The sequence below is a fragment of the Massilia yuzhufengensis genome (assembly GCF_900112225.1).
GTDB classification, from domain to species: domain Bacteria; phylum Pseudomonadota; class Gammaproteobacteria; order Burkholderiales; family Burkholderiaceae_D; genus Telluria; species Telluria yuzhufengensis.
Genome location: NZ_FOLD01000015.1, coordinates 56,479 through 114,149 on the forward strand (window position 1 = coordinate 56,479; position 57,671 = coordinate 114,149).

Below are 57,671 nucleotides of genomic sequence, written 5' to 3' on the forward strand. Positions count from 1 at the left end.
TGTGAGCGTGGGGCTGGTGGCGGGCGTGACGCTGGCGCAGGCCCTGAGCCCGCAGGGCTTCTCCAACATCGTCTGGATGGCGCCGCTGATCTCGCTCATGCTGCTGTCCTTCCGCACCCGCGAGCACGTGCTCGAGCTGACCCACTTCATCCTGCTCGCCGGCCTGTGCCGCGCGCTGTTCGGGCTGGTGCGCTGGGCGGCCTTCGGCGGCGACCCGAACAATGTGTACGCGAACATGAACGCGATCAAGATCCGCCTGACTTACTTCGACATCAACGACAGCCTCGTCTGCACCATCGCGTTCGCGATCGCCGCCGTCCACCTGTTCCAGGCGGTCAAGACCGACCGCCCCAGGTCCTGGCGCGCCATCGAATGGATGACCCTGGTGGCGACCGCGCTGTGCATCCTGCTGTCCTACCGCCGCAGCGCCTGGATCGGCTTCATGCTGGCCTTCCTGGTGATCATGATGCGCTTCCCGATGAAACGCCGCATCCAGCTGATGGTGGCCGGCCTGCCGCTGGTGGGCGCGGCGCTGGCCTACGTGGCGGTCCAGCGCCTGGGCCAGACCAGGGGCGCCGGCGGCGGACTGGGGAGCCTGGTCTACGACATGCAGTCGCGCCGCTTCGGGGCCGAGAGCGAACGGGTGCTGGAACTGAAGTTCGCGCTGGCCGACTTTCTATCGACACCGATCACCGGCATCGGCAGCTGGGGCCGCTACACGGGCTACCAGGTCATCTCGTGGCAGAACAACCCGGAAGGCGGCCTGTTCCTGCACAGCGGGGTGCTGCATGTGATGCTCAAGACCGGTTTGCTGGGCGGCGTGCTCATGTTCGGCACCCTGGCCGCGTTTATCCTGTTCGCGCGCCGCGCCTTGACAACGCTGCCGCCTGAACTGCTGGGCCTGGCCACGGCCGGGGTGGCCGGCCTGGCCTTCATGATTCCCGACTTCCTCATCGGCACCCCCATCCCGCAGGTGCGCACCAGCCAGATGCTGGCGATCTGCCTGGCCTTGCCCTACCTGGCGATGGCGGTGGCCAGGGCCGCGCCGGCGCCGCAGCGCGTCCCCCACACGGGCGTGACGCCGTTTGCGCCGCGCCCGCGCCTGGTGAGCCCGTGATGCAGCTGCGCCTGGCCCGCAACGCCTGGTCGAACCTGCTCGGCGCGGCCATCCCCGCGCTGGTGATGCTCGGCACCGTGCCGCTGGTGGTGGCGGGCCTGGGCGAAGCCGGCTACGGCGTGTATGCGCTGGTCACGGCCATCGTCGGCTATTTCGCGGTGATCGACATCAACGTCACCGCCGGCTCGGTCAAGTACATCGCCGAGTTCAGCGCGCGCCGCGATGAAGACAAGATTTTCCAGACCATGTCCTTTGGCCTGGCGGTGTACACCGTCATCGGGCTGCTGGGCGCGCTCGGGCTGTTCCTGGGGGCAGGGTGGTTCGTGACCGGCGTGTTCGCGGTGCCGGCGCGCCTGGCGCCGGAAGCCACAGCTACCCTGCAGCTGGCCGCGCTGGGCTTCCTGGCCGGCCAGGTGCAGAGCTACCTGAACAGCGTGCCGCAATCGCTGATGCGCTACGACATCTCGGCGCGCCTGGAAATGGTGTTCGGCACCCTGGTGCCGCTGGCCACGGTCGGCGTGCTGGTGCTCGGCCATGGCCTGTTCGAGATCGTGCTGCTGCGGGTGGTGGCCGGCAGCATCCACTGCGCCATCCTGTGGCGCGCGATCCGGCGCCTGCTGCCGCGCGCGCGCTGGCGCTGGCCGGGCGCGCGCCTGCGCGCCGAGCTGCTGGGCTTCTCGGCCTATTCCTTCCTGTCGCGCCTGGCCACGCTGTCCTATGCGCACGCCGACAAGCTCGTCATCGGCGCCCTGGTGGGCGTCACGGGCCTGGCCTATTTCACGGTGGCGGCCACGCTCGCCACCCGGGTGCTGGGCCTGAGCTTCCGCCTGTCCGGGGTGTTCTTCCCGGCCGCCAGCGCGCTGGCCGCCTCGGGCGAACTGGTGCGACTGGACCGCATCTACCTCAAGGCCACGCGCTACGTGGTCTACCTGAACGCGGCGATCCTGGTGCTGGTGGCGGTGTTCGCCCACCAGCTGCTGGGCTACTGGATGAACCCCGACTTCGCCCGCAACGGCGCGCTGGTGCTGGCCGTGATGGCGCTGTCGCAGTTCGTCGATTCGCTCACCAGCCTGCCGTCGCTGGTCAACGACGGCATGGGCCATCCGCGCGTGTCCGGCCTGTTCGCCGTGGCCCGCGCGCTGGCCGGCCTGGGCATCGTGTACATCGGCGTGGCGGGCTGGGGCATCGACGGCGCGGCCTGGGGCCACCTGGTGGCCTCCCTCGTGTTCAGCGGCGCCTTCCTGCTCTACGTGCACGGCCGCACGGTGCCCACGGGTCTCGGCAGGCTGCTGGGGCAGGGCTATGCCCCGGGCCTGGCCGGGGTGGCGCTGGTGGCCGTGGCCGCCAGCGCGGCCGAGCAGCTGTTCGACCGCGGCCTGTGGGACTTCGTGTGCATTCTGGGCGTGACCGTGCTGCTGCTGGGGGTGCACGGCGCGCTGTTCGTGCTCGAGCGCGACGACCGGCACCTCGCCTGGACGCGCCTCAAGGCCGGGCTGGCGCGCCGGCAGGCGGCGGGGGGGTAGATGCGGATCCTGATGGTGTCGGAAGATTTGCCGGGCGCCCAGCTCGGCGGCCTGGCCAGGCACGTGGTCACGCTGGCCAGCGCGCTGCGCGAGGCGGGCCACTACGTGGACATCATGGGGCGCGCCGACCGCGCCCACGCCGGCAGCGCCGCCGAGATCGGTTTCGGTGGGCGCTTCATTCCCGGCTTCGATGTGCGCAGGGTGGGCTGGAAGGAAGCCCAGCTCGGCTTCTTCAACCCGGCCAAGCGGCCCTGGTTCGCAGCCCGGGTGGCGCGCGCGATCTCCATGCTGGCCGGCGACTACGACGTGGTGCACTACCACGGCCACCTGCCGCTGATTGGCGGGTATGTCGACCCGGCCCTGAACTTCGTGCAGACCCGCCACGACCAGGGCAGCGAATGCGTGACCCACCTGCGCTTCAAGGATGGCGCCGTGTGCGAGGAGCTGTCCGCGCGCGCCTGCGCCGGCTGCGCCCATGCGGCGCCGGGCTTGCTGCGCACGGCGCTCTCCAGCCACGCGGTGAGCCGCTACCGCGCCGGGACCGCGCGCGCCTTTGCCCGCCACAAGACCATCTTCGTGTCCGATTTCCTGCGCCGCCAGTTCCTGCGCACGCTGCCCGATGCGGATTTGTCGCGCGCGCGCGTGATCCACAACTTCATCGACTGCCGCCGGCTGGCGCGCCAGGCCGCCGGGGCCGGCAAGCCGGTGGCGGGCCAGGTGCTGGTGGCCGGGCGCATCGACGTCGGCAAGGGCTTCGGCGAATTCCTCGCCGCCACCCAGGGTCGCCTGCCGGCGGGAACGACGGTGCTGCTGGTGGGCGACGGCCCGCTGCGCGCCGGGCTCGAAGCGCGCTACGCGAGCGCGCAGGTGCGCTTCCTCGGCTGGCGAGCCAACCCGGAGGTGGCGGCGCTGACCGCCGCCAGCCATGTGTGCGTCGTGCCCTCGGTGTGGGAAGAGCCCTGCGGCACCACGATCCTGGAAGCGCTGGCCCTCGGCCGGCCCTGCCTGGCGCTGGCGCGCGGCGGCAATCCCGAACTGTCGGTGTACGCGTCCACCCCCGGCCAGTTGGGCCTGGCCCCGTCGATGGCCGGGCTGGCCGGGCTCCTGCTGAACGAACTGGCGCGGCCGGCACTGGCGCAGCCGCTGCCGGCCGCGTCCGGGATGGACGTCTTCCTTGCCCTACCCAAGATCCTGGAGTGTTATGCGCACTAGCCCACCCGGCAAGCCCATCTTTTCCATCGTCACCTGCACCTGGAACAGCGCCGCCACCCTGGCCGATACCCTGGCCTCGGTCCAGGCCCAGACCTGCCAGGACATCGAGCACATCTTTGTCGACGGCGGCTCCACCGACGCCACGCTGGAGATGATCGCCGCCTACCCGGGCAACAAGCGGCTGCTGCGCGACGTCCAGGGCGGCATCAGCCGCGCCATGAACCAGGGTATCGAAGCGGCCCGGGGCGAGATCGTCGCCCACCTGCACTCGGACGACTACTACAAGGGGCCCGAGGTCCTGGCCACGGTCAGGCGCGCGTTTGAACAGCAGCAGGCGGCCGGCAGGCCGGTGGAGTGGGTATACGGGAACATCCAGGTCCTGAAGGACGGCAAGATGGCGCCGCCGTATGCGATGCCGGCCTTTTCCTACCGCGCCCTGGTGTCGGGGCGCAGCGCGATCGCGCACCCGGCCGTGTTCGTGCGCAGGGCCGCCTTCGAGCGGGTGGGCATGTTCGACGAACAACTCAAGTATGCGATGGACATTGATTTATGGCTGCGCCTGGGCGCGGTGGCGCTGCCGGCCATGATCGACCAGCCGCTCGCGGTGTTCCGCGACCACGCCGGGAGCGTGTCCTCGAGCAACCGCCTCAAGGCGCGCCAGGAAGAATTCACCGTACGGCGGCGCCACATGGACAAGGCGCCGCTGGCCTTCGGCATCTACTGCCTGCGCTACCTGAAACGCCTGCGCGCGCTCCAGGCCGAGGCCCCGGCCGTTGCCTCGGCCTCATAGCCATTCCGACAACATTGCCGTTTTGTCTTTTCACGCCGCTTACGAGCATTAAATGCCTGCAAATAATATTCGGCAAAAGTTGGTGTTTTGTCGTGGGATTTCTGCGAAGCAAGTAAAAAATCTGTGATTTCTTTGGGAAAGTTGCCTGTGTTCAATTTCCTGTGGGGTAGGATTACTCCTGCCGAGCAGGCCAATGACGCAGGCCAGCAGCAGCTGGCGGCAGCTGCGGCGCACGTTCTCACGCCGTCCGGCGCCTTCGCCGTGGCACATGGATTTCAAGACTTTTTCTCGGAGTACCCGCAATGCAATTTCATCGGAAAGCCCTGGTCTGGGCCGCTGCTTTCGCCGCGCTGTTCGCGAGCGTCACCGCGCGTGCCGACTGGGTCCAGTCGACCGACCCGCTGGTCATCCAGGCCAAGCCTGAGATGAACCAGGTGCAGGCGCAGAATCCGCCCGGCTTCACCTGGGCGCGCCATGCCACCGGTCCGGCCAGCTACGAAGTCGAGATCACGCCGGTCGGCGGCACGCCGGCCAAGGTGGTCGTCGACCGCAACTGGCACCTGCCGACCAAGGCCCTGGCCCTGGGCAACTACACCTGGCGCGTGCGCCCGGTGGGCACCAACGACTGGTCGAGCGCGCGCAGCTTCTCGATCACCAGCAAGTCCACCGTGTTCGAAGTGCCCGACAACGCCACCCTGCGCAAGCGCATCCAGTCGAAGGCGCGCCCGCGTTCGCTGCCCGAATCGGTGACCCCGTTCTCGACCTGGAACTATGCCAAGCGCTCGCTGATGGAGCCCTACCTGAGCCGCCTGGGCAACGAAGTCAAGGCCCAGGTCACGGCCGTGCCGGCGCTGTCGGACGCGCGCTGGTCGATCGTCATCACCACGCCGCTGACCGCCGCCATGGCCAGCCAGCAGACCGACGTGCGCCAGCGCATCAACGAGGCGACCCGCCAGATGGAAGCGGCGGCGCTGATGTACCGCCTGAAGGGCGAATCGGTCTACCTGGCCGAAGCCCTCAAGCGCGGCGACGAGCTGGCCGCGCTGAACCCGCTCGGGCCGACCAGCTACGTCAACCAGGACCAGGCCACGCGCCAGATCGCCTGGGGCCTGGCCAAGACCATCGACCTGCTGGCCGGCGCGCTCGACGCGACCCGCAAGACGCGCTGGCTGGCCTCAATCAAGACCCGCAGCACCGAGATGTACAACAACCTGGCGGGCGACAACGGCCGCCTCGACCAGTACCCGTTCGACTCGCACGGCAACACCAGCCTGGTGTTCCTGGTGCTGATCTCGACCCTGACCCTGGGCGACATCCCGGACGCCGAGAAATGGTTCGACTTCTCGTTCCGCGCCTATTCGCTCTCGCCCAACCCGTGGAGCGGCCCGGAAGGCGGCTACGCCAACGGCACCGCCTATGCCGAGTACTCGGCCGGCTACCTGCTGGCCCTGTGGGACCCGCTGACCCACGCCAGCGGCGTGAACTTCTTCGGCAAGCCCTGGACCCTCGGTTTCCTCGATTTTGCGATGGAATTCACCCCGCCCGGCGCGCGCACCCACGCCTTTGGCGACGCCTCCGAGACCAAGCCCGACGCCCGCGTGTTCCGCGCCTTTGCCTCGCGCATGTGGTCGCCGCGCGCCGCCTGGTACGTGAAGAACACCAGCGGCATGGAAGACGCGATGTCGCTGCTGCAGGCCCAGTACCCGCTGCCGGTCACCGACACCAAGGTCTACCAGGCCCCGTCGAACTCGGCCTACTACCCGAGCATCGGCTGGGTCGCGATGCACAGCGACCTGGCCTCGCCCGCGCGCACCTCGGCCTTCTTCAAGTCCAGCCCGTATGGCTCCTTCAACCACAGCCACGGCGACCAGAACGGCCTGCTGTTGTCCGTCGCCGGCCAGCCGCTGCTGGTCAAGGCCGGCTGGTACGACTGGTACGGTTCGCCCTACTGGAGCGACTGGTACCACCAGACCCGCTCGCAGAACGCCATCACCTTCGACGGCGGCAAGGGGCAACTGGTGAACGGCTACCGCGAGCAGCTGCAGCGCAACGGCAGGATCACCGCCTTCACCGCCCAGCCAAGCTACGACTATGCCGAAGGCGACGCGACCCCGTCCTACGGTGGCCAGCTGACCATGGCCAAGCGCCAGGTCTGGCACCTGCGCAACGCCAATAACGCGATCCTGGTGCGCGACCGCCTGCAGAGCACCGTGGCCCGCAGCTACGAGTGGAATGTGCACACCCCGGCCATCATGGCGGTCGAGAACGAGCAGAACGTCAAGGTCACGGCCGGCGGCCAGTCGCTGTGCATCCGCTCGCTCAATACCTCGGCCAGCTTCGCCAAGTGGATCGGCCCGGGCGCCAAGGCCAACGTGGTGGAAGACCACGGCGCCTTCTATCTCAAGGCCAATGCCAACGCGGCCGCCGAATACCTGGTGCTGCTCGACGTCGGCTGCAAGAAACCGAGCGTGAATATCACGAGCGCCGGTGCGGTGCGTACCGTCACCGTCGGTGGGCAATCGGTCACCTTGAACTGAACGCTTTGCCCGCGCGCGCCGTGCTAGACTCGGCGCGCGACGACAGTCCCTCGCGGCTTGCGCCGCGGGGGATTTTTTATTGGGACTTGGCGATGAAACAGGTATTCCTGATCCATGCGCACAAGGACATGGACCAGCTCAATGCGCTGGTCGGCCAGCTGGACGATCCGGACTTCGTCGTCTACGTCCACCTCGACCGCAAGAGCGCGCTCGACCCCGCCGCGCTGCATCCGGCCGCGCGCGCGGTTGCCCGGCGCGTCGACGTGCGCTGGGGCGGGTGGTCGCAGGTGGCAGCCACCCTGGTGTCGCTGCGCCAGGTGCTGGCCGAACAGCCGGCCTTCGACAAGGTCCTGTTCCTGTCGGCCCAGGATTTCCCGCTGCTGCCCAATGCGCTGCTCAAGCGCGAACTCGAACGTTTGCGCGAGCACGAATTGCTGGAGACCGCGCCGATCCGCCCGGGCGACTGGAACGTGGCTTTCCGTTACCAGTATTTTTATCGCGAGGGCGGCGCTCGCCTCGAGCACCTGGCCTGCGGCCTGGCCAACCGCGCGCTGCGTGCCATGCAGCGCACGCGCCGCATGCCGGATGGCTTCGTGCCCCATGGCGGCTCGTCCTGGTGGGCGCTGTCGCGCGCCTGCGTGGCCGAGGTGCTGCGCCTGGCCGACGCCCATCCGCGCCTGCTGCGCTTCCTGCGCACGGTCCAGTGCCCGGACGAGATGCTGTTCCAGACCCTGGTCATGGGCTCGCGCTTCGCCGGGCGGGTGGTGCCGGACAATTTCCGCTACGTGCAATGGCCGGAGCAGGGCGCGCGCAACCCCAAGGTGCTCGACGCCGCCGACTTCGAGCGCATCCGCGCCTCCAACGCCCACTTCTGCCGCAAGCTCGACAGCCAGGCCAGCGCCGCGCTGCTGCCGCGCCTGGTGCAGTGGAAGGACAGCCGCGCCGCCTGAGCGAGCGCGGTGTGTTCTAGCGCATGTTCGCTGCGCTTTCCCGGGCTGTGAAGGCGCGCCGCTGCGCTAGAATCGGCGGGCATTCTCATCCCTGCGAGGCCGCATGCGCCAGAGCCTGTCGATTGCCTTCATCGTGCGCGATCCCTTGCCGCCGCTGCGCGCCGACCTCCTGACGCTGTTCGGCGCCGAGATGCCGCGCTACGGGGTGCACACCGAGCTGGTGGGGCAAGCTGGCGGCGGCGCCGCGGCTGCCTGGGCGGCGGGACATATGCACGCGGTGGGCAGCCTGCAGTCGCGCCTGGCCAGCGTGCTCTCGCCGTGGTGGGACTTGCGCGGCCTGCTGCGGGCGCGGCGCCGGCGCCGCCCGGATTGCATCCAGGTGCGCGACAAGATCGCCTCCGGCCTGCTCGGACGCATCGCCGCCCGCCTGCTGGGCGTGCCTTTCATCTACTGGATGTCGTTCCCGATCGTCGAAGGGTTTGACACGCGCCGCGACGAGATCGGCAGCCGGGGCAGGGGACCGGCCTGGCTGGCGCACACGCTGCGCGCGGCCGCCTCGCGCGTCGTTCTCTACCGCCTGGTGCTGCCCGGAGCGCGCCACATCTTCGTCCAGAGCGAGGCCATGGCGGCCTGGCTGGCGGCCAAGGGCTTTGCGCGCTCCCGCATGACGGCGGTGCCGATGGGCATCGACGCCGACGCCTTCGATCGCAGCCGGGTGGAAGCGGCGAGCGACCCGCGCCTGGACGGCCGCCGCGTCATCCTCTACCTGGGCCGCGTGGCCCGGGCGCGCCGCTCGGACTTCCTGCTCGACGTGGTGCAGGACCTGCAGCAGGACATCCCCGGCGTGCTCCTGGTGATCGCCGGCGACGCCGCCGCGCCCGACGACATGGCCTGGATGCGCGCCGAGGTATCTCGCCGCAGCCTCGCGCACCACGTGCTGCTGACCGGCTGGCTGCCCCAGCGCGCCGCGCTCGGCTATGCGGTGCGGGCCGAAGTCGGGCTGTCGCCGATCCCGCGCGGCGCGCTGTTCGACGTGTCCTCGCCGACCAAGCTGGTGGAATACCTGGCGCTGGGCATTCCCAGCGTCGCCAACGACATCCCCGACCAGCGGCTGGTGATCGACGAGAGCGGGGCCGGCCTGTGCGTCCCCATGGAGGTGCAAGCCTTCGCCGGCGCCGTGCGGCGCCTGCTGCAAGAGCCTGGCCTGGCCGCCGCGCTGGCGCAGCGTGGCCCGGCCTATGTCAGGCGTCACCGGACCTATGCTATTCTCGGCCGAATAGTTGCAGAAACATACACAAAAGTATTGCCAGGATTGAGCCGGCCGTGAACCGGAGAAGACCCAGCATGCATCGAATCGTGCGCGTGTCGAAGAAAACAGTGTTGTACTATTTAAAACACTTTCCTTTTTGCAAACTTTCATGCAGGGACCGGATGGCATGAAGCGGGTGCTGATGCTGGGTACCGACCTTGGAGGGCGCGGCGGCGTCGCCACCGTGGTGTCGTTGCTGCGCCAGGATGGCCTGTTCGAGCGCGAAGGCGTGCTCTACGTGCCGACCCATGTGGAAGGCACGCGCGCCGCCAGGGTGGGGGCGGCCTTGAAAGGCCTGGTGCGCACGCTGGCCTGCCTGGCGCGCCGGCCGGAGCTGGTGCATGCGCATGCGGCCTCGAAGGGCAGCTTCGTGCGCAAGTCGGTGCTGCTGGCGCTGGCGCGGGCGCGCGGCTGCAAGACGGTGTTCCACCTGCACGGCGCCTGCTTCGACAGTTTCATCGCCGGCGCGAGCCCGTCCATGCGGCGCTGGATCCGGCATACGCTGGAACACAGTTCAGTTGTCATTGCGCTGTCCTCGCGCTGGGCCGGTTTCCTGCGTGAATTCGCGCCGCGGGCGAGGGTGGTGGTAATTCCGAACTCGGTGCCCCTGCCGCCGATGGGCCCGGACCAGGTGCGGCCGGGCCGCATCCTGTTCCTCGGCCAGGTCGAGCCGCGCAAGGGCGTCATGGAGCTGGTGCAAGCGCTGGCGCTGCTGAAGGAGCGCTTCCCGCATGCGCAGCTGGCGATCGGCGGACAGGGCGAGCTGGAGCAGGTCGAGCGCCGCGCCCGCGCCCTGGGCGTGGCGGACCGGGTGCTGGCGCTGGGCTGGGTGACGGCGGAGAAGAAACAGCAGGAACTGGCGCGGGCGGCGATCTTCTGCCTGCCCTCGCATGCCGAGGGGCTGCCGATGGCCCTGCTCGAGGCGATGGCGGCCGGCAAGGCGGTCGTCACGACCGGGGTCGGGGGCATTCCCGACGCCGTGCGCGACGGCGACAACGGCCTGCTGGTGGCGCCCGGGAACGTGGAACAGCTGGCGGCAGCCCTCGGCAGGCTGCTGGCGGACGAGGACGAAAGCCTGCGCCTGGGGGCACGGGCGCGCACCACCATAGAAGAACAATTCGAGTCCGGCTTTGTGATCGGGCAATTATCGGCGGTGTATCGTCAACTTCGCAGGGCGGGGGAACAATGAACGCAACAGTGAGAATCGGATGGCTGGTGAACCGGCTGCGCTGCATGTCGGTGGCCGAGGTCGGCTACCGCGTGCGCCAGGCCGCTGCGACCAAAATGGGCCGCCGCATGGCCGGCCGCAGCGCCCCCGCGCCGCTGCCGCGCGCCCGCACCCTGGCCGTCCACGGCGCGCCCGCGTTTGACGCGGGCGAGATCGAGGCGCTGCTGCTCGATGCCGAACGGATCTGCGCCGGCCACGTGCTGCTGTTCGCCGAACGCCGCTTCGACGTCGGCGTGCCCACCGCCTGGAACCGCGACCCGGAAACCGGCGTCACCGGCCCGCTGCTGTACGCGGGCGACATCGCCATCACCGACCGCGAGCAGGTCGGCGACATCAAGCATGTGTGGGAACTGAACCGCCACCTGCACCTCGTGCGCCTGGCCCAGGCCTGGAGCGTGAGCGGCGACCTGCGCTGGCTGCATGCGCTCGAGCAGCAGCTGCGCAGCTGGCTGGCGCAATGCCCGCCGCTGACCGGACCCAACTGGACCAGCCCGCTGGAACTGGGCATCCGCCTGGTCAACTGGAGCCTGGTGTGGCAGCTGGTGGGCGGCGAGAACAGCCGGCTGTTTGCCGGCGAATCCGGCCACCAGCTGCGCGCCGGCTGGCTGGACAGCATCCACGCCCACTGCCGCCACATCGCGCGCCACCTGTCGCGCCATTCCTCGGCCAACAACCACCTGATCGGCGAACTCACCGGCCTGTACGTGGGTGCGCTCACCTGGCCCTGCTGGAAGGAATCCGGCGACTGGCAGCAGCAGGCGCGCCGCGAGCTCGAGCACGAGGCCCAGGCCCAGTTCTCGCGCGACGGCGTCAACCGCGAGCAGGCCTTCGCCTACCACATCTTTTCCAGCGAATTCCTGTTCGTGGCGGGGCTGGTGGGCCAGGCCTGCGGCCAGCCGTTCCCGCGCCCCTACTGGGCGTCCCTGCAGCGCGCACTGCGCTTCCTGCGCTCGGTGCGCGACGTCGGCGGCCATCTGCCGGCGGTGGGCGACGCCGACGACGGCTGCGTGTTCCGCCTCGACGCCACGGGCGGCGACCGCGCGGCCCAGCTGCTGGCGCTGGGCGACACCGTCTTCGGCGCGGCCGCCGACACCCATCCGGGCGTGCGCTGGCTGCTGCACGCGCTGCCCGGCAGCCGCCCGGACTGCGACCCGCACGAAGTCGACAGCGGCTGGGCCTTCCCCGACGGCGGCTACCTGCTGTTCGGCAACCACTTCGGCGAGCACCAGGAAATCAAGGGCATGCTCGACTGCGGTCCGCTCGGCTACCTCGGCATCGCCGCCCATGGCCACGCCGATGCACTGGCCCTGAACCTGTCGATCGCCGGCGAACCATGCCTGATCGACCCCGGCACCTATTCCTACTGGCAAGACCGGAAGTGGCGCGACTACTTCCGCGGTACCTCCGCCCACAATACGGTGCGCATCGACGGCCAGGACCAGTCAAGCAGCGGCGGGCGCTTCATGTGGCTGCGCAAGGCCGAGGCCCGAATCGAGCGCATGCCGAGCAGCCCGCACGAATTCGATTTCCGCGGCTCGCACGACGGCTACACCCGCCTGCCGGACCCGGTGCGCCACCTGCGCAGCGTGCGCTTCGACGGCGCCAGCAATACCCTGGTGGTGCGCGACGAAGTGTCGGCGCGCAAGCAGCACAAGGTGGAATTGTTCTGGCACTTCGCGCCGGAACTGGACGTGCGCCTGACCAGCCACGGCCTGTCGGTGCGCGGCCAGCGCTTCGTGCTGCAGATGCAGGCGCTAGGGGCCGACCTGCAGCTGGAACTGGTGCGCGGGGCCGAGAATCCGCCGCTGGGCTGGTGCTCGCCCAGCTATGAATCGAAGCGTCCGTGCGAAGTGCTCAGGATCACGACCGTATCGTCCGCCGTTCCGATCGAATGCAGGTTTACAATAACGTTCTTGCATTAACAAATAATTATTAGAAACCTTTACTCCAGGGAAATGTCCAATATGTTGATTTACCTCGTTGCCGGTGCCCGTCCGAACTTCATGAAGATCGCACCGATCGTGCGCGCCTTGCAGGCGCAGGAGGCGCTGAGCTTCAAGATCATCCATACCGGACAGCACTATGACCGCGAGATGAACGACGTCTTCTTCGAAGAGCTGGGCATTCCCCAGCCGGACGTGTTCATGGCCGCCGGCGGCGGCAGCCACGCCCAGCAGACCGCCAAGATCATGGTCGCGTTCGAAGAGCTGTGCATGGCCGAGCGCCCGGCCGCGGTGCTGGTGGTGGGCGACGTCAACTCCACCCTGGCCTGCTCGATCGTGGCCAAGAAGCTGGTAATCCCGGTCGCCCACGTCGAGGCCGGCCTGCGCAGCGGCGACATGGCGATGCCGGAAGAAATCAACCGCCTCGTCACCGACAGCATCTCGGACTGGTTCTTCGCCACCGAACCGGCCGCCGTGGAGCACCTGCGCCGCGAAGGCAAGAATGAATCGGCGGTGCACTATGTCGGCCACGTGATGGTCGACAACGTGCTGTACCAGGCCGAGAAACTCTCGCATGCCGACACCTCGGCCTTCGAGACCGCCGGCTTCAAGGCCGCCAGCCAGGCGGGGGGCGGGCGCTACGGCGTGGTCACGCTGCACCGCCCGAGCAATGTCGACGACCCGGTGACCTTCGCCCGCATCGCCGGCGCGCTGAAGGACATCGCCGCGGACTTGCCGCTGATCTTCCCGGTGCACCCGCGCACCCGCGCCAACATCGAGAAATTCGGCATCGACCTGGGCCCGAACATCACGCTGGCCGGCCCGCAGGCCTACATGGCCTTCCTCAACCTGTGGAAGGATGCGGCCGTGGTCCTCACCGACAGCGGCGGGCTGCAGGAAGAAACCACGGCGCTGGGCGTGCCCTGCGTAACCATCCGCGAAAACACCGAGCGCCCGGTGACGGTGGAAGAAGGCTCGAACGTGCTGGCCGGCACCGACCCGGAAGCGATCGTGCGCGAGGCGCGCAAGGTGCTGGCAGGGCAGGGCAAGCAGGGCCGCCGCCCGCATTTGTGGGACGGCAAGGCCGCCGAGCGCATCGTCGCCGTGCTGGCGAGCGAGCTGGGCAAGACGGTCCGGTAGCATGTAACTCTGCCTGGACCCGCCATGAGTGAGCGCATCATGCTGATGGGCTGCCAGGTCGATAACCTGAGCATGGAAGAGACCCTGGGAAAGGTCGAGGGTTTCATCGGGAGCGGCTTGCCGCACCAGCATGTGGTGGTGAATGTGGACAAGCTGGTGAAAGCCAGCCGCGATCCCGAACTGCGCCAGATCATCAACGCGTGCGCGCTGGTGAACGTGGACGGCATGCCGGTGGTGTGGGCCGCGCGCCTGCTCGGCAAGCCGCTCAAGGAGCGCGTGGCCGGGATCGACCTGTTCGAAGCGCTGATGGCGCGCGCCGCCGACAAGGGCTGGCGGGTGTTCTTGCTGGGCGCGCGCGAGGACGTGGTCGGCAAGGTGGCCGAGGTGTACACGCGCAAGTACCCGCGCCTCGTGCTGGCGGGGGTCCGCAACGGCTACTGGCAGGGCGAGGAAGAAGAAGAAGCGGTGGCCGAGCAGGTCCGCGCCAGCCGCGCCGACCTGCTGTTCGTGGCGATCAGTTCGCCGAAGAAGGAGCAATTCCTCGGCAAATACCAGGCCCGGATGCGGATTCCATTCGCGATGGGCGTCGGCGGCACTTTCGATGTCGCCATCGGCAGGGTCAAGCGGGCCCCGGTGTGGATGCAGAAGTCCGGGCTCGAATGGTTCTACCGCTTCCTGCAGGAACCGCGCCGCATGTTCCGGCGCTACTTCATTGACGACATGGCTTTTTTAAAGCTGTTGATCAGGGAAGCCCGCAAGGGCAGGCAGGCCAAACAGGGATAAAGGGCGGCCGCAGAAGCCGCTCCTGAAAAAAATGCATCGGCACCTGGCGCCGCCCCGCATTGGCCGGCGCAGGCGCCGTGCACGGCTGGTTTGCTGTGATTCATTGCGCGAATCAATAGCCCTTCATTAATACACATCACCTATCACAGAAAGCGAAACGACATGAAGATTCTGGTTACTGGCGGAATGGGCTACATCGGTTCGCATACCGTCGTCGAACTGCAGAACGCCGGCCATGACGTGGTCGTGGTCGACAACCTGTCCAACGCCGTGGCGTCGGTACAGGAGCGGGTACAGAGAATCACCGGCAAGCCGTTTACGTTCGAACTGGCCGATATCCGCGACCGCGCCGCCCTCGAGCGCGTCTTCGGCGCACACAAGGTCGAGGCCGTCATCCACTTCGCCGGCCTGAAAGCCGTGGGCGAATCGGTGGCGCAGCCGCTGCGCTATTACGACAACAACGTCAACGGCAGCGTGATCCTGTTCGAGACCATGGCGAAATTCGGCGTCAAGTCGCTGGTGTTCTCGTCCTCGGCCACCGTGTACGGCGACCCGGCCTCGGTGCCGATCCGCGAAGACTTCCCGCTGCAGGCCACCAACCCCTATGGCCGCAGCAAGCTGATGATCGAAGACATCCTGCGCGACCTGGCCAAGGCCGAGCCCGACTGGCGCATCGCGCTGCTGCGCTACTTCAACCCGGTCGGCGCCCATGAGAGCGGCCTGATCGGCGAAGAGCCGAACGGCATCCCGAACAACCTCGTGCCGTACATCGCCCAGGTCGCCAACGGCCAGCGCGACAAGCTGTCGGTGTTTGGCGGCGACTACCCGACCCCGGACGGCACCGGCCTGCGCGACTACATCCACGTGGTCGACCTGTCGATCGGCCACGTCAAGACCCTCGACCGCCTGGCCAAGGGGCCGGGCCTCGTCACCTACAACCTCGGCACCGGCCGCGGCAACAGCGTACTGGAAATGGTGCGTGCCTTCGAGGCGGCCAGCGGCCGCCCGATCCCCTACCAGATCGTGGATCGCCGCCCCGGCGACGTGGCCAAGTGCTACGCCGATCCGGCGCATGCGCGCGAAGAACTGGGCTGGACTGCCGAGCGTGATGTCGCTCAAATGTGCGCCGACGTATGGCGCTACCAAACCACAGCCAAATAATTCAATCAAAGGACAGTCTGATGAAAGCCATGATTCTCGCAGCAGGCAAGGGCACGCGTGTACGTCCGCTGACCTATGACCTGCCCAAACCCATGATCCCGCTGCTGGGCAAGCCCGTGATGGCCTACCTGGTCGAGCACCTGAAAAAGCACGGCGTGACCGAAATCATGGTCAATGTCAGCTGGCTGCACGAAAAAATCGAAGAATATTTCGGCGAGGGCGAGCAGTTCGGCGTCCAGATCGGCTATTCCTTCGAGGGCTATATCAAGGACGACGGCGAAGTCGTGCCCGAACCCATCGGCTCGGCCGGCGGCATGAAGAAAATCCAGGAGTTCGGCGGCTTCTTCGACGACACCACCATCGTGCTGTGCGGCGACGCCCTGATCGACCTCGACCTCAAGGCCGCCCTGCTCGAGCACCGCCGCAAGGGCGCGATGGCCACCGTCATCACCAAGGAAGTGCCGTGGGATAAAGTCTCATCGTACGGCGTGGTGGTCACCGACGCCCAGGGCCGCATCACCGAGTTCCAGGAAAAGCCCAGCGAGGAAGAAGCGAAATCCAACTTCATTTCCACCGGCATCTACATCTTCGAGCCGGAAGTCATCGACCTCATTCCTTCCGGCGTGTCCTTCGACATCGGCTCCGAGCTGTTCCCGCTGCTGGCCGAGCGCGGCCTGCCGTTCTACGCCCAGGGCCGCCCGTTCAACTGGCTCGACATCGGCACCATGAGCGACTACTGGGAAGTGCTGCAGACCGTGCTGACCGGCGAAGTCAACCACATGGACGTGCCGGGCATCCAGATCGAGCCGGGCGTCTGGACCGGCCTGAACACCAGCATCAACTGGGAAGGCACCACCATCGAAGGCCCGGTCTACATCGGTTCCAACGTCAAGATCGAAGCCGGCGCGCGCATCGTCGGCCCGACCTGGATCGGCCACGGCAGCCACATCTGCGAGGGCGCCGAAGTGGTGCGCAGCGTGTTGTTCGAATACACACGGGTGTTGCATGATGTAACATTGCATGAAATGATCGTTTTCAAGGATTACAGTGTCGACCGCAAAGGCGAGATGAAACACGCCTCCGAATACTCGTCCGAAGAATGGCTCAATGCGCGCGATCGCCGAAGCTCGCGCCGCAAAGATGTCGACCCCGACACCTGCAACGACACCGACAACATCAAAGAGAAAGCAAGCGCATGAAAATTTATCCCGTCATCCTCTCCGGCGGCGCCGGCACCCGCCTGTGGCCGCTGTCGCGGGCCGTGCTGCCCAAGCAGCTGCTGCCGCTGGTTGCCGACAAGACCATGCTGCAGGAAACGGCGCAGCGCGTGGCGGGCTGGCCCGGAGTGATGGCGCCGCTGGTCGTATGCGGCAACGACCACCGTTTCATGGTGGCCGAGCAATTGCGTGAAATTGGCATCACCCCGCTCGGCATCCTGCTCGAGCCGGTCGGCCGCAACACCGCACCGGCGGTGGCCGCGGCCGCGAACTACCTCAAGTCGATCGACCCGGAAGCGCTGATGCTGGTGCTGCCGGCCGACCACGTCATCGAGAACGGCGCCGCCTTCCGCGACGCCGTCGAACGCGCCGTGACTCTGGTCGGGCAGGGCGCGCTGGCCACCTTCGGCATCGTGCCCAAGTCGCCGGAAACCGGCTACGGCTACATCCGCCGCGGCGAAGCCGTGGCCCACTGCGGCGACTGCTACAAGGTGGCGCGCTTCGTCGAGAAGCCCGACGCCGCCACCGCCCAGTCCTTCCTCGACGAAGGCGGCTACTACTGGAACAGCGGCATGTTCATGTTCCACGCCGCGCGCTTCCTGGCCGAGCTGCAGGAACACGCGCCGGCCATCGCCGACGCCGCCGAAAAAGCCGTCAGCACCGGCTACCGCGACCTCGATTTCTGCCGCCTCGACGAATCGGCCTTCTCCGACAGCCCATCGGACTCGATCGACTACGCCGTGATGGAAAAAACCAGCCACGCCGCCGTGGTGCCGGCCGATATCGGCTGGAACGACGTCGGTTCCTGGTCGGCGCTGTGGGAAGTGCAGCCCAAGGATGCCAACGGCAATGCCCAGCGCGGCGACGTCTACCTCGACGGCGTCACCAATTCGCTGGTGCGCGCCGAATCGCGCATCGTGGCGGTGGTGGGCGTGGACAACCTGGTCGTGGTGGAAACCCAGGATGCGGTGCTGGTCACCCACAAGGACCAGGTGCAGCGCGTCAAGCAGGTGGTCGACCACCTCAAGTCCAAGTCGCGCACCGAGCACCTGCACCACACCAAGGTGTACCGCCCGTGGGGCCACTACGAGGGCATCGATGCGGGCGATCGTTTCCAGGTCAAGCGCATCACGGTGAAACCGGGCGAGAAACTCTCGCTGCAGATGCACCACCACCGTGCCGAGCACTGGGTCGTGGTCTCGGGCACGGCCCGCGTGACCTGTGGCGACAAGGTCAGCCTGCTGTCGGAAAACGAGTCCACCTACATCCCGATCGGCATGAACCACCGCCTGGAAAACCCGGGCAAGCTGCCGCTGCACATCATCGAAGTGCAGTCCGGCAGCTACCTCGGCGAGGACGACATCGTCCGCTTCGAGGACATCTACAAGCGCGCCTGATCACCCGGCTTCGCACACGGCCTGCCCTCCACTGGGCAGGCCGTTTTCGCTTGCGCGAGGGAACTGTGTGAACCTCCGTCCCGGCCCCGTTTTACAATGCGCCGACGAGAACAGAGCGGGAGGCCCTCATGAAACCGATCCTCGCGGCGGGTAGCTTGGCGTTCATCCTCGCTGGGCCGGCGCCGTCGGCGCAGGCCCAGGACGGCGCCTCCCTGCTCGATATCACCCTCTATGGCCAGCTCGAACGCTGGCTCGGCGCCGGCCCGCTCGACCTGCGCAATATCTACACGCGCACGGACGGGCACAACTCGCGCGATTTCCACGCCGCGGTCGACGGCGGCGGCATGACATTCACGCTGCTGCAAGTTAGCAATGACATTGGCAACAGCTGGATCATCGGCGGCTACAACCCGCAAAGCTGGTCGTCCACCGACGGCTGGCACGACACCCCGCGCGACTGGCAGCGCACCGCCTTCATCTTCAACTACACCGACCCGCAGGTATGGCGCCAGGTCGCCACCGGCAACATCCTGCCGAGCCGGGGCATGCGCCAGACCTTCAACGAACCCAACCACGGTCCCACCTTCGGCGCCGGCCCCGACCTGTTCGTCAACGACCGGCTCAATGCGGCCCTGTCCTGGCAGGTGAGCTATGGCGACGGCGCTTCGGAGGGCATGAGCATCATCGACGGCAGCACCGGCGGGCAATTGTTCCGCGTCGATGCGCTGGAAAGCTATTCGATCGCGCTGGTGCCCGAACCGGCCAGCACCGCCATGTTCGCCGCCGGGCTCGGCGTCGTGGGCTGGGCGGCCTGGCGCCGCCGCGTGCGCGCCGCCCCGCAACGGTAACAAAAAGGCAGGCTGTGGCATGATGGTGGCGGATCCCGGCTCCGCCACCCGACCATCCCGCGACCACGCCATGCCACCTGCGCGCCTGCTGTCCCGCCTTGTCCTGCTGTGCGCCGCCGGCGCCATTTCCGTTCCCGCCGCCGCCGCCCTCAAGCCCGAACAGCTGGCCATCGTCGTCAACGACGCCGACCCGTCCAGCGTGGCGGTCGCTGCCTATTACCGCAGCCGGCGCGGCATCCCCGCCGCCAACGTGGTGCACGTCAACATCCCCGGCAAGCCGCGCCGAATCGGCGCCGCCCGCTTCCGCCTGCTCAAGGAAGAGATCGACAGCCAGCTCGGCCCCGGCGTGCAGGCGGTGCTGATGGTCTGGACCGCGCCGTACGCGGTGGACTGCAACGCCATCACCGGCGCCTACACCCTCGGCTATGACGGCAGCCTGTGCAGCAAGACCTGCGCCGCCGGCCAGCCCAGCCCGTATTTCAACAGCCGCTCGGCGCGCCCGTTCACCGACCACGGCCTGCGCCTGTCGATGCTGCTGCCGACCGAGTCGGTGCAGGGTGCGAAAGACCTGGTCGACCGCGGCATCGCCGCCGGCTTTCGCACCGTGCCGGCGGGCGCCTACTACCTGGCCACCTCGGACAGCGCGCGCAATACCCGCGCCGGCTTCTTCCCGCGGCCGGGCCGGGTGCCGGAGCGGCGCCTGACGGTGACGGTGCTGCGGGCCGACGTGCTGGACGGCGCGCGCGACGTGCTGGTCTACCAGACCGGCATGGCCCAGGTGGCCGGGCTCGATACCCTGCGCTTCGTTCCCGGGGCGCTGGCCGACCACCTGACCTCGCTCGGCGGCGACCTGCTCGGCAACAGCCAGATGAGCAGCCTGCGCTGGCTGGAGGCGGGCGCCACCGCCAGCTACGGCACCGTCAGCGAGCCCTGCAACCACTGGCAGAAATTCCCGAATCCGACAGTGTTGTTGCGCCACTACCTTGCGGGAAATAGCGTGATCGAAGCGTATTGGAAAAGTGTCGCGTGGCCGACACAAGGTCTTTTTATCGGCGAGCCGCTGGCGGCGCCATATCGCGGACGTTAGCGGCAATTTGCCATGCATACTCAGCAGTAAGCAAGTTGTCTTGCTGTTCGTCAATAACTGGCAGGTTCCCTTGAATCTGTCTGTCATGAAATTGTCACTGGTTCAATTTACTATTCATTTTGCTAATGGTAAATTTCATTTTGCTAACGTCAACCACGTTCACCCAACCTGACCAGGACTCTTCATGAATATGCATGTTGCACCGATTTGCCCACCCGGGCGACTCACCGTGCTGGCCGCACTGCTCGCCGGCCTCGCCGCTCCCGCCTTGGCCGCACCCAGCCCGGTCGTCATCAGCCAGGTGTATGGCGCCGGCGGTAATACCGGCGCCAGCTGGAACCGCGATTTCATCGAATTGTTCAACCGTAGCACGGGGCCGGTGAGCCTGGCCGGATTGAGCGTGCAATACCAGGCGGCTGCCGCCACCAGCAACTGGGCCAACTTTACCGCGCTGCCAAACGTGACCCTGCAGCCAGGCCAGTATTTCCTGGTGGGTGCCCAAGGAGGCGCCAACGGCGCCGACATCGGGGCCGTGGATCATGCCACCACCTCGATCAATATGTCGGGCACGACCGGCAAGATTGCGCTGGCCGAGTCCACCACGCTGCTGACCGTCGCCGACGGTGGCGGCAAGCTGCTCGACCTGGTCGGTTTCGGCACCGCCAGCCGTTTCGAGGGTACGGCGGCGGCACCGGCGCCGTCGACCACCAAATCCATCCAGCGCGGGATGCTCGGCTGTACCGACACCGATGAAAACAGCACCGATTTCGCCGCCGAAGCGGTCGTCGGCCCGCGCCGCAGCTCGTCCGCTTTCAATGTCTGCACGGGCGGCGGCGATCCGACCCCGCAGCCGAAGCCGATCGCGACCTCCTGCCCAGCCAGCGCCACCGGCCAGCAGGGCACGGCCTTCAGCGCCAGCCTGAGCGCACGCGACCCCGACAGCATCGTCAACGCCGCCATCATCACCTCGGCCCCCGTGGCCGGCATTTCGCTGGCCAACTTCAGCGCCGCCGCGGCGGACGACGGTATCGCCAGCGTCAGCCTGGTGGCCGATGCCTCGGTCGCCACCGGCAACTACCCAGTGGCGGTGAAATTCACCAATAACGAATCGCAGGAAGCCAGCTGCACCGTGACGCTGAGCGTGAGCGGCACCCTGACCATCCCCGAGATCCAGGGCAGCGCCGCCACCAGCCAGTACAAGAACACGGTCCAGACCACGACCGGCGTGATCACCGCCAAACTCCCGGCCGGCGGCTTCTTCATCCAGGATGCCAGCGGCGACGGCAATCCGGACACCTCCGACGCGCTGTTCGTGTTCGGCGCGAATACCACTGCGGCCGTGGGCGACCTGGTGCGCGTGAGCGGCACCGTCATCGAATACACGCCAACCGGCGCCACCCGCTCGTATACCGAGCTGAGCAACGTGACTGCGGTCACCCGCGTCGGCCCCGGCGGCACCGTGGCGCCGACCAACATCACGCTGCCGAACGCCGACCTGGCGCGCTTCGAGGGCATGCTGGTGCGCTTCGCGGGCGAGCTCACCGTCAACCAGAATGCCTACCTCGGCGAGCGCGGCGAACTGACGCTGTCCAATGGCCGTCGCGAACTGCCGACCAACCGCTACCTGCCCGGCTCGAGCGACGCGATTGCGCTGGAAGCGGCCAATGCGCGCAACGTGATCGTGCTCGACGACGGCATCTTCACCACCCCGGCCCAGGTGCCTTACCTGTTCGCCGACGGTACGGTGCGCGCCGGCGACAGCGTCAGCGACCTGACCGGCGTGCTCGACTTCGGCGCGATCGGCGGCGGCGGCGCGGCCTTCAAGCTGCAGCCGACCGAAGCGCCGGTGTTCTCGCGTACCAACCCGCGTACCGATGGTCCGGTGCTCAAGGCCGGTAACCTGAAGGTCACCAACGCCAACGTGCTGAACTTCTTCACCACCTTCACCAACGGCGGCGACGCCTGGGGCGGGACCGGCAAGGGTTGCACCGTCGGCACCACCACCCGCGCCAGCAACTGCCGCGGCGCCGACAACATGGCCGAGTTCGAGCGCCAGCGCGACAAGATCGTCGCCTCGCTCAAGGCGATCGATGCCGACATCGTGGGCCTGAACGAAATCCACAACAACGGCGACATCGCGGTCACCTACCTGGTCGACCAGCTCAACGCGGCGTATGGCAAGACCACCTATGCGGTCGTGCCCAAGCCGGCCGCCACCGGCACCGACGCGATCCGCGTGGCGATGATCTACAAGCCGGCGGCAGTCTCGCTGGTGGGCGGTGCGCTGTCCGATGGCGACGAGGTCAATAACCGCCCACCGATGGCCCAGACCTTCAAGGCCGCCAACGGCGCCAGGTTCTCGATGGTGGTCAACCACCTGAAATCGAAGGGCGGCTGCGGCGGCTCCGGCCCGGGCGACTCCGACAGCGGCGACGGCCAGGGTTGCTGGAACAAGACCCGCCTCGAGCAGGCCCAGCGCCTGGTCGGCTATTTCATCCCGCAAGTCGTGGCCGCTTCCGGCGACCCGGACGTGCTGGTGATGGGCGACCTGAACTCGTACGGCTTCGAGAACCCGATCACCTACCTGACCTCGAACGGCCTGGTCAACGAGATCGAACGCCATGTGCGCCCGAACGGCATGGCCTACTCGTACATCTTCGGCGGCCTCAGCGGCTATCTCGACCATGCGCTGGCCAGCACCTCGCTCGACCCGCAGGTGGCCGACGTGGCCGAGTGGCACAACAATGCCGACGAGCCGGAAGCGATCGACTACAACCTGAACGACAACGCCGTGGACCCGTACATCAAGAACGCTTATCGCGCGTCGGACCATGACGCGGTGGTGGTCAGCCTGAACCTCACGCCGACGTTTGCCGACATCACCGGTTCGGTGAAGGTCGCACGCAGCGGCTTCACGATGAGCCGCGCCACCGGCAAGTACAGCGGCACTGTGACCGTGACCAATACCAGCGGCCAGGCCCTGAACGGTCCGCTGCACTTCCGTCTCGACGGCCTCACTGCCGGCGTGACGCTGGACAACCGCAGCGGCATGCAGGGCGGCGCGCCCTACGTCACGTTGCCGAACGCCAGCCTGGCTGCGGGTGCGTCGATCACGTTCTCGACCGTATTTACCAACTCGGCGAAGCTCATCATCAACTACACCTCGGCCTTCGTGTCGGGCACCTTCTAAACTAGGGATCAACCAATGTTCAACATGAAATCCGTCTTCCTGCGCGCGCTGCTGGCGCTGTCGCTGGCGATCGGCGTTGCGCCGGCCTTCGCCGGGCCCACCTACAAGGTGTCGTTCGATACCTCGACCTACAGCGGTCCCGGTTTCCTCGACCTGCAGTTCCTGTCCGGCGGTTTCGCCGGCCTGTCCTTCGCCAATGTCAGCAACCTGAGCGGTGACTTCGGTACTGCTGTCCTCGACAATGCCACGGGCGACCTCGCCAGTGGTTTCCGGATCGCCAACGACAGCGGCTTCAACGCCGTCTACCTGCAACTGCAGCTCGGCGGCATGTTCAGCTTTGACGTCAGCTTCGACGGCGCCGACCTGAGCGACGGCATCACCTTCAGCGCCTCGCTGCTCGATGAAAACGAGATCAACCTGTTTGGCGACCTACCGCTGGTCATCATCGACCTTTCCCCGGGCGTGCCACCCGTGCTCGGCCCGTCACCGGGAGCCGAGGTGGCGGTGGTGCCGGAGCCTTCCGACGCGCTGCTGATGCTGACCGGCCTGGCCTTGCTCGGCTTCACGCTGCGCCGCCGTTCGCTGCGCTGAGCGACGATAGGCGGCCCCGGGCCGCCATCAAAAAAACACACTATGCCGCAGGCGGCTGGTGTGTTTTTTTTATGGGACAGGCAGTGCGCCGGAAACGGCGCCAGGAGTCAGCTCTGCTCGGTAGTGGCCGCGCGGCGCATGGCGTCGACCCGGAAGGCTTCGGCATTGCCGTCGATGATGCGCAGGCCGGCGCAGCCGTCGGCGGCGCAGTCCGGTGCAGGGTTATTCCGGCCGGGTGCGGCGGCAAACGCCGGGCTAGTGGCCAGGCTGGCGGCGCTGCTATTGGTGCCGGCAGCCGCTACCGCCACGCTGACGTGTACCGTCAATTCGAGACGCATCGGGCCCTGGACGTCCTGCGAGCCTGCGCCGCAGGCGGCCAGGAGGGCGGAAATAGTGATGATGGTGATGGTGTGAAGGCTGGAGAAGTTCATGGTCGGTGTAAAGGAAACTCGTCAGTAACGATTTATATTGTAGTAGGTAAATCTTTCCACTGATCAAGTTATCGATTCCGAGAGTCGATTGTTGCAGCACGCTGTCGCTGTTCCGTATGCTTTTACCTCCGGTAAAGTTTTCGATTGCATAACGTGATTCGCTTGACCACGTTCGGGCAAGAAGGGAAGATAACGCTATGCAAAAATTCCTCCTTGTCTTCTTGCTCACCTGTGCCGGCTGTACTACCGAGGCCCGGGATCCGGCGCGCGCAACCGCGCCGCAAACGCCTGCCGCGACGGCGCCGGCCGTGTCGGCCAGCTCAGCGGACAGCCTGGCGCGCTTGCGTGCCATGGTGGCGGACACCACGTGCACCCTCCCGGAGCACTGCCAGACGGTCCCGGTCGGCGCCGTCGCTTGCGGCGGCCCGCAGGCTTACCTGCCGTTTTCGACCTTGCGTGTCAACGCAGGTGAAGTGCTGGCACAGGGCGAGCGCCACAAGGCCGCACGCCAGGCCGAGATCAAGGCAGGCGGCCTGATGTCCAGCTGCCGCTACCTGCCGGACCCGGGCGCTGTCTGCACCAGCGGTGCCTGCCAGCTCGGCGGTTCATCCGCTGCAGCGCAGTGACCTGGAGCACAAGACATGACGATTAAACCGTTTCTCTGCCCCGGCCTGCTGGCGAGCCTCGCGGTGCTGGTCATGGCCAGCGCCTGCGCCCGTAACCCGCCGGCGCAGGCCCCTTCCTCCAGCGCTTCGCTGATGGATAAAATCCGCGCCGAGGTCGGCGATGCCGCCTGCGAAGGGCCGCAGGACTGCCGCAGCATTGCGATCGGCGCAAAGCCGTGCGGCGGGCCGGACGGCTACCTCGCCTGGTCTGCCAGGCGCAGCGACGCAGTGCGCCTGCGTGCGCTGGTGGACCAGTACGCGGCCGCGCGCAAGGACGAAAACCAGCGCGCGGGCGCCAATTCCACCTGTGTGTTCGAAACCAATCCCGGCGTGACCTGCCTGCAGGCCCGCTGCACCCTGCGCGCGCGCGGGCAGGGCAGCGTGCCGGACAACGACGCCTGAGCACGATCCCCATGCCAGCCGATTTCATCGAGATGTACGACGGCGCGCTCGACCGCGCCACCTGCCAGGGCTGGATCCAGCGCTTCGACGCGAGCGGCCAGGCGCAGCGGGGCCAGACCGGCAGCGGCGTCGATGTAACGATGAAGGACAGCTGGGATATCCAGCTCGACCGCACGCCTGGCTGGAACGATGTCAGCCTGGGCCTGAACGGGGCTGTCCTTGCCTTCTTCAAGCAATACCTGCGGCGCTATGCCCATGTCGCGCTGGCGCCTCTGCAATTGAAAATGCAGGATCCGGCCAGCGGCCAGCTGGTCCTGCTCGACGCTGGCGGCGTGGCCCGGCTGCCGGACGAACTCCTGACCGGCCTGGTCGCCAAGGTGTTCCGCTTCGGCAGCATCAACATCCAGAAGTATGTGGCCAACCAGGGTGGCTATCCGTACTGGCACTGTGAGCAATATCCGAAGCTGGACCAGGGCGAGGCCCTGCATCGCGCGCTGCTGTGGACCATCTACCTGAACGACGGCTTCGACGGTGGAGAAACCGAGTTCCTCTACCAGGAACGCAAGGTCAGGCCGCGCACCGGCAGCCTGCTGATCGCCCCGGCCGGCTTCACCCATACCCATCGCGGCAACCGTCCCACGGGCGGCGACAAGTACATCGCCACCAGCTGGATCCTGTACCAGCGCGCCGAAACCCTGTTCGGCGGCTGAGCCGCCCGCCTTCCACCCCCCCATCAATGAAAATGGGCCGCGTCACCTTGCGGTGACGCGGCCCGCGTCAGGCGCCGTTTCCGGCACCTTCATGCAGCCAGGCGTTAATCCAGGGCAGCTGCCTGCACCGGCTTCGAGCTTTGCGACAGCGGCACCGGATCGTTGGTCTGCACATCGACCACCGTGGTGCCCGATGCGACACCGCCGACCTTGTAGGTCGCGGCGCCCAGGTAGCGCTGGCCGGTGGCCAGGCCGGACCAGCTGAAGCCGACCGAGGCGGTGCCGCCGAGATAGGCAGTGGCTGGAGCGAGCACCTTGAAGTTGCCGCCGACGTCAGCAGGCGACACGATCCACGACGACAGGGTGACCGTGGTCGACGGACGGGTTTGCTTGTTGTATGCGACCACGCACACCTTGTAGGTCCCGGCCGCCGGGTTGCGCAGCGTGACAGCCTCGTTCGAGCCTTCGTTGCCGCTGCTGCCGACAACAACATTGCCCGACGTCAGGACCACCAGGTCGATGTCGTCCGACGCGCCGGGAATCGCAGCAGCCGAGGTGTCGGCGTCGTACAGCGAGAAGCGCGCCGCCAGCGTACCTGCCGGAACCGTGACGTTGGTGACCCGGACTGCTGGCGACAGGGTGGTGGCCGTGCACAGGGTCGTCTGGTTCGCCGTGCTGACGCTGTTGAACGTGAAGCTGTTGCGCGTTGCCGCCTTCAGGCCAGCCTTGTCGATCGACATCGGCCCAGCGAAACCGGTGCCGATGGTCATGATCTTGCTACCGCTGGTCGCTTCGCTGTACACCGTGTCCGGCGCGGAGATCGCGGTGCCTCGGGCGCTGACAGGAATGCGCACGTTGTGGCCTTGTCCATCGGACAGGGTCAGGTTGCCAAAGCCCCAGACGTTCATTGGCTTCGCGGTGCGGGTCAGCTTGACGCTGAAGGTCTGGCTGGCGCCCGGAGCGATCGTGAAGCTCGACGGCGTCACCACGCCGTCGTAGCCGTCCATGGTCACGCTGGCATTGTAGGTCGACGAAACCTCGCTGACGTTGGTGACGGTACGGCTGACCGTGGTGGCGCCGAGCAGTGAGGCGATGGTGATGGACGGCAGGTTCAGGGCCGTATCCTTCAGCGTGCCGATGCTCTTGCAAGTCGCGGCACTGTAAAGCTGCGCATTTGGCGCGGTGAAGCCGCAGCTGAGGCGAGCATAGTCGATCGCGCCGGCATCGAATACCAGGCCTGGATCGCTGGCGCCGTTTGGCGCCACGTGGCCTGCGCCCTGGCCGAACGGCGTGTTGCCGGCCGCGGTGGCACCGACAGTCCATGGCAGGGCGGTCGTCACGCCGTCGGCCAGCAAGTCGTTGGCCGAGGTCATGATCGCCGAGCGGATCATCGCTGGGGTCCAGCCTGGATGCTGCTGCTTGAGCAGGGCTGCCACGCCGGCGATGTGCGGGCTTGCCATCGAGGTGCCCGACAGCAGGCCGGAGCCGGTCTTGGTGGTCGAACCGCCCGCTTTCAGCGCCGTCACTTCAGCGGCCGTGGTCGTTGGCGTCAGCGCTGCGACGATGCTGACGCCCGGCGCTGCAATGTCGGGCTTGAGCATGCTGTTGTTCGACACGTTCGGGCCGCGCGACGAGAAGCCGGCCAGGAACGGCGCAGGGGTATCGAGGAATACCTGCGCTTTCGTCAGTTCGGCGGTCGGGGCCGTACTGGCGGCAACGTAGGCCTTGAGGGCCAGGCCGTCGGCCTCGTTGATGTGAACCGTCGGCACCGCATGCACCTCGGCCACCAGTCCGGTGCCATTGTCGGCCAGGACCATGCCGGCGCCGCCGGCCGCCAGCACTGCGGCGCTCTTGTTGACGCGCGGACTGTTGCCGCGGTCGCAGATGACGATCTTGTTCGCAACCAGGGCCGGGTCGAGCGCAGCCATCGACGAGGCGGTGGTGCCGGCCGGGAAGTTGGGGAAGTTGGTCTGGCCGGGCGTGGTGCGGTCGGCCTCGGTGTAGCACAGGCGGCGCGCCATCTGGTCTTCTGGACGCAGTGCCTCATACGCGATGGTGCCGGCGTAGCGGGCATCGATGACCGCGGCGCTCGGCAGCGGGGCCAGGTTCAGCGACGCGCCGCGATAGACGGTGCCGTCGCCTTCGATGACGTTGGCGCCGGTGCTGCGGTTGTGGGTCGATGCCGCCACCGTCGTGATCCACGGCCCCAGGTTGGCGGACGGACCGGTGACCGGGCCGGCATTGCCGGCCGAGGCGGCGACGAAGATGCCGGCGTTGGTGGCATTCAGGAAGGCCACCTGCTGCGCGTCGGTAATATTGCCGCCGCCCGCGGTCGGGCCGATCGAGTAGTTGATCACATCGACGCCATCGGCGATCGCCTGGTTGACTGCGGACACCACGGCGCTGCTGGCGCAGCCGCCGTTGGTGGCCGTGGTGCCGGTGAAGCAGACCTTGTACATGGCCAGGCGGGCGCGCGGCGCAATACCCCCCATGTTGCCGTAATCAATGCCGGCGACGCTGACCGGCACACCAGAATTGCCGCCCGCGGTCGACAGCGTGTGCGAACCGTGGCCGCCGCCGCCCTGGGCCGTACCGTCGCGGCCGGACAGGAAGTCGCCGGCACTGATGGGCGCGTTGGCGGCGATAAACGAGCGAATGCCGATCAGCTTGTTGTTACAGTTGGCGGCCGTGATGCCGGGCTTGATCTCGCAGCCGCCTTTCCACTTGGCCGGCACGGGGCCGTAGGCCGGGGTGCCGCTTGGATCGTGGGTCGGCGCACCGTTGCCGTCGACGCGGTCGGCGAAGCTGGGGTGTTCCGGCCACACGCCGCTGTCGAGCATGGCGATGATCATCCCTTCGCCGGCGCTGCCCTTGCCGCCGACCTTGCTCCACAGGCCGTCGGCCTGGTCCAGGCCGAGGAACGCCGGGGTGCTGGCAGTGTGCAGTTGCTGCATCTCGTCGGCCTGGATGCTCAGCACGCCGGTATTCTTCTTCAGGGCACGGACCTCGGCATCGGTCAGCATGGCGGCGAAGCCGTTCATCGCGAGGTCGTAGCGGGCCGTGATGTTGGCCGGGTCGATTGTCGCCAGCACTTGATTCTGTTTCTGTGCCAGGTAGGCGATATAGTTCTGGACGTGGGTGGCGCCGATGTCGAGGTGGTCGCCTGGCGCAGGCTTGGTTGCCGGCAGGCCGGCGATGCCGCCTTCATACGAGGCCGCCGCCGCCGCCGGCAGCTGGACGATATAGGAACGGCGTACTTCCTGGGCATTCGCGTTGAAGGCGATGCTGGCCACCAGCGTCATGACGGCCAGCGAAATTGGGCGAAGAGTCTTGTTCATTGTTGAGATCCCGGCAATAGCGTATTGGATGGTGAATCAGACCGACTTGCGGCGGCGGGCGCCCAGCATGCCCATCAGGCTCAGGGAAACGAGCGCCACGGTGCCCGGTTCCGGAACGAAGGCCAGGTTGTCGACCGCGAATTGGGCCTGGTTGCCGGCCGGGTTCACGCAGTCGCCAAGGCCGTCGTACAGGCAGGCGCTGAAGGTGACTTCACTGAAGGCGCCCTGGCTGAACGTGTTGCCGAAATTCCAGCGCGTAAAGGTGTAGTCGCCGCCGGCGTTCTGCAGGGAGAAGTCGCGCGAAGCTGTGGTGCCGTCATTGGTCATCAACATTAACTTGCCGACAGAGAAGTTCAGCACCATGTCGATAGGCAACACGAACCCGAAATCGATGCTCGACAGGCCGAAGGTGTTGCCGCTTAACAAACTGAAGCTGAAGCCGCCATCGTTCAGCGCGGTATAGTAGTTGGTGCTGTTGCCGGCAGGGCAAACTGCCAGATCGCAGCTCGATGGGTCCCGGCCGTTGATCAGGGCGCCGTCGAAGCCGCCCTGTCCGCGCACCGTGATTTGCTGGTCATCATTGACGAGTTGCTCGCCATTGGTATAGATGCCTGGCAAAAACGTTTCAAATGTCACCACACCAGCCGAAGCAGAAGCACACGCCGAGGCAATCGCTGCCATGACCGCCAATTTCACAAACTTCTTCATCCCATGCTCCCTTGTTATTGTACGAATGCCTGAGGTCCCGACCCGTGCTGCAAGCGACGGGGCGTGGCCGCTCTGAGTTTTTTCCGCTACCTAATTATTTCCTAGGTTGTCATGGAATATATCAAAGGAAATAATTTTCTTGTAAAAATTTTCATTTAAGAAAATCTTGAATTTGAATGAAAAATCTGAATAATATTTGTTTTTCACTAAGAAATATCGAGATCGGGTAGCGCCCGCCGCTGCAGCAATTTCGCGACAGTTGACCTGCAAGCATGATCGAGGATCACTTTTTACAGAGGGCAATATTTGTATATTTCCTTGTGCCAATTGTCTGCACAAATAGGTCTCGGCGGTAATTGCTTGGAAGCCAATAACTTACGTTGTGATATCAAGCAAGAAAAATTTGTCGCCTGGACTTTCGCTGTGGTAGCCTTTCACCAAATTTTGTTGCTTGCAACTGTGTCGGGCTGGCTCAAGCGCGCGCCTGGAATACGATTAACATGAGCACCCGAAGGAGCATGGCGAATGGCTGAGGTAACTTTCCGTAACCGCGAGGCGCAACGCGGATTCACGCTGCTCGAACTGCTGGTCGTGATCGTTATCATCGGCCTGCTCGCCGCCTATGTCGGCCCGAAATATTTCTCGCAGCTGGGCAAATCCGAAGTCACCGTCGCCAAGGCCCAGATCGACGCCTTCGACAAGTCGCTCGACACCTACCGCCTCGACACCGGCCGCTATCCGGCCACCGAGGAAGGCCTGAACGCGCTGATGACGGCGCCGCCGAGCGCGGGCGCCAAATGGAACGGCCCTTACCTCAAGAAGGGTGTGCCCCAGGATCCGTGGGGCCGGGCCTACCAGTACCGCGCGCCGGGCACCAAGGGCGAGTACGAGATCCTCTCGCTCGGCAAGGACGGCCAGCCGGGCGGCACCGGCGACAACGCCGACATCTCGTCGCAATAAGTTTCCTCCCATCTCCCTTCAGTCAAGCCGGGCACGTTCTTCATGCAGTTTGCCGTACGCACCCTTGCGCCCGACATGTCGATCTCGCGCGTCGTCGTGGATGCCGCCAGCGCCCTCGAGGCGCGCCGCCAGGTCGAGGCGCGCGGCCTGTTCGTCAGCGCCGTCGAGCCGGCACGCGCCGGCCTGTCCCCGTTCGCCAGGAAGCAGGGCGGCAAGCTCAATATCGTCCTGTTCAGCCAGGAGCTGCTGGCCCTGCTGAACGCCGGCCTGGGCATCGTCGAGGGCCTCGAGGCCCTGCTCGAAAAGGAAGCCAGCCCGGGCCCGCGCGGCGTGCTCGAACGCCTGCTCGGCGGCCTGCGCGAAGGCAAGCGCCTTTCCGCCGTGCTGGCTGCCCAGCCGGAGCTGTTCCCGCCGCTGTACGTGGGCATCGTGCGCGCCGCCGAAGGCACCAGCGACCTGCCGCGCGCACTGACGCGCTACATCGATTACCAGCAGCGCATCGACACCGTACGCGGCAAGATCGTCAGTGCCTCGATCTACCCGGTGATCCTGCTGATGGTGGGCGGCGGCGTGAGCTCCTTCCTGATCGGCTACGTGGTGCCCAAGTTCGCCGAGGTCTACCAGGGCGCCGGCCGCTCGCTGCCGTGGATGTCGCAGCTGCTGCTCGACTGGGGCCAATTCGCCTCCAGCCACGGCAGTGCGATCGCGGTCGCCGCGCTGCTGCTCATTACCGCTGCGGTGGCCGGCGTGCGCCACCTGCTGCGCAGCGGCGGCGTCGCGCGGCTGCTGGCGCGCCTGCCCGGCATCGGCGAGCGGGCCCGCATCTACGAACTCTCGCGCCTGTACCTCACGCTCGGCATGCTCAGCGAAGGCGGCATCACCATCGTCAATGCCATCGAGACCGTGCAGCCGATGGTGTCCGGCGCCCTGCGCCGCGGCCTGGCCAGCGCGCGCGCCGCGGTCGAATCGGGCCAGCCGCTGTCGACCGCCTTCGAGGCCAACGGCCTGACCACGCCGATCTCGCTGCGCATGCTGCGGGTGGGCGAGCGCACCGGCGACATGGGCCCGATGCTGACGCAGTCGGCCGCCTTCTACGACGGCGAGATATCGCGCTGGATCGATCGCTTCACCCGCACTTTCGAGCCGCTCTTGATGGCGGCCATCGGCCTGGTGGTGGGCGCCATCGTGGTGCTGCTGTACATGCCGATCTTCGACCTGGCCGGAGACATGTCTTGAGCGGCTTGTTCGAACCCGGCCTGCTGGCCCGTGCCCGCGCTCTGGCGGCCCAGTCGCGCCGCGGCCTGGTGGCCGAGCTGGAAGGCTTGACCGGGCAGGAGCCGCGGAAAATCGTGCGCGAACTGGCCGCGCCGTTCGCGCTGCCGGTGCTGGAAACCGCGGCCATGCTGGCGCACACGCCGGCTTTCGACCTGCTGCCGCTGGCCGGCGCCATGTCGCGCCACTGCGTGCTGCTGCGCGAGCCTTCCGGCCGCCTGGTCGGCGTGCTGGCCGACCCCTTCGACCTCGACCTGCAGACCTGGCTCAGCGCCCAGGCGCGCGCCACCGCCAGCCGGCCGCTCGACCTGTGCCTGGCGCTGCAGTCCGACATCCAGGCCTACCTGTCGAAGCAGGAAGAATCCGCGCGCGCCGTGGACAGCCTGGTCGGCGGCGGCGTCGACGCCCGGCGCGACGGCAAGGCCAACCAGGTGCTGTCCTTCGCCTCGGTGTCGGAAGCGGGCAGCCCGGCAGTCAAGCTGGTCAACTCCACCCTGTACGACGCGCTCAAGGCAGGCGCTTCGGACATCCACCTCGAAAGCACTGCCGGCGGCCTGGCGGTCAAGTACCGGGTCGACGGGGTGCTCGACCATGCCACCACCGTGGGCGGGGTCGAGCTGGCCGAACACATCATCTCGCGCCTGAAGGTGCTGGCCGAGCTCGATATCGCCGAGCGCCGCATCCCCCAGGACGGCAGCTTCCGGGTCGAGTCCGGCGGGCGCGACATCGACCTGCGGGTGTCGATCATGCCGAGCATCCATGGCGAGGATGCGGTGATCCGTATCCTGGACAAGCGCGCCATGATCGAATCCTATGGCGCGCTCACGCTCGAGGCCCTCGGCTTCGACGCGCCTTCGCTTGCCACCCTGCGCACGCTGGCGCAAGAAGCCTACGGCATGCTCCTGGTGACGGGGCCGACCGGCTCCGGCAAGACCACCACGCTGTATGCGGCCCTCACTGAAATCCACAATGGCCGCGAGAAGATCATCACCATCGAAGACCCGGTGGAATACCAGCTGCCGGGCATCCTGCAGATCCCGGTGAACGAAAAGAAGGGCCTGACGTTCGCAAAAGGCCTGCGCTCGATCCTGCGCCACGACCCGGACAAAATCATGGTCGGCGAGATCCGCGACCGCGAGACCGCCGAGATCGCGGTGCAGTCGGCGCTCACCGGCCACCTGGTGCTCACGACCGTCCACGCCAACAACGTGTTCGACGTGTTCGGCCGCTTTACCCACATGGGCATCGATCCCTACGCCTTCGTGTCGGCCCTGAACGGCATCTGGGCCCAGCGCCTGATCCGCATGAACTGCCCGCACTGCGCCGCCCGCTATGACCCCGATGCGCTGGAACTGGCCTCGGTTCACCTGGAGCGCGAGGAAGTGGCGGACTACGTCTTCATGCGCGGCAAGGGCTGCGGCGACTGCCGCGGCACCGGCTACCGCGGGCGCCGCTCGATCGCCGAGATCCTGACCCTGAACGACGAGATCCGCGAGCTGATCGTCGACAAGCAGCCGATCCGCCGCATCAAGGCCGCGGCCTACGCCAACGGCACCCGCAGCCTGCGCCTGGCCGCACTGGACCTGGTCAAGCGCGGCGCCACCACCATCGATGAAATCCGGCGGGTGACCCTGCATGCGTGACTGGCCACTCCTGCGCCTAGGGCAATCCCTGCGCCTCGGCATCGCCGCCGATGGACTGGCGCTGCTGCGCGTTGGCGGCTGGCCGAAGGCTGGCGTCGAGGTGCTGGCGCTGCAGCCGGTCGAGGCGGGCGCGCCGGACGCGCTGGCGATCGGCCTGCGCGCCCTGCTGCTGGAGGCGGCGCCGCGCGGCTGGCCGCTCAGCGTGGTGCTGGCGGACGAGCTGGTGCGCCTGTGGCAGGTGCCGCCGCCGGCGGGGGCAGCGCGCATCAGCGACCTGCAGGCCGCCGCCGCGCTGCGCTACCAGGCCCTGTTCGGCACGCTGCCCCAGGACTGGCGCCTCAGCGCCGACTGGGACGCTGCGCGTCCCTTCCTGGCCGCCGCCGTGCCGGAAAGCCTGCTGGCGCTGCTCGAAGGACTGGCCCGCGAACTGCGCCTGCCCCTGGTGGAAGTGGCGCCCCAGTTCGTCGCCGCCCTGAATGCCTGGCGCCGCGCGCGCCGGCCCGGCGCCTGGTTCGGCCTGGTGCACGGCGGCGTGCTGTCGATCGCGGCCTACGAAGGCGCGGCGCTGGCCGCGGTGCGCACCGCGGTGATCCCCGCCGGCGCCGACCGCGACTGGCTGGAAGCCCACGTGGCGCGCGAAGCGCTGCGGGTGGGCGTGGGACGGCCCGAACGGCTGCAACTGTGCGGGGCCGCGCCAGGCGCCTGGGCCAGTTCGGCGGGCCGCCTGAAATTCGCCTGCACGCTGCTGGAAGACGACAGCGGCAGCGCGCTGCCCCTGCATGTGCGCCTGGCGCGCACGGGAATCGTGGAATGAAGCGCACCAACATCGATTTCGCGCCGCGCTCGCTGCGGCGCACCCTGTACCTGACCCCGGGCCGCTTCGCCGGCCTGGCCTTGCCGGCCATCGTGCTGGGCGCCGTGGCGTTGTCGGAGTTCAGCCGCTACCAGGACGAGCGCGCACAGCTGGCCGCCCTGCAGGCGGCGCTTGCCGCGCGCTCGGCGGCCGCGCGGCCGGTGGCGCTGGCGGCCCCGTTGAAATCGAGCGTGCCGGAAGCCCAGGCGCAGGCCGTCAACGACGCCGTGATGCAGCTCAACTTGCCGTGGCGCGACCTGGTCGAGGCGGTGCGCGCGGCCACGCCCGCCGACGTGGCCCTGCTGGCGCTGGAGCCGGACGCCAAGCGCCGCACCCTGCGCATCACGGCCGAGACCCGCAACAGCGACGACATGCTGGCCTATCTCGCGAAGATGCAGGAGCTGGGCTGGTTCGGGTCGGTGGCGCTGGTGCGCCACGAGATCGCGGAGCAGGAACCGAACCGGCCGCTGCGCTTCCAGCTCAGCGCCCAGTGGGGTGGACAATGAAGGCCGCCGCACTGTCGACGCTGTGGCTGCGCGCGCAGCTGGCGCTGCGCCGGGTCAACCCCGTGATTGCCGGCGCCGTCCTGCTGCTGGCTGCCGCCTTTGCCGCCCTGGCCTGGGTGGCCATGCAGCGGGTCGGCTTCGACGCGCAGTTCGCCGCCGCGCGCCGCCAGGCCGCCATGCCGGCCCCGCCGCCAGCGGCCGCGGTGGCGGCGCCGCCCACCGCCGACCAGAACCTGGCCCATTTCTACAACGCGCTGGGCGATCGCAGCAAGGTCGACCGCCAGCTCAAGACCCTGTTCGCGCTGGCCGAGAAAAACGGCCTGGTGCTGCGCCAGGGCGAATACCGCAGCAGCTACGACCGCGGCGCCAAACTGACCACTTACCAGCTCAACCTGCCGGTCACGGGCCGCTACGGCGCCATCTGGCAGTTCGCCTTCGACGCGCTGCGCGCGGTGCCGCATGCCTCGCTCGACGACGTGAGCTTTCGCCGCGACGCCATCGGCCTCGATACGGTGGACGCGCGCCTGCGCATGACGCTCTACCTGTCGGCCACGCCGGGAGTGCCGCGATGAAGCCGCGCCACCTCGCCATGGCCGCCGCGCTGGCGCTGGCCGCGGGCCTGGTCGCGTTTGGCGACAATGCGCCCGAGGATGCCGTGGCCGAAGCGGTCGTGCGCGAGCCGGCGCCTGCCGGTCCTGCCGCAGCTGCGGCGGCGCCGGTTGCCAAGGAAAAGGGCGTCGCCATCCTGCGCCTGGTGCCGCGCGAGATCCTGATCGGCGATGGCGGCGACCGCTTCGGGCAGGGGGCGGACGCGGTGTTCGCGCGCCAGGACTGGACCCCGCCACCGCCACCGCCGCCGCCGCCGGAACCCGTGGCGCCGCCGCCGCCGCCCACCGCGCCGCCGCTGCCCTTCACCTTCATCGGCAAGTCGCTGCAGGACGGGACCTGGGAAATCTACCTCGCGCGCGGCGAGCGCACCTATTCCGTCCGCAACGACACGGTCATCGAGGGTACTTACCGGGTCGACGCCATCAGGCCGCCGGTACTGACCCTGACCTACCTGCCGCTGAACCAGGTTCAGCAACTCAATATTGGAGTATTCGACTGATGGTTCGTTTCCGGACGCATTCCGTGCACACCGTGCTGGGCGCCGCCCTCGCGGCGGTGCTGCTCGCCGGCTGTGCAGGGCAGGCCGCCTACCAGGAAGGCAACGCGCTCGTTGCACGGGACCAGGTCGCGGCCGGGCTGGTGAAATACCAGGAGGCGGTGGCCGCCGACCCCAGCAACGCCCAGTACAAGTCGGCCTACCTGCGCGCGCGCGACAGCGCAGCCGCGCGCCTGCTCGGCCAGGCCGAGAGCGCGCTGGCCGCCGGCCAGGCCGAACCGGCGCTGCAGGACTACCGCCGCGTACTGGCCTTCGACCCGGCCAACGAGCGGGCCCGCGCCGGCCTGCGCCAGGTCGAGGCCGACCGCCGCCACGCCGCCATGCTCGAGGCGGCGCGCGCCGCCTTCGAGCGCAGCGAACTCGATACCGCGCGCCAGAAGCTGGCCGCGATCCTGTCCGAACGCCCGGGCCACGAGCCGGCCCGCCTGCTGCTGCTGGAAGTGGACCAGAAGGCGGCCGAGGCGCCGGCCGGCGAAGCCCAGCTGGCCGCGGCCTTCCGCAAGCCGATCAGCCTGGAATTCCGCGACGCCCCCCTGAAGCAGGTGTTCGAGATCATTTCGCGTCATTCAGGCCTGAACTTCGTGTTCGACAAGGACGTCAAGGCCGACCAGCGCACCTCGATCTTCCTGAAGAACAGCACCGTGGAAGCGGCGGTGTACTACCTGCTCATGACCAACCAGCTCGAGCGCCAGGTCATGGACGGCAATACCATCCTGATCTACCCGAACGTGGCGGCCAAGCTGAAGGAATACCAGGAGATGACGGTCAAGACCTTCTTCCTGGCCAATGCCGACGCCAAGAACATCGCCAATACCTTCAAGACCATCCTCAAGTCGCGCGACGTGGTGGTGGACGAAAAGCTCAACCTGGTGATCCTGCGCGACAGCCCGGAAGCGGTGCGCGTGGCCACCCAGCTGGTGGCGCTGCAGGACGTGCCGGAACCGGAAGTCATGCTCGACGTCGAGGTGCTGGAGATCAAGCGCAGCCGCATCATGGACCTCGGCATCGCCTGGCCCACCTCGGTCTCGTTCGCGCCGCTGGCCGCGCTCGACGGCGCGCCGCTGACCATCGACCAGCTGCGCGGCCTGAATCGCGGCAACGTCGGGGTGATCAGCGACCTCACCGCCACCGTCAACGCCAACAAGACCGACGGCGACTCCAACACCCTGGCCAACCCGCGCATCCGGGTGCGCAACAAGGAAAAGGCCAAGGTCGTCATCGGCGACAAGATTCCGAACATCTCGACCACGATCTCGTCGGGCGTGGGCGGCTTCGCCTCGGAATCGGTGAACTATGTCGACGTGGGCCTGACGCTCAACGTGGAGCCGACCATTTACCTGAACAATGAAGTGGCGATCCGGATCTCGCTGGAAGTGAGCACGCTGGGCGAATCGGTGACCACCCGCTCGGGTACCGTGGCCTACCGCATCGGTACCCGCTCGGCCACCACGCTGCTGCAATTGAAGGACGGCGAGAACCAGGTGCTGGCTGGCCTGATCAGCAACGAAGACCGTTCCAGCGGCAGCAAGGTGCCGGGCATCGGCGACCTGCCGATCGTCGGCCGCCTGTTCGGCAGCACCCGCGACCAGAACGACCGCACCGAGATCGTGCTGTCGATCACGCCGCGCCTGGTGCGCACCGTGCAGCGCCCGGCGGCCAGCCTGTCCGAGTTCGGCGCCGGCACCGAGGCCAGCTTCCGCCGCCGTCCGGACACCACGGTGCGCGCACCGGTGCAGCTGCCGGCCAGCCCCGCCGCTGCCGCCGTCGTACGTGCCACGGCTGCCCCGGCTGCCCCAGGCAGCCCGGTGGTGCCGGCGCCGGCACCGGTGGGCACCCCGGCCGCACCGGTGTCGGTGCCGCCCTCGCAGCTGCCGGTCACGCCGCAAACCGGTTCGCCGGCGTCCGGCCCACCGCCGGCCAGCAATCCGCCGCTGGAAGTCACGCCCGTCCCGCCGCCGCCGCCGGCCAATCCGCCGACGCAGCAATGAACCCAAGGCGCGGCTTCACGCTGATCGAACTGCTGGTGACGCTGGCGATCCTGGCCCTGCTGGGAATGCTGGCGCTGCCGGTGGCCCAGGTCACGTCGCAGCGCCGCGACGAGGCCGAGCTGCGCCGCTCGCTGCGCGAGATCCGCACCGGCATCGACGCCTTCAAGAAGGCCGGCGACGAAGGCCGCGTGGCCCGCATCGTGGGCGGCAGCGGCTATCCGCCGCGTCTCGAGATGCTGGTCGAGGGCGTGCGCGACCTGCGCAGTCCGAAAGGCGCCAAGATCTACTTCATGCGGCGCCTGCCGCGCGACCCCTTCCATCCGGATCCGTCCGTGGCCGACGCCGCCACCTGGGGCAAGCGCAGCTACGCCAGCGAGCCGGACGAACCGCGCGAGGGCGACGACGTCTACGACGTGTATTCGGTCTCGGAGAAGCCCGGCCTGAACGGCATTCCCTACAATAAGTGGTGAGCACCATGCCAAGTTATCTCCGGCGCCTGCGCGCCTTCACGCTGATCGAACTGCTGGTGGTGCTGGGCATCGTGGCCCTGCTGCTCACGCTCGCGGTGCCGCGCTTCTTTCCCAGCATCGACAGCACGAAGGAGACCATCCTGGCCGAGAACCTGCGCAACACGCGCGCCATCATCGACCAGTTCCATGCCGACACCGGGCGCTATCCGGAGTCGCTGGAACAGCTGGTGGAAAAGAAGTACCTGCGCGAGCTGCCGATGGATCCGGTGCTGGAGAGCCGCGAAGGCTGGGTCGTCGAGCCGCCGCCGGAAGGCGAGCAGGGAGCGGTCGGGAACGTCAGGAGCGGCGCGCCCGGCAACGACCGCAAGGGCCGCGCCTACGCGGAGTGGTAGATGGAACAGCGGCGCCGCCAGGCGGGCTTCACCTACCTCGGCCTGATCATCTTCGTGTTCATCGTCGGCCTGGTCGGCGCGGCGACCCTGAAGGCCGGGGCCCTGCTCGAGCGCGCCCAGCGTGAAACCGAACTGCTGGAAATCGGCGCGCAGTTCAGCGCCGCGCTCAAGAGCTATGCCGACGCCACCCCGCGCGGCCAGCCGCCCCAGCCCCTGAGCCTGCAGGAACTGCTGCGCGATACCCGTTTCCCGACCCCGCGCCGCCACCTGCGCAAGATCTTCGTCGACCCGGTGAGCGGCAAGGCCGAGTGGGGCATCGTGTCGGCCGGGGAGGGCGGGCGCATCCTGGGCGTGCACAGCCTGTCGCAGGTGCCGCCGCTCAAGCAGGCCAGGTTCGACGAGCGCTTCCCGAATTTCGAGAACCGCGAGCACATCGCGCAGTGGAAGTTCATGGCCACCGGCCAGGGCGCGGCGCCCGCCCCGCTGCAGCCACCGGGGACGCTGGCGCCGGTCACCATGGCGCCACCGCCGGAGCAGCCGGCCGGCCCGGTGGCCGCACCGGTGGCGCCGCAGGCGCCGATGCAGGAACTGGCCCCGCCACCGCGCGAGCCGGAACCCGAAGCCGAGCCCGAGCCCGAGCCGCAGGAGGAGCCGCCGCAGGAGCCGCCAGCCGAGGAAGACAAGGACAAGGACAAGCCGAAGGAGCCGCCGCCGGCCCAGGATTCCGGGCGTTGAAGCGGCTTACTTGGCGCGGCGCTTGAAGTCGCGCGGGCGGAAGCCCAGCGCCAGCAGCACGGCAAAATAGGCCACCGCGGCGGCGCCGATGATCGCCACCAGCGCGCCCCCGCGCAGCAGCGGCGTGGCGCGCAGCGCGATCCAGTCGAACTGGGCCTGGCCGAACCAGCACACCACGCCCATTACGGCGGCTGCCGCCACCAGCTTGAAGAAGAAGGCGCCCCAGCCCGCCTGCGGCACGTAGATTTTGCGCCGGCGCAGGCCGGTGTACAGGAACAGCGCATTGATGCAGGCGCCCACGCCGATCGACAGCGCCAGGCCGGCCACGCCGAACAGCGGCACGAACACCAGGTTCATCAGCTGGGTCACGACCAGCACGCCGACCGCGATCTTGACCGGGGTGCGCACTTCCTGGCGCGCGAAGAAGGCCGGCGCCAGGGTCTTGACCAGGATGAAGCCGAGCAGGCCGGCGCTGTAGGCCATCAATGGCATCGACGAGGCGGCGACGTCGCGCGCGTTGAAGGCGCCGTAGTGGAACAGGGTGGCGATCATGGGCGTGGCCAGGGTGGCCATGCCGACCGCCGCGGGAATGGCCAGCAGGAAGGTCAGGCGCAGGCCCCAGTCGAGCAGGGACGAGTATTCCTGGGTGTCGCCTTCGGTATTGGCCTTGGCCAGGCCGGGCAGCAGGATGGTGCCCAGCGCCACGCCGAGCAGCGCGGTGGGCAGTTCCATCAGGCGGTCGGCGTACTGCAGCGCGGTGACGGCGCCTGCGGCCAGGCCGGCGGCGATGGTGGTGTTGATCAGGAGGCTGATCTGGGCCGCGGCCACCGCGAACACGGCCGGCCCCATCTTGCCCAGCATGCGGTGCACCCCGGCGTTGCGCAGGCCGGTGAGGGGATTGATCGACAGGCGCGGCAGCATGCCCAGCTTGATCAGCGAGGGCAGCTGGATCGCCACCTGCGCCAGTCCGCCGATGCACACGCCCACCGCCATCGCATAGATCGGCTGTGCGAAGTAATCGGCCAGCACCAGCGCCGAGACGATGAACGACAGGTTCAGCAGCACCGGTGTGAAGGCCGGTATCTTGAACTGGCGCCAGGTATTGAGGATGCCGCTGGCCAGCGCCACGAAGGCCATGCAGGCGATGTAGGGGAACATCATGCGCGTCATGACCACGGCGGCATCGAACGCCGCCGGCTCGCGCTGCAGGCCGCCGCCGATCCACAGGATCAGCACCGGGGCGGCGACGATGCCCAGGATACTGGTGAGCACGGTGGCCCAGACCAGCACCGTGGCGACATGGTCGACCAGGGTCTTGGTGGCGTCCTGCCCATGTTTGGTCTTGTATTCGGTAAGGATGGGCACGAAGGCCTGCGAGAAGGCGCCCTCGGCAAACAGGCGGCGCAGCAGGTTCGGCAGGCGGAACGCGATATTGAAGGCGTCGGTGAAATTCGAGGTGCCGAAGGTGGCCGCGAACAGGCTTTCGCGCAGCAGGCCGGTGACGCGGGACACCATGGTCATGCTGGAAATGGCGGCGAGGGTACGGAGCAGGTTCATGGCCGGGGATTATACTTGGGCAACACTCTCGCACGTGGGCGGCGGCGACAATTATTCATTCATGAATTGCCATGACGGGTTTCCTTCGCTATAATCGTGGGCTGTACTGAATTCTGTTAGCAGACACGAATCGTTGGGCAGGCGTCGAAGGCGCCAGTTTCACTCGCGAATGTTTGCAAACGCAACTTGACCCCGATTTAGGAAATTTCATGGCAAATACCGCACAAGCGCGCAAACGCGCTCGTCAAGCAGTTAAGCAAAACGCGCACAATTCGTCGCAGCGTTCGACCCTGCGTACCGCAATCAAGGCAGTTCGCAAGGCCATCCAGGCTGGCGACAAGGCCGCTGCAACCACCATCTTCCAGCAATCGGTGTCGACCATCGACAGCATCGCTGACAAGAAGATCATCCACAAGAACAAAGCAGCGCGCCACAAGAGCCGCCTGGCTGCAGCCCTGAAGGCACTGGCCGCCTAAGAGCGACGTGCGTGCGGCCAAGGCCGCGCAGGCAGTTCTGTGCAGAGAAAGACCCGCCCGACTTTTGGTTCGGCGGGTTTTTTCGCTTGTCGGGCCCGCGGCTACCGAAGGCGGAACGCCTAAAAGCCGTGGCGCACAGTAAAATACTGGTGCATAATGTGAAACGCCCGTCTTATGTCTTATAGAAGACTTCGGCTTGAGACCAGAGCGTTACCACCCGTTTTAGACACCGCGCGACCGCGCGCGCATCGAGGAAAAAGCGTATGAGCAGTGATCCGACCATCATCTACACCCTGACCGACGAGGCGCCGCTGCTGGCGACCCACGCCTTCCTGCCAGTCGTCAGCACCTTCACCAAGCCTGCCGGCATCAAGGTCGAGCAGAGCGACATCTCGGTCGCCGCCCGCATCCTGGCGGCGTTCCCGGAGAACCTGACGCCTGAACAGCGCGTGCCGGATTCGCTGGCCGAGCTGGGCAAGAAGACCCTGTCGCCCGACGCCAACATCATCAAGCTGCCGAACATCAGCGCTTCGGTGGGCCAGCTGATCGCCGCGATCGAGGAACTGCAGGCCAAGGGCTACAAGCTGCCCGACTACCCGGCCAACGCCAAGACCGACGAAGAAAAAGCCATCAAGGCACGCTACGGCAAGTGCATCGGCTCGGCGGTCAACCCGGTCCTGCGCGAAGGTAACTCGGACCGCCGCGCCCCGCGCGCAGTGAAAGAGTACGCACGCAAGAATCCGCATTCGATGGCCCCATGGTCGCAGGCATCGCGCACCCACGTGTCGCACATGACCCACGGCGACTTCTACCACGGCGAGAAATCGATGACCGTGAGCGGCGCCCGCGAAGTCAAGATGGAACTGATCACCAAGGGCGGCCAGACCATCGTCCTGAAGCCGAAGGTCGCGCTGCAGGACGGCGAGATCATCGATTCGATGTTCATGAGCCGCAAGGCCCTGCTGGACTTCTACGCGGCCCAGATCGACGACGCGAAAGAAACCGGCGTGCTGTTCTCGCTGCACGTCAAGGCGACCATGATGAAGGTCTCGCACCCGATCGTGTTCGGCCACGCCGTGCGCATGTTCTACAAAGAGGCGTTCGAGAAGCACGGCGCCCTGTTCGACAGCCTCGGCATCAACGTCAACAACGGCATGGCCGACCTGTACAACAAGATCGCCGACCTGCCGGCCTCGCAGCGCGAAGAAATCGAGCGCGACCTGCACGCCTGCCAGGAACACCGTCCGGCGCTGGCCATGGTCGATTCGACCAAGGGCATCACCAACTTCCATTCGCCAAACGACGTCATCGTCGACGCCTCGATGCCTGCGATGATCCGCGCCGGCGGCAAGATGTACGACGCCAACGGCAAGCTCAAGGAAGTCAAGGCGGTCATTCCGGAATCGACCTTCGCCCGCATCTACCAGGAGATCATCAACTTCTGCAAATGGCATGGCGCCTTCGATCCGAAGACCATGGGCACGGTGCCGAACGTGGGCCTGATGGCCCAGCAGGCCGAAGAATACGGCTCGCACGACAAGACCTTCGAGATGCAGGAAGCGGGCGTGGCCAACATCACCGACCTGGCCACCGGCGAAGTGCTGCTGTCGCAGAACGTGGAGCAGGGCGACATCTGGCGCATGTGCCAGGTCAAGGACGCGCCGATCCGCGACTGGGTCAAGCTGGCCGTGACGCGCGCGCGCAACTCGGGCATGCCGGCCGTGTTCTGGCTCGACCCGTACCGTCCGCACGAGAATGAGCTGATCAAGAAGGTGCGCACCTACCTGAAAGAGCACGACACGACCGGCCTGGACATCCAGATCATGTCGCAGGTTCGCGCCATGCGCTACACCCTGGAGCGCGTCAAGCGCGGCCTGGACACCATCTCGGTGACCGGCAACATCCTGCGCGACTACCTGACCGACCTGTTCCCGATCCTGGAACTGGGCACCAGCGCCAAGATGCTGTCGATCGTCCCGCTGATGGCCGGCGGCGGCATGTACGAAACCGGCGCGGGCGGCTCGGCGCCGAAGCACGTGCAGCAGCTGACCGAGGAAAACCACCTGCGCTGGGATTCGCTGGGCGAGTTCCTGGCCCTGGCCGTGTCGCTGGAAGACCTGGGCCTGAAGACCGGCAACAGCAAGGCCAAGGTGCTGGCCCAGACCCTGGACGCCGCCACCGGCAAGCTGCTGGACAACCGCAAGTCGCCATCGCCGAAAACCGGCGAGCTCGACAACCGCGGCAGCCAGTTCTACCTGTCGATGTACTGGGCGCAAGAGCTGGCCGCGCAAACCGACGATGCCGAACTGGCAGCCAAGTTCGCACCGCTGGCCAAGCAGCTGGCCGAGAACGAAGCGACCATCGTCGCCGAACTGCTGGCAGTGCAGGGCAAGCCGGCCGATATCGGTGGCTACTACAAGGCCGACGAGGCCAAGGTGAAAGCCATCATGCGTCCGAGCGCGACCTTCAATGCGGCGCTGGATGCGTTTGCTGCTTGATTAGTCAGCGTTGAGCTGACATAGAAACGCCGGCCTGAGGCCGGCGTTTTTTTATCGTGTGAGCACCGCGACTATTTTCTTCAGCCACCAGCTCGTCGTACCGGCGAAGGCCGAAATAGTGCCACTGGCACTATTTCGCCTAATTTTCGCGATCACTCGATGGCGCTGACTTCGGGATGGAAATTGGGTCCCGGCCTGCGCCGGGACGGCGGTTCAACGGGGAGTGGTGGAAAACGGGCAGCGGGGAAGCTCAACCGCCAACCCGCAGCGCCTCCGCTTCCACCTCCACGAACTCCCCCGGCATCAACGGATGCGTCGCCAGCGAAAACGCCCCGATACTGCTCCTCATCAGGCGCAGCGTCGGCAGCCCCACCGCCGCCGTCATCCTGCGTACCTGCCGGTTCTTCCCTTCTTCGAGCGTGATCGCGATCCAGCTGGTCGGCTTGTCCGCGCGCGCCCGGATGGGGGGATTGCGTGGCCACAGCCATGCCGGTTCCGCGATCTGCACCGCCTTGCAGGGCTTGGTGACAAAATCGCCCAGGTCCAGCGGCGCCTGCAGCCGCGCCAGCGCGGCCGCATCCACCACGCCATCGACCTGCACCAGGTAGGTCTTGGCTTCCTTGTGGTCCGGGTGCGCGATCTTGTGCTGCAGCTTGCCGTCGTCGGTGAGCAGCATCAGGCCTTCGCTGTCGGCGTCGAGGCGGCCGGCGGGGTAGATGTTGGGAATGGCCAGGTAATCGGCCAGCGATTCCCGGCCCTCCTGTGGCGAAAACTGGCACAGGACTTGGAAGGGTTTATTGAAGAGGATCAGAGGCATGAATCGAGATTGGGGAACTAATATGTCTTAAGGCTCGTCGCGTAGCGCCCTGGAAAATACTGGTGCATAATGCAAGACGCGACAAGGGTGTCTTATAGAAGACTTGCAGCGCAGATTTTGTCATTCCGCGCATTGTAATTCAGATCGCAGGCCAGCCTCGGCCAACATTGGCCAGCGCCGCGACCACATTGGGAGAACACAATGTACCAACATATCAACGTGCCGGCCGACGGCCAGAAAATCACCGTCAACGCCGATTTTTCGCTCAGTGTGCCGGACAATCCGGTCATCCCCTACATCGAGGGTGACGGCACCGGGGGCGACATCACCCCGGTGATGATCCGGGTCGTCGATGCGGCCGTGGAAAAATCCTATGGCGGCGCGCGCAAGATCAGCTGGATGGAAATCTATGCCGGCGAAAAATCCACCAATGTGTATGGTCCGGACGTGTGGCTGCCGTCGGAAACGCTCGAGGTGCTGAAAGACTATGTGGTCTCGATCAAGGGCCCGTTGACCACGCCGGTGGGCGGCGGCATCCGGTCGCTCAATGTCGCGCTGCGCCAGGAACTCGACCTGTACGTCTGCCTGCGCCCGGTGCGCTATTTTGCCGGCGTGCCGTCGCCGTTGAAGCAGCCGGAGAAAACCGACATGGTGATCTTCCGCGAGAACTCGGAAGACATCTACGCCGGCATCGAATGGGCCGAAGGCTCGGCCGAGGTGAAGAAAGTGATCAAGTTCCTCACCGAGGAAATGGGCGTCAAGAAGATCCGCTTCCCGGAAACCTCGGGCCTGGGCATCAAGCCGGTCTCGCGCGAAGGCACCGAGCGCCTGGTGCGCAAGGCGATCCAGTATGCAGTCGACAACGACAAGCCATCGGTGACGATTGTCCACAAGGGCAATATCATGAAATACACCGAAGGCGGCTTCCGCGACTGGGCCTACGCGCTGGCGCAAAAGGAGTTTGGCGCCGAGCTGATCGACGGCGGCCCGTGGTGCAAGTTCAAGAACCAGCGCACCGGCCGCGAGATCACGATCAAGGATTCGATCGCCGACGCATTCCTGCAGCAGATCCTGCTGCGCCCGGCCGAGTACAGCGTGATCGCCACCCTGAACCTGAACGGCGACTATATCTCGGACGCGCTGGCGGCCCAGGTCGGCGGCATCGGCATCGCACCGGGCGCGAATATGTCGAATTCGGTGGCGATGTTCGAGGCGACCCACGGCACCGCACCGAAATACGCCGGCAAGGATTACGTGAACCCGGGTTCGCTGATCCTGTCGGCCGAGATGATGCTGCGCCACATGGGCTGGCTTGAGGCGGCCGACCTCATCATCGGCTCGATGGAGCGGGCGATCACGTCGAAAAAGGTCACCTATGACTTCGCGCGCCTGATGGAAGGGGCGACCCAGGTATCGTGCTCGGGCTTTGGTGAAGTGATGATTGAAAACATGTAAGGCGGCGCCATATCACTGTAGTGCGGCCCCGGCCCCGCTCACGCGGGGCTGTTTTGCTGTTGGCGGAGCCGGCAATGGAATGCACTGGGCTTTGCTGGATACGCCGATGAATCCACGGAATTGAGTAGCTCGCAGCAGCGCCCGGGCGCGCAGCCTTGCAAGACGCGCGCACCCTGGTGGCGGAACTGGCTTATGCTGGCATCCATGGAGGCGGGACAGACAGGGCAGGGACGGCGTGGGACGAAAGAAACCCCGCCGGAGCGGGGTTCTTCACTTCCAGGAGGGAGATATTACGTGCCCTGGATGTTGGAAGCTTGCTTGCCTTTCGGGCCCTGCGTGACTTCGAATTGGACTTTTTGACCTTCTTTGAGGGTCTTAAAACCGTTCATGTTGATTGCGGAGAAGTGCGCGAACAGATCTTCGCCGCCGTCATCAGGAGTGATGAAGCCAAAGCCTTTGGAATCATTGAACCACTTAACAGTACCAGTTGCCATAAAAGAACCTTCAATTAAAAACAAATCACACGAGCCATAAAAGCAAGAAGCTTCTTGCCCCCTCCTCAGCCTGCTCACTTCTTATCAACAAGTACATAAGTACAATGTCAATAACTGCATTGTTGGTGGAATAATCAGTGAAGTCAAGAGCTTTTGGGGCGCTGTTGCCAAATTTTCCACAGCAGAGGTAACGGGGCTCTTGATTTCGTCAATTGGATCGCCATCTGCGCATAAATCGGAAACCGCGTAACATGGAAGCACATGAGAACGAGCTGATGTTTACGCTTGGCACCGACTTTGAAAGCATTAGAATACGCCCATGGCTACGAAGCATGACACCGAACAGCTGCTGGAGCGGCAAACTGTAAAACCGCCACCCCTGTACCAGGTGGCGTTGCTGAACGACGACTACACGCCGATGGAATTCGTGGTTGCGGTGATTCAGGAGTATTTCAACAAGGACCGCGAAACGGCGACCCAGATCATGCTTTCCGTGCACCGTCACGGCAAGGGTGTCTGTGGAGTGTTTTCCAAAGATATAGCGTGTACCAAAGTGGAGTTTGTCTTAACGCATGCGCGTAAGGCGGGGCATCCCCTGCAATGCGTGATGGAGGAAGTATGATTGCGCAGGAACTTGAAGTATCCCTACACATGGCCTTTGTCGAAGCCCGCCAGGCACGCCACGAGTTCATTACCGTGGAACACCTGCTGCTAGCGCTACTCGACAATCCCTCGGCCGCCGAAGTCCTGCGTGCGTGCGCGGTCAATATTGAAGACCTGCGCAAGACCTTGACTAACTTTATCGGTGATAACACCCCGACCGTGCCCGGCACGGGCGAGGTCGACACCCAGCCGACGCTTGGCTTCCAGCGCGTGATCCAGCGCGCCATCATGCACGTGCAGTCGGCGTCCAATGGCAAGAAGGAAGTTACTGGCGCCAATGTGCTGGTGGCGATCTTCGGCGAGAAGGACTCGCACGCGGTGTACTACCTGCACCAGCAGGGCGTAACCCGCCTCGACGTAGTCAATTTCATCTCGCACGGCGTGCGCAAGGACCAGCAGCTCGACACCACCAAGGCGTCGGAAGGCGTGGAAGAAGCGCAGGTCGAAGGCCAGGCCAAGGAAAGCCCGCTCGACCAGTTCACGCAAAACCTGAACAAGGCGGCTGCCGATGGCAAGATCGATCCGCTGATCGGGCGCGAGGAAGAAGTCGACCGCGTGATCCAGATCCTGTGCCGCCGCCGCAAGAACAATCCGCTGCTGGTCGGCGAAGCCGGTGTCGGCAAGACCGCGATTGCCGAAGGCCTGGCATGGCGCATCGTCCAGGAAGACGTCCCGGAAATCCTGCAGAACGCCGTCGTGTTCTCGCTCGACATGGGCGCGCTGCTGGCCGGCACCAAGTACCGCGGCGACTTCGAACAGCGCCTCAAGGCCGTCCTCAAGCAATTGAAGGACACGCCGAACGGCATCCTGTTCATCGACGAGATCCACACCATCATCGGCGCCGGTTCGGCCTCGGGCGGCACGCTCGACGCATCGAACCTGCTGAAACCCGCCCTGGCCAACGGCCAGCTCAAGTGCATCGGCGCGACCACGTTCACGGAATTCCGCGGCGTGTTCGAGAAGGACCACGCACTGAGCCGCCGCTTCCAGAAGGTGGACGTCAACGAACCGTCGGTCGAGCAGACCGTGGCGATCCTGCGCGGCCTCAAGTCGCGTTTCGAAGAGCACCACGGCGTCAAGTACTCGTCCTCGGCGCTCACCACCGCGGCGGAACTGGCGGCGCGCTTCATCAACGACCGCCACCTGCCCGATAAAGCCATCGACGTGATCGACGAAGCCGGTGCCGCCCAGCGCATCCTGCCGAAGTCGAAGCAGAAGAAAACCATCGGCAAGACGGAAATCGAGGACATCATCGCGAAGATCGCGCGGATTCCCCCGCAGACCGTCAACCAGGACGACCGCAGCAAGCTGCAGACCATCGACCGCGACCTGCGCAACGTGGTGTTCGGCCAGGACCCTGCGATCGACGCGCTGGCTTCGGCCATCAAGATGGCGCGTGCGGGCCTGGGCAAGCAGGACAAGCCGATCGGTTCCTTCCTGTTCTCCGGTCCTACCGGCGTGGGCAAAACGGAGGTGGCGAAGCAGCTGGCCTTCATCCTCGGCATCGAGCTGATCCGCTTCGACATGTCGGAGTACATGGAGCGCCACGCGGTGTCGCGCCTGATCGGTGCGCCGCCGGGCTATGTCGGCTTCGACCAGGGCGGTTTGCTCACGGAAGCCATCACCAAGAAGCCGCACGCGGTGCTGCTGCTGGACGAGATTGAAAAAGCCCACCCGGACATTTTCAACATCCTGCTGCAGGTGATGGACCATGGCACCCTGACCGACAACAACGGACGCAAGGCCGATTTCCGCAACGTGATCATCATCATGACCACCAATGCGGGCGCCGAGAGCCTGACCAAGCGCTCGGTGGGCTTCGTGGATTCCAAGCAGGCAGGCGACGAGATGGCCGACATCAAGCGCATGTTCACGCCGGAGTTCCGCAACCGCCTGGACGCGACCATCAGCTTCCGCGCGCTGGACGAGGACATCATCCTGCGCGTCGTGGACAAGTTCCTGATGCAGCTGGAAGAACAGCTGCACGAGAAGAAGGTGGAAGCCGTCTTCACCGAGAAGCTGCGCAAGTTCCTGTCCAAGAAGGGCTTCGACCCGCTGATGGGCGCACGCCCGATGTCGCGCCTGATCCAGGACATGATCCGCAAGGCGCTGGCCGACGAGCTGCTGTTCGGGCGCCTGGTCAACGGCGGGCGGATCACGGTGGACCTGAACGAGAAGGACGACGTGGTGCTCGAGTTCCCGGAAGGGGATGCACTGCCGCCGCCGGCACCGGCGGAGACGGTGGAGATCGAGTAAAGCTCGCTGCACCTGTAGAAACCGCGCTTCGGCGCGGTTTTTTTTTGCGTTTCCGTTACGCGTGTAACTTATGTCCCGGCCTTCGCCGGGACGACTGGGCAAGGGTGGCAGACTAGCGGCTTGCCCTTTTTCCTATAAACGTAGCACGTCGTACGCACCACTGGCGCCTACGACTTCCGGCGAAGGCCGGAAGCCTAATTTTGCCTGCACACCACCCCACGTAAAATTTTGCACGTACGTACGTCGAACGTCCCACCCACCTGTGGCAAACTCATCCCTTTAAGCAACCCTCGCCACCCGCACATGACCGTCTCCCGCACCATCCTCGCGCTGTCGCTCGCGCTCATTGGCAGCCAGGCTGCCGCCGCCGATCCCTACTTCCGTTTCCCGGCCGTGCGCGGCGACACCATCGTGTTCACCGCCGAGGGCGACCTGTGGCGCACCACGACCGCCGGTGGCAAGGCCACCCGGCTGACCACCCACCCGTCGGCGGAAACGCAAGCCGCGATTTCGCACGACGGCAAGTACGTCGCCTTCGCCGCCTCCTACGAGGGCGCGCAGGAAGCCTATGTGATGCCGATCGAAGGCGGGCTGCCGAAGCGGATCACGTTCGAGAACGGCGGCGTGACGGTGCTGGGCTGGACCGCGCAGGGTGAGGTCCTGGTGAGTACCGAGAACTCGGTGGGGCCGGCCAAGCACCGCATCGTCGCGGCGCTGGAGCCGGTAAAACTGGCGCGCCGCGTGCTGCCGCTGGCCGACGCCAACGACGCCGTGCTGTCGGACGATGGCCGCAGTGTGTTCTTCACGCGCATGGGCCTGTCCATGACCAACGATAACGTGCGCGCCTACCGCGGCGGGGCCCATGCCCAGCTGTGGCGCTACGAGCTCGGTTCAAAAGGCGAGGCCACCCAGCTGTTCAAGGGCGATACCGCCAACAACCGCCGCGCGATGTGGTGGAATGGCCGCATTTACTTCATCAGCGATGCCGGCGGCGCCGACAATATCTGGTCGTCGCTGCCCGACGGGAGCGACCGCAAGGAGCACACTCAGCACAAGGAGTGGGATGTGCGCACCGCTTCGCTGGGCGACGGCCGCATCGCCTACCAGCTCGGCGCCGACCTGCGCGTGTTCGACATCGCCAGCGGCGCCGACACGCTCGTCAAAGCCAGCCTGGTCTCGGACTTCGACCAGCAGCGCACGCGCCGCGTGCGTTCGCCGCTCGACGCGCTCACCAGCATCGAGGTGGCCAGCAAGGCCGAGCGCATCGTGCTGACCGCGCGCGGCAAGGTGACCATCGCCGGCACCGGCACCCAGCGCCGGGTCGAGATCGCCGTGCCGGACGGCGCACGCGCCCGCGGCGCCGTATTCAGCCACGACGACAGGTGGGTCTACGCGTTTGTCGACAGCACCGGCGAGAACGAGATCTGGCGCTACGCCGCCGACGGCTCGGGCAAGGGCGAGCGCCTGACCATCGATGGCGCCAGCCACCGCTCCGGCATCTATCCTTCGCCGGACGGCAAGTACCTGGCCCACACCGACAAGAAAGGCCGCACCTGGCTGCTCGACCTGGCCGCGAAAACCAATGTCATCATCGACGACGCCAAGCAGGTCGGCGCCGACCGTCCCGACCAGGTGGTGTGGTCGCCCGACAGCCGCAACATCGCCTTCGTGCGGGTCGGCAGCAGCGAACAGCGCAACCAGATCGGCATGTACCACCTGCCGTCGAAGAGCATGGCGTTTGTCACCACCGATCGCTACACCGCCGACGCGCCGGTGTTCTCGCCGGACGGGAAGTGGCTGTACTTCCTGTCGGCGCGCCATTTCAATGTAGGCAATGCCGGCCCGTGGGGCGACCGCAACATGGGACCGGTGTTCGACCGCCGCGTCGGCGTCTATGCGCTGGCGCTGCAGCCCGGCGCGCGCTTCCCGTTCAAGGCGGAGGATGAGCTGACCAAGCCGGAGGCGACCTCGCCCGAAGCGGCAGCGAAAGCCGCGGTGAAGACCCCGGGTACCGACGAAGCCGACAAGAACGCCGCCGTCGCCGCCGCCACCGCCGCCGCGACTGCGGCCGCCAGCGCGGCCGCACCGGACAAGGCGAAAGCCCCGACGCCGGCGGTCGACTACGCGGGCCTGCGCGAGCGCCTGTACGAGGTGCCCATCGTGCCGGGCAACTACCGCGCGCTCGCCATCGACGACAAGCGCCTGTACATCCTGGAATCGGACAATGGCCGCAGCGGCGCGCTCAAGACGCTGGAAATCTCGCGCAGCAGCCCGCAGCCGGAAATCTTCGTGGCCAACGTGCGCGAATTCGGCCAGAGCACCGATCGCAAGCACATCTTCTACCGCACCTTCCACGCCGCCGGCCCGGGCGAAATGCTGATCGTCCCGGCCGGCGCCAAGGCGCCCGCCGACCTGACCAAGGCGCGCGTGAAAGTCGACGACTGGGCGGTGAGCACCAACCCGCGCCTGGAATGGACGCAGATGTTCAACGACGCATGGCGCATGCACCGCGACTTCCTGTACGACGCCAACATGCGCGGCGTCGACTGGAACGCCGCGCGCGCCCGCTACGCGCCACTGGTCGAGCGCGTGACCGACCGCGCGGAGCTGGACGACGTGCTGGGCATGATGGTGGGCGAAGTCGGGGCGCTGCACTCGCAGATCCGTCCGGGCGACCAGCGCCGCGCCACGGGCGAAGGCGTGCCTTCGAGCCTGGGCGCGGTGCTCACGCGCGTGGCCGACGGCTTCCGCGTCGACCGTGTCTACCGCGCCGAGCCGGAGCTGCCGTCCGAACGCGGGCCGCTGTCGGCGCCGGACGTGGGCGTGAAGGAGGGTGATGTCATCACGGCCGTCAACGGCAAGTCGCTGGTGGAAGCGCGCGACATCGCCGACCTGCTGCTCGACCAGGCCGACAAGCAGGTGCTGCTGCACGTGAAGAGCGCTGGCGGCAAGCCGCGCCCGGTGATCGTCACCCCGGTGCCGATGGCGCGCCACGCCGCGCTGCGCTATTCGGATTGGGAGCAGGGCAGGGCCCAGCAGGCCGACACGCTTTCGAAGGGCAAGATCGGCTACCTGCACCTGCGCGCCATGGTGGCGCGCGACATCAATGCGTTTGCGCGCGACTTCTACGCCAACATCAACAAGGAAGGCCTGGTGATCGATGTGCGCCGCAATAACGGCGGCAACATCGACAGCTGGATCATCGAGAAGCTGCTGCGCCGCTCGTGGGCGTTCTGGAGTTCGAACGGCAACCTGCCGCAGTCGAACATGCAGAACACCTTCCGCGGCCACCTGGTGGTGCTGATGGACGAGCTGACGTATTCGGATGGCGAGACCTTCGCGGCCGGCGTCAAGGCCCTGAAACTGGGCCCGCTGGTGGGCAAGCGCACCGCCGGCGCGGGTGTCTGGCTCAGCGACGGCAACGGCCTGTCCGACAACGGCATGGCGCGCGTGGCCGAATTTGGCCAGTTCGCGGCGGACGGCGAATGGCTGATCGAGGGCGTGGGCGTGACGCCGGACGTCGAGGTGGACAACCTGCCGAACGAAACCTTCGCGGGCCGCGACCGCCAGCTCGAAGTGGCGATCGAACTGCTGCAGAAGAAGATGCAGGAGCAGCCGGTCAAGCCGTGGAAGCCGGCCGCGATCCCGGCACTGAAGCGCTAAGCGCGGCCGGGGCGCGGCACCTGCTGCCTGCGCCCCGGTTCATCATGCTGTCATATTTAATTTCTAAACTGCAAGCATCCGATCCACTCCGATACTTGCCATGCACCCTGCGAAGCTCCAGACCGGTACCAAGATCCTCGGCGCCTTCGGCATCGTCTCCTTCCTGCTCCTGCTCATTTCCGCCGTCGCGCTGTGGCGCATGCAGGCCAATGACGCGCTGACCACGGACCTGGTGTACGACAAGCTGGCCAAGCAGCAGCTGACCTCCGACCTGCTCGGCATCGAGCGCCTGAACGGCTCGCGCACGGTCGCCATCGCACGCAGCGACAGCCTGGAGCTAGCCGATTACTTCCAGGCCCAGCTGGCCGCAGGCAGCAAGGCCGCGACCGAGATCCAGGGCCGGCTTGCCAGGCTCCCGCAGTCCCAGCGCGAACGAGCGCTGGTGGAGAGCGCCGCCAAGCACAAGGCCGCGCTGGCCAAGATCCAGGCGGCGCTGTTCCAGGCCAAGGAGTTCGGCCAGACCGGCGTTGTCGAGCAGCTCGTCAGCGGCAGCTGGGAGCAGGCCGACAAGGCCCACACCGCCGCCCTCGAAGCGCTGCTGGCTTTCGAGAGCGCCGAAGCGCACCGCCTTGCCGAGGAATCAGCGTCAGCCTCCGCCTTCGGCAAGCTGCTGCTGCTGGCGCTGGGCGGCGCGGCGCTGGCGGTGGGCGCCGTGCTGGCCTGGATGCTGACCCGGAACATCGTCGGGCCGCTGCAGCAGGCCGTCGCGCTGGCCGAGCAGGTCGCGCACGGCGACCTGCGCCCCGTGATCCGGCACCGCCGCAGCGATGAAATCGGCCGCCTGTTCGACGCGCTCAATGGCATGACGAACGGCGTGTCCGCCACCGTCGCCCAGGTGCTGCAGGGCGCGCAGGCGATCGACGCAGCCTCCGGCGAGATCGCCGACGGCAACCACGATCTGTCGCGCCGCACCGAACGCCAGGCCAGCGCGCTGCGCCAGACCGTGGTCGCGATGGACGAACTGAGCAGCGCGATCTCGCAGAACAACGCCAGCGCCAGGTCGGCCAACGTGCTGGCCAAATCGGCATCCACCGTCGCCACCCGGGGCGCCGACGCGGTCGAGCAGGTGGTGGCCCGCATGGGCGCCATCAAGGCCTCGGCCGACCGCATCGTCGACATCACCGGCATGATCGACAGCATCGCGTTCCAGACCAATATCCTGGCGCTCAACGCCGCCGTGGAAGCGGCCCGCGCCGGCGCCGAGGGCCGCGGTTTCGCGGTGGTGGCGGCCGAAGTGCGCAGCCTGGCCCAGCACTCGGCCACGGCGGCCAAGGAAATCAAGAAACTCATCGGAGAATCGCGCGGCGAGATCGACGCCGGCACCGGCATCGCCAGCACCGCCGGTCAAACCATGCGCGCCGTCCTGGAGCACGTACACGACGTGGCCGGCATCCTCGACACCATCCACGCCGCCGGCGCGGGCCAGGCCGACGGCGTGGCCCAGGTCAGCCAGGCAATCGCCGAGATGGACGAATCGACCCAGCAGAACGCGGCAATGGTCGAGCAGGCCACGGCCGCCACCGAATCGATGCGCCAGCAGGCCGCCGACCTGTCGGAACTGGTCGCCACCTTCAAGGTACGCACGACGCCCTTCGCACTTCGGGGTCAGGTCTGACATTTGGACACGGCCTCAGCCGTATCGGCACAATGATCGCAGGCGGTACGGCCAATCGGGCGCGAACGCTTCGATAATTGCAGAGCTCGTGTCCAAATGTCAGACCTGACCCCGAAGTTGACATGCGCAATGATCGAAGGCAGGACGGCCAATCGGGCGCGAAAGCTGCGATAAATGCAGAGCTCGTGTCCAAATGTCTGACCTGACCCCGAAGTTGACATGCGATGGCAAACGTGCCGACAATGGCCTGACAGGGGGGCGGCACATGGTATCGAATCAACCCGGATTTCTGTTTGCAACCGGCATCGAGAACAGCATCCCGACCATCGACGGCGGCAGGGTTCGCATGGACGAGATGGAGAAATGCGGCCATTACCGGCATTGGCGGCGCGACTTCGACCTGGTACAGGACATTGGCATCCGCTTCCTGCGCTACGGACCGCCCCTGCACACGACCCTGGCCGGTCCGCGGCGTTATGACTGGTCGTTCGCCGACGAAACCTTTCCCGAGCTGCGCCGGCGCGGTATCGTGGCGATCGTCGACCTGTGCCATTTCGGCTTGCCTGACTTCCTCGGCAACTTCCAGAACCCGGATTTTCCCGCCATCTTCGCCGGCTACGCGCGCGCCTTCGCGCTGCGCTACCCCTGGCTGCAGCTGTACACGCCGGTCAATGAGATGTCGATCAGCGCGCTGTTTTCCGGCCTGTATGGATGGTGGAACGAGCAGCAACGCAGCGACCGGGCCTATGTGACGGCCCTCAAGCACGTGGTCAAGGCCAACCTGCTGGCCATGCGCGCCATCCTCGACGTGCGCCCGGATGCCCTGTTCGTCCAGAGCGAATCCTCCGAATATTTCCATGCGAAGTCGCCGGCGGCGATCGGCCCGGCCGAGACCATGAATGCGCGCCGCTTCCTGTCGCTGGACCTGAACTACGGGCGCCGGGTCGATTCCACCATGTACGAGTACCTGCTGGACAACGGCATGACGCGCGAGGAATACCACTTCTTCCTGAACAACAACCTCAAGCACCACTGCATCATGGGCAACGACTACTACCAGACCAACGAGCACCTGGTGTCGGCCGATGGCAGCAGCGAAGCGTCGGGCGAAATCTTCGGCTATGCCGTGATCACCCACCAGTACTACAACCGCTTCCGCCTGCCGGTGATGCACACCGAGACCAATCTCTGCCAGGGCCCCTGCGGCGACGAAGCGGTGAAGTGGCTGCGCAAGGAGTGGGCCAACGTGCTGCGGGTGCGTAACAACGGCGTGCCCCTGGTCGGCTTCACCTGGTATTCGCTGACCGACCAGGTGGACTGGGACACCGGCCTGCGCGAAAACAATGGCAACGTGAACGCCCTGGGCCTGGCCGACCTCGACCGCAAGCTGCGCCCGGTAGGACATGCCTACCGCGACCTGATCCGCGACTGGACCGAAGTGCTGCCGACCCAGAGCGTGTGCCTGCAGGTGCCGCTGCAGCTCGAAGAGGACTATCCCGCCCACGTGGGCACCTATCCGCAGCGCCGGACAGCGGCTGCGATTGCCACGGACGCGCCCCAGAACGCGGAATAGGCAGGCCGGCATGCTGTATCATCCCGTTCCTGAAAACGAAAGCCGCGCATGCTCATCATCACCATCAAGCAGGGCAAGGAAAAAAGTATCCTTGCCGGCGACCCCTGGATCTATCTCTCGGCCATCGACAAGGTCGACGGCAAACCATCGGAGCGCAACAAACCGGGCGCCACTGCCATCGTGCAGTCCTCGTCGCGCCAGTTCCTGGCCCGCGCCGCCTACAACGCCAAGTCGCAGATCGCCGCCCGCGTGTGGTCGCTGCGCGAAGACGAGCCGGTCGACC

At 66.5% G+C, this 57,671-nt stretch carries 47 protein-coding genes (2 of these 47 only partly in view); 41 read left to right on the top strand and 6 right to left on the bottom strand.

The features are described 5' to 3' along the window. The 18 genes from BM031_RS13775 to BM031_RS13860 all read left to right on the top strand — a co-directional run. On the top strand, window positions 1-1,117 hold the 3' portion of the coding sequence (locus BM031_RS13775; protein ID WP_091875151.1) for an O-antigen ligase family protein. Its footprint begins 356 nt before the window's first position; the window shows 1,117 of its 1,473 coding nt (coding positions 357-1,473); the start codon falls outside the window, past its left edge; the stop codon is at window positions 1,115-1,117. After that, the gene (locus tag BM031_RS13780; protein ID WP_091875152.1) at window positions 1,117-2,640 is read left to right on the top strand and encodes an oligosaccharide flippase family protein; all 1,524 of its coding nucleotides are present in this window, start codon (window positions 1,117-1,119) and stop codon (window positions 2,638-2,640) included. Before BM031_RS13775 ends, BM031_RS13780 begins: the two co-directional genes overlap by 1 nt. Continuing rightward, window positions 2,641-3,852, top strand: a complete 1,212-nt coding sequence (locus BM031_RS13785; RefSeq protein ID WP_091875153.1) for a glycosyltransferase family 4 protein — start codon at window positions 2,641-2,643, stop codon at window positions 3,850-3,852. It begins immediately after the preceding gene. Continuing rightward, entirely contained in the window at window positions 3,842-4,642 is an 801-nt protein-coding gene (locus BM031_RS13790; protein WP_091875154.1) for a glycosyltransferase family 2 protein, read from the top strand. The genes BM031_RS13785 and BM031_RS13790 overlap by 11 nt, the downstream gene beginning before the upstream one ends. A gap of 302 nt (window positions 4,643-4,944) precedes the next feature. Beyond that, the gene (locus BM031_RS13795; RefSeq protein WP_091875155.1) at window positions 4,945-7,179 is read left to right on the top strand and encodes a DUF4962 domain-containing protein; all 2,235 of its coding nucleotides are present in this window, start codon (window positions 4,945-4,947) and stop codon (window positions 7,177-7,179) included. Window positions 7,180-7,271: 92 nt separating this feature from the next. After that, window positions 7,272-8,129, top strand: a complete 858-nt coding sequence (locus BM031_RS13800) for a beta-1,6-N-acetylglucosaminyltransferase (RefSeq protein WP_091875156.1) — start codon at window positions 7,272-7,274, stop codon at window positions 8,127-8,129. A 103-nt stretch (window positions 8,130-8,232) separates the two neighbouring features. Then, entirely contained in the window at window positions 8,233-9,456 is a 1,224-nt protein-coding gene (locus BM031_RS13805) for a glycosyltransferase (RefSeq protein ID WP_091875157.1), read from the top strand. 91 nt (window positions 9,457-9,547) lie between these two features. Continuing rightward, window positions 9,548-10,627, top strand: coding sequence for a glycosyltransferase family 4 protein (locus tag BM031_RS13810; protein WP_229408878.1), 1,080 nt, complete (start codon window positions 9,548-9,550; stop codon window positions 10,625-10,627). A gap of 8 nt (window positions 10,628-10,635) precedes the next feature. Then, a complete protein-coding gene (locus BM031_RS13815) occupies window positions 10,636-12,588 on the top strand; it encodes a heparinase II/III family protein (RefSeq protein WP_229408879.1) in 1,953 nt (650 codons plus the stop codon). Window positions 12,589-12,630: 42 nt separating this feature from the next. After that, window positions 12,631-13,749, top strand: coding sequence for a non-hydrolyzing UDP-N-acetylglucosamine 2-epimerase (wecB, locus tag BM031_RS13820; RefSeq protein ID WP_091875204.1), 1,119 nt, complete (start codon window positions 12,631-12,633; stop codon window positions 13,747-13,749). Window positions 13,750-13,773: 24 nt separating this feature from the next. Beyond that, on the top strand, window positions 13,774-14,532 hold the full coding sequence (locus tag BM031_RS13825; RefSeq protein ID WP_091875159.1) for a WecB/TagA/CpsF family glycosyltransferase: 759 nt from the start codon (window positions 13,774-13,776) through the stop codon (window positions 14,530-14,532). A 162-nt stretch (window positions 14,533-14,694) separates the two neighbouring features. After that, window positions 14,695-15,693: a UDP-glucose 4-epimerase GalE gene (gene galE, locus BM031_RS13830; RefSeq protein WP_091875160.1), complete on the top strand. Its 999-nt coding sequence runs from the start codon at window positions 14,695-14,697 to the stop codon at window positions 15,691-15,693. Window positions 15,694-15,713: 20 nt separating this feature from the next. Continuing rightward, entirely contained in the window at window positions 15,714-16,892 is a 1,179-nt protein-coding gene (locus BM031_RS13835) for a nucleotidyltransferase family protein (RefSeq protein ID WP_091875161.1), read from the top strand. Continuing rightward, entirely contained in the window at window positions 16,889-18,307 is a 1,419-nt protein-coding gene (locus tag BM031_RS13840; protein ID WP_091875162.1) for a mannose-1-phosphate guanylyltransferase/mannose-6-phosphate isomerase, read from the top strand. The genes BM031_RS13835 and BM031_RS13840 overlap by 4 nt, the downstream gene beginning before the upstream one ends. Window positions 18,308-18,435: 128 nt before the next feature. Then, complete coding sequence (locus tag BM031_RS13845; protein ID WP_091875163.1) at window positions 18,436-19,155, top strand: PEP_CTERM-anchored TLD domain-containing protein; 720 nt, start codon at window positions 18,436-18,438, stop codon at window positions 19,153-19,155. Window positions 19,156-19,225: 70 nt separating this feature from the next. Next, the gene (locus BM031_RS13850; protein ID WP_091875205.1) at window positions 19,226-20,242 is read left to right on the top strand and encodes a TIGR03790 family protein; all 1,017 of its coding nucleotides are present in this window, start codon (window positions 19,226-19,228) and stop codon (window positions 20,240-20,242) included. Between the two features lie 184 nt (window positions 20,243-20,426). Next, window positions 20,427-23,432 (top strand): ExeM/NucH family extracellular endonuclease, encoded by a 3,006-nt coding sequence (locus BM031_RS13855; RefSeq protein ID WP_091875164.1) that lies wholly within the window; start codon window positions 20,427-20,429, stop codon window positions 23,430-23,432. Window positions 23,433-23,447: 15 nt separating this feature from the next. Continuing rightward, window positions 23,448-24,023, top strand: coding sequence for an NF038129 family PEP-CTERM protein (locus BM031_RS13860; RefSeq protein WP_091875165.1), 576 nt, complete (start codon window positions 23,448-23,450; stop codon window positions 24,021-24,023). A gap of 107 nt (window positions 24,024-24,130) precedes the next feature. Here the strand turns inward: BM031_RS13860 and BM031_RS13865 are convergent, their stop codons facing one another. After that, entirely contained in the window at window positions 24,131-24,454 is a 324-nt protein-coding gene (locus tag BM031_RS13865; protein WP_091875166.1) for a hypothetical protein, read from the bottom strand. A 308-nt stretch (window positions 24,455-24,762) separates the two neighbouring features. Here BM031_RS13865 and BM031_RS13870 point away from each other — a divergent pair, with 308 nt between their 5' ends. From BM031_RS13870 to BM031_RS13880, 3 genes are read left to right on the top strand one after another with little or no spacing between them, the layout of a single operon-like run. Next, window positions 24,763-25,080 (top strand): hypothetical protein, encoded by a 318-nt coding sequence (locus BM031_RS13870; RefSeq protein WP_143084587.1) that lies wholly within the window; start codon window positions 24,763-24,765, stop codon window positions 25,078-25,080. Window positions 25,081-25,095: 15 nt separating this feature from the next. Continuing rightward, a complete protein-coding gene (locus BM031_RS13875; protein ID WP_091875168.1) occupies window positions 25,096-25,521 on the top strand; it encodes a hypothetical protein in 426 nt (141 codons plus the stop codon). Between the two features lie 11 nt (window positions 25,522-25,532). Continuing rightward, window positions 25,533-26,231 (top strand): 2OG-Fe(II) oxygenase, encoded by a 699-nt coding sequence (locus BM031_RS13880; protein WP_091875169.1) that lies wholly within the window; start codon window positions 25,533-25,535, stop codon window positions 26,229-26,231. 104 nt (window positions 26,232-26,335) lie between these two features. Here BM031_RS13880 and BM031_RS26295 read toward each other — a convergent pair whose 3' ends face one another. Together BM031_RS26295 and BM031_RS13890 are read right to left on the bottom strand one after the other, a co-directional pair. Further along, window positions 26,336-29,569: a S8 family serine peptidase gene (locus BM031_RS26295; RefSeq protein ID WP_091875170.1), complete on the bottom strand. Its 3,234-nt coding sequence runs from the start codon at window positions 29,567-29,569 to the stop codon at window positions 26,336-26,338. A 36-nt stretch (window positions 29,570-29,605) separates the two neighbouring features. Beyond that, window positions 29,606-30,277: an NF038120 family PEP-CTERM protein gene (locus BM031_RS13890; protein ID WP_091875171.1), complete on the bottom strand. Its 672-nt coding sequence runs from the start codon at window positions 30,275-30,277 to the stop codon at window positions 29,606-29,608. Window positions 30,278-30,802: 525 nt separating this feature from the next. On the opposite strand from BM031_RS13890, the gene gspG reads away from it, so the two are divergent. Genes gspG through BM031_RS13945 form a run of 11 tightly spaced genes read left to right on the top strand, consistent with a single transcriptional unit; the run spans window position 30,803 to window position 40,261 of the window. Then, entirely contained in the window at window positions 30,803-31,237 is a 435-nt protein-coding gene (gene gspG, locus BM031_RS13895) for a type II secretion system major pseudopilin GspG (RefSeq protein ID WP_091875172.1), read from the top strand. 42 nt (window positions 31,238-31,279) lie between these two features. Continuing rightward, window positions 31,280-32,473: a type II secretion system F family protein gene (locus BM031_RS13900; protein WP_091875173.1), complete on the top strand. Its 1,194-nt coding sequence runs from the start codon at window positions 31,280-31,282 to the stop codon at window positions 32,471-32,473. Then, a complete protein-coding gene (locus BM031_RS13905; RefSeq protein ID WP_091875174.1) occupies window positions 32,470-34,152 on the top strand; it encodes a GspE/PulE family protein in 1,683 nt (560 codons plus the stop codon). The genes BM031_RS13900 and BM031_RS13905 overlap by 4 nt, the downstream gene beginning before the upstream one ends. After that, window positions 34,145-34,966 carry a hypothetical protein gene (locus BM031_RS13910; RefSeq protein WP_091875175.1) on the top strand — a complete coding sequence of 274 codons (822 nt, stop codon included), beginning with the start codon at window positions 34,145-34,147 and terminating at the stop codon, window positions 34,964-34,966. The genes BM031_RS13905 and BM031_RS13910 overlap by 8 nt, the downstream gene beginning before the upstream one ends. Next, window positions 34,963-35,511: a PilN domain-containing protein gene (locus BM031_RS13915; protein WP_091875176.1), complete on the top strand. Its 549-nt coding sequence runs from the start codon at window positions 34,963-34,965 to the stop codon at window positions 35,509-35,511. The genes BM031_RS13910 and BM031_RS13915 overlap by 4 nt, the downstream gene beginning before the upstream one ends. Next, on the top strand, window positions 35,508-36,083 hold the full coding sequence (locus BM031_RS13920) for a hypothetical protein (protein ID WP_091875177.1): 576 nt from the start codon (window positions 35,508-35,510) through the stop codon (window positions 36,081-36,083). The genes BM031_RS13915 and BM031_RS13920 overlap by 4 nt, the downstream gene beginning before the upstream one ends. Continuing rightward, window positions 36,080-36,619 carry a hypothetical protein gene (locus BM031_RS13925; protein ID WP_091875178.1) on the top strand — a complete coding sequence of 180 codons (540 nt, stop codon included), beginning with the start codon at window positions 36,080-36,082 and terminating at the stop codon, window positions 36,617-36,619. Before BM031_RS13920 ends, BM031_RS13925 begins: the two co-directional genes overlap by 4 nt. A gap of 23 nt (window positions 36,620-36,642) precedes the next feature. After that, window positions 36,643-38,664, top strand: a complete 2,022-nt coding sequence (locus tag BM031_RS13930; RefSeq protein WP_229408880.1) for a secretin GspD/PilQ domain-containing protein — start codon at window positions 36,643-36,645, stop codon at window positions 38,662-38,664. Further along, on the top strand, window positions 38,661-39,134 hold the full coding sequence (locus tag BM031_RS13935; RefSeq protein ID WP_091875180.1) for a type II secretion system protein: 474 nt from the start codon (window positions 38,661-38,663) through the stop codon (window positions 39,132-39,134). Before BM031_RS13930 ends, BM031_RS13935 begins: the two co-directional genes overlap by 4 nt. Window positions 39,135-39,139: 5 nt before the next feature. Continuing rightward, the gene (locus BM031_RS13940; RefSeq protein WP_091875206.1) at window positions 39,140-39,526 is read left to right on the top strand and encodes a type II secretion system protein; all 387 of its coding nucleotides are present in this window, start codon (window positions 39,140-39,142) and stop codon (window positions 39,524-39,526) included. Further along, window positions 39,527-40,261, top strand: coding sequence for a type II secretion system protein (locus tag BM031_RS13945; protein ID WP_091875181.1), 735 nt, complete (start codon window positions 39,527-39,529; stop codon window positions 40,259-40,261). It abuts the gene before it with no gap. Window positions 40,262-40,267: 6 nt separating this feature from the next. On the opposite strand, the gene murJ is transcribed toward BM031_RS13945, so the two are convergent. Further along, window positions 40,268-41,818 carry a murein biosynthesis integral membrane protein MurJ gene (murJ, locus tag BM031_RS13950; protein WP_091875182.1) on the bottom strand — a complete coding sequence of 517 codons (1,551 nt, stop codon included), beginning with the start codon at window positions 41,816-41,818 and terminating at the stop codon, window positions 40,268-40,270. A 209-nt stretch (window positions 41,819-42,027) separates the two neighbouring features. On the opposite strand from murJ, the gene rpsT reads away from it, so the two are divergent. Then, window positions 42,028-42,294, top strand: a complete 267-nt coding sequence (rpsT, locus tag BM031_RS13955) for a 30S ribosomal protein S20 (RefSeq protein WP_091875183.1) — start codon at window positions 42,028-42,030, stop codon at window positions 42,292-42,294. A gap of 263 nt (window positions 42,295-42,557) precedes the next feature. After that, window positions 42,558-44,792 (top strand): NADP-dependent isocitrate dehydrogenase, encoded by a 2,235-nt coding sequence (locus BM031_RS13960; protein WP_091875184.1) that lies wholly within the window; start codon window positions 42,558-42,560, stop codon window positions 44,790-44,792. Window positions 44,793-45,042: 250 nt separating this feature from the next. Here BM031_RS13960 and BM031_RS13965 read toward each other — a convergent pair whose 3' ends face one another. Continuing rightward, window positions 45,043-45,609 carry a pseudouridine synthase gene (locus BM031_RS13965; protein WP_091875185.1) on the bottom strand — a complete coding sequence of 189 codons (567 nt, stop codon included), beginning with the start codon at window positions 45,607-45,609 and terminating at the stop codon, window positions 45,043-45,045. A gap of 201 nt (window positions 45,610-45,810) precedes the next feature. Between BM031_RS13965 and icd the strand changes: the two genes are divergently transcribed. After that, window positions 45,811-47,064, top strand: coding sequence for an NADP-dependent isocitrate dehydrogenase (gene icd, locus BM031_RS13970; RefSeq protein WP_091875186.1), 1,254 nt, complete (start codon window positions 45,811-45,813; stop codon window positions 47,062-47,064). Between the two features lie 290 nt (window positions 47,065-47,354). On the opposite strand, the gene BM031_RS13975 is transcribed toward icd, so the two are convergent. Further along, window positions 47,355-47,558 (bottom strand): cold-shock protein, encoded by a 204-nt coding sequence (locus BM031_RS13975; protein ID WP_091875187.1) that lies wholly within the window; start codon window positions 47,556-47,558, stop codon window positions 47,355-47,357. Window positions 47,559-47,877: 319 nt separating this feature from the next. Between BM031_RS13975 and clpS the strand changes: the two genes are divergently transcribed. From clpS to BM031_RS14005, 6 genes are all read left to right on the top strand, one after another. Next, window positions 47,878-48,180: an ATP-dependent Clp protease adapter ClpS gene (gene clpS / locus BM031_RS13980; protein ID WP_020653505.1), complete on the top strand. Its 303-nt coding sequence runs from the start codon at window positions 47,878-47,880 to the stop codon at window positions 48,178-48,180. Further along, entirely contained in the window at window positions 48,177-50,477 is a 2,301-nt protein-coding gene (clpA, locus tag BM031_RS13985) for an ATP-dependent Clp protease ATP-binding subunit ClpA (RefSeq protein WP_091875188.1), read from the top strand. Before clpS ends, clpA begins: the two co-directional genes overlap by 4 nt. A 303-nt stretch (window positions 50,478-50,780) precedes the next feature. Beyond that, window positions 50,781-54,140 carry a S41 family peptidase gene (locus tag BM031_RS13990; protein WP_091875189.1) on the top strand — a complete coding sequence of 1,120 codons (3,360 nt, stop codon included), beginning with the start codon at window positions 50,781-50,783 and terminating at the stop codon, window positions 54,138-54,140. A gap of 100 nt (window positions 54,141-54,240) precedes the next feature. Then, on the top strand, window positions 54,241-55,815 hold the full coding sequence (locus BM031_RS13995) for a methyl-accepting chemotaxis protein (RefSeq protein ID WP_091875190.1): 1,575 nt from the start codon (window positions 54,241-54,243) through the stop codon (window positions 55,813-55,815). 265 nt (window positions 55,816-56,080) lie between these two features. After that, the gene (locus BM031_RS14000; RefSeq protein ID WP_143084588.1) at window positions 56,081-57,388 is read left to right on the top strand and encodes a glycoside hydrolase family 1 protein; all 1,308 of its coding nucleotides are present in this window, start codon (window positions 56,081-56,083) and stop codon (window positions 57,386-57,388) included. A gap of 48 nt (window positions 57,389-57,436) precedes the next feature. Beyond that, window positions 57,437-57,671 carry the start of a class I SAM-dependent rRNA methyltransferase gene (locus BM031_RS14005; protein WP_091875191.1) on the top strand. It continues 401 nt past the right edge of the window, so only the first 235 of its 636 coding nucleotides appear in the window; the start codon lies at window positions 57,437-57,439; its stop codon lies beyond the right edge, outside the window.

Excerpts from the sequence above, each read along its gene's own strand:
- BM031_RS13945 (WP_091875181.1), top strand. The coding sequence starts at position 39,527 with ATGGAACAGCGGCGCCGCCAGGCGGGCTTCACCTACCTCGGCCTGATC.
- BM031_RS13990 (WP_091875189.1), top strand. The coding sequence starts at position 50,781 with ATGACCGTCTCCCGCACCATCCTCGCGCTGTCGCTCGCGCTCATTGGC.
- gspG (WP_091875172.1), top strand. The coding sequence starts at position 30,803 with ATGGCTGAGGTAACTTTCCGTAACCGCGAGGCGCAACGCGGATTCACG.
- BM031_RS13855 (WP_091875164.1), top strand. The coding sequence starts at position 20,427 with ATGAATATGCATGTTGCACCGATTTGCCCACCCGGGCGACTCACCGTG.
- BM031_RS13910 (WP_091875175.1), top strand. The coding sequence starts at position 34,145 with ATGCGTGACTGGCCACTCCTGCGCCTAGGGCAATCCCTGCGCCTCGGC.
- BM031_RS14000 (WP_143084588.1), top strand. The coding sequence starts at position 56,081 with ATGGTATCGAATCAACCCGGATTTCTGTTTGCAACCGGCATCGAGAAC.
- clpS (WP_020653505.1), top strand. The coding sequence starts at position 47,878 with ATGGCTACGAAGCATGACACCGAACAGCTGCTGGAGCGGCAAACTGTA.
- BM031_RS13800 (WP_091875156.1), top strand. The coding sequence starts at position 7,272 with ATGAAACAGGTATTCCTGATCCATGCGCACAAGGACATGGACCAGCTC.
- BM031_RS13865 (WP_091875166.1), bottom strand. The coding sequence starts at position 24,454 with ATGAACTTCTCCAGCCTTCACACCATCACCATCATCACTATTTCCGCC.
- BM031_RS13790 (WP_091875154.1), top strand. The coding sequence starts at position 3,842 with ATGCGCACTAGCCCACCCGGCAAGCCCATCTTTTCCATCGTCACCTGC.
- BM031_RS13975 (WP_091875187.1), bottom strand. The coding sequence starts at position 47,558 with ATGGCAACTGGTACTGTTAAGTGGTTCAATGATTCCAAAGGCTTTGGC.
- BM031_RS13860 (WP_091875165.1), top strand. The coding sequence starts at position 23,448 with ATGTTCAACATGAAATCCGTCTTCCTGCGCGCGCTGCTGGCGCTGTCG.
- murJ (WP_091875182.1), bottom strand. The coding sequence starts at position 41,818 with ATGAACCTGCTCCGTACCCTCGCCGCCATTTCCAGCATGACCATGGTG.
- BM031_RS26295 (WP_091875170.1), bottom strand. The coding sequence starts at position 29,569 with ATGAACAAGACTCTTCGCCCAATTTCGCTGGCCGTCATGACGCTGGTG.
- BM031_RS13825 (WP_091875159.1), top strand. The coding sequence starts at position 13,774 with ATGAGTGAGCGCATCATGCTGATGGGCTGCCAGGTCGATAACCTGAGC.
- BM031_RS13840 (WP_091875162.1), top strand. The coding sequence starts at position 16,889 with ATGAAAATTTATCCCGTCATCCTCTCCGGCGGCGCCGGCACCCGCCTG.
- wecB (WP_091875204.1), top strand. The coding sequence starts at position 12,631 with ATGTTGATTTACCTCGTTGCCGGTGCCCGTCCGAACTTCATGAAGATC.
- BM031_RS13935 (WP_091875180.1), top strand. The coding sequence starts at position 38,661 with ATGAACCCAAGGCGCGGCTTCACGCTGATCGAACTGCTGGTGACGCTG.
- BM031_RS13900 (WP_091875173.1), top strand. The coding sequence starts at position 31,280 with ATGCAGTTTGCCGTACGCACCCTTGCGCCCGACATGTCGATCTCGCGC.
- BM031_RS13890 (WP_091875171.1), bottom strand. The coding sequence starts at position 30,277 with ATGAAGAAGTTTGTGAAATTGGCGGTCATGGCAGCGATTGCCTCGGCG.
- BM031_RS13960 (WP_091875184.1), top strand. The coding sequence starts at position 42,558 with ATGAGCAGTGATCCGACCATCATCTACACCCTGACCGACGAGGCGCCG.
- BM031_RS13780 (WP_091875152.1), top strand. The coding sequence starts at position 1,117 with ATGCAGCTGCGCCTGGCCCGCAACGCCTGGTCGAACCTGCTCGGCGCG.
- BM031_RS13845 (WP_091875163.1), top strand. The coding sequence starts at position 18,436 with ATGAAACCGATCCTCGCGGCGGGTAGCTTGGCGTTCATCCTCGCTGGG.
- rpsT (WP_091875183.1), top strand. The coding sequence starts at position 42,028 with ATGGCAAATACCGCACAAGCGCGCAAACGCGCTCGTCAAGCAGTTAAG.
- BM031_RS13915 (WP_091875176.1), top strand. The coding sequence starts at position 34,963 with ATGAAGCGCACCAACATCGATTTCGCGCCGCGCTCGCTGCGGCGCACC.
- BM031_RS13940 (WP_091875206.1), top strand. The coding sequence starts at position 39,140 with ATGCCAAGTTATCTCCGGCGCCTGCGCGCCTTCACGCTGATCGAACTG.
- BM031_RS13785 (WP_091875153.1), top strand. The coding sequence starts at position 2,641 with ATGCGGATCCTGATGGTGTCGGAAGATTTGCCGGGCGCCCAGCTCGGC.
- BM031_RS13995 (WP_091875190.1), top strand. The coding sequence starts at position 54,241 with ATGCACCCTGCGAAGCTCCAGACCGGTACCAAGATCCTCGGCGCCTTC.
- BM031_RS13795 (WP_091875155.1), top strand. The coding sequence starts at position 4,945 with ATGCAATTTCATCGGAAAGCCCTGGTCTGGGCCGCTGCTTTCGCCGCG.
- BM031_RS13805 (WP_091875157.1), top strand. The coding sequence starts at position 8,233 with ATGCGCCAGAGCCTGTCGATTGCCTTCATCGTGCGCGATCCCTTGCCG.
- galE (WP_091875160.1), top strand. The coding sequence starts at position 14,695 with ATGAAGATTCTGGTTACTGGCGGAATGGGCTACATCGGTTCGCATACC.
- BM031_RS13850 (WP_091875205.1), top strand. The coding sequence starts at position 19,226 with ATGCCACCTGCGCGCCTGCTGTCCCGCCTTGTCCTGCTGTGCGCCGCC.
- BM031_RS13875 (WP_091875168.1), top strand. The coding sequence starts at position 25,096 with ATGACGATTAAACCGTTTCTCTGCCCCGGCCTGCTGGCGAGCCTCGCG.
- icd (WP_091875186.1), top strand. The coding sequence starts at position 45,811 with ATGTACCAACATATCAACGTGCCGGCCGACGGCCAGAAAATCACCGTC.
- BM031_RS13925 (WP_091875178.1), top strand. The coding sequence starts at position 36,080 with ATGAAGCCGCGCCACCTCGCCATGGCCGCCGCGCTGGCGCTGGCCGCG.
- BM031_RS13880 (WP_091875169.1), top strand. The coding sequence starts at position 25,533 with ATGCCAGCCGATTTCATCGAGATGTACGACGGCGCGCTCGACCGCGCC.
- clpA (WP_091875188.1), top strand. The coding sequence starts at position 48,177 with ATGATTGCGCAGGAACTTGAAGTATCCCTACACATGGCCTTTGTCGAA.
- BM031_RS13810 (WP_229408878.1), top strand. The coding sequence starts at position 9,548 with ATGCAGGGACCGGATGGCATGAAGCGGGTGCTGATGCTGGGTACCGAC.
- BM031_RS13835 (WP_091875161.1), top strand. The coding sequence starts at position 15,714 with ATGAAAGCCATGATTCTCGCAGCAGGCAAGGGCACGCGTGTACGTCCG.
- BM031_RS13920 (WP_091875177.1), top strand. The coding sequence starts at position 35,508 with ATGAAGGCCGCCGCACTGTCGACGCTGTGGCTGCGCGCGCAGCTGGCG.
- BM031_RS13965 (WP_091875185.1), bottom strand. The coding sequence starts at position 45,609 with ATGCCTCTGATCCTCTTCAATAAACCCTTCCAAGTCCTGTGCCAGTTT.